Origin of the sequence: Planococcus sp. YIM B11945, assembly GCF_050864155.1 — a bacterium.
In the GTDB taxonomy this organism is placed as follows: domain Bacteria; phylum Bacillota; class Bacilli; order Bacillales_A; family Planococcaceae; genus Planococcus.
On the sequence record NZ_JBOZWR010000002.1, the window covers coordinates 1 to 56,280 of the forward strand.

Below are 56,280 nucleotides of genomic sequence, written 5' to 3' on the forward strand. Positions count from 1 at the left end.
AATCCTTATGTAAAAAACTACATTTATTCTTTTTATACAAATTTAACTTGCTATTTTTTGAATTATGACTTAAAAGCTGCGTATTACGACAATCGAATGCTGAATTACGACGTACTTGATAATTGCGAGCGAGACGCCGATCATGTAAAGCGTTTCGCCGAATGCTTTTGAAATATCCGGCCATAATTCCATCATGTGCTGAAAATCAAACCCCATTGCCGATCACCTCCACTTTTGCGCCTCGTCCTTCCATGTATGTAATTGCCCGGTGAATGTTTTCAGGCATTCCTTGGATTTCCATCACAAACAAGCCAAGCGGTTTTTCTTGTATGTATTCGATTGACCCGTGCAAAAAATTCCCTTTCACATCAAAATGCTGCACCATGTCTGTGATGACGCCTTCTCCAGCCACCGCTCCTTTAAACTGCACTTTAATGACACGGCCCGTGCAAGCGGACAAGATCGGCTGCGGAATGTCGATCGACACGACAGAAGAAATAAATTCCTTAGCCAGCTCGGTTTTGGGATCGGAGAAAATCGTGTAGACGTCGCCTTCTTCAATTACACGGCCGGCTTGCATAACCGCCATCCGGTCGCAAATTTCTTTGACTACATTCATTTCATGGGTAATGAGGACAATGGTAATGTTCATTTCCTGGTTGATTTTCTTCAAGAGACGCAGAATTGACAAAGTCGTATTCGGGTCAAGCGCCGAAGTCGCTTCGTCGCAAAGCAGAACCGCCGGATTATTGGCCAGCGCCCTTGCAATGCCGACGCGCTGCTTTTGCCCGCCGCTCAGCTGTGAAGGATAGACGTCTTTTTTATCTGATAGGCCGACCATGTCGAGCAGTTCATCGACTCGATCAGCGATTTCATCTGCCGGCAAACGCGCGGCCTTTAACGCAAAAGCAATGTTTTCCCCAACCGTCTTTTGGCTGATCAAATAAAAATGCTGAAAAATCATCCCGATTTTCAGCCGCGCTTTTCGCAGCTTCTCGCCTGTTAAGTTTGTCAGATCGAGGCCGGCTACACGGATCGAACCGCTTGTGGGACGCTCCAAAAGATTCATGCACCGCAAAAGCGAACTTTTACCGGCTCCTGAATAGCCGACAATGCCGAAAATCTCACCTTCTTTGATGTGCATCGTGACGTTTTCTACACCGATCACCTTGCCGTTTTTCGTTGTGTATTCTTTTGAAAGTTCTTTTATGCTGATCATGGCAATCTCCTTTTTTCCCAATAAAAAATGCCCCTTTCATTCAGAAAGAGGCACCGAAAATGGATTGGGTTATCTTTCAGAATGAATTCATTCTGTAGGAATTGGCACCTTCCCAGATTTCTCTGGAGGTTGCCGGACGTCATAGGGCCTATCCCTCGGTCTCTCTTGATAATGTTCCATATGAAATTGTTTTTTGCTTGATTCCAATAGTAGCTAACATTTCGAAAACTGTCAAACACTTTTTTAAAATAATTTATTTTCAGGCAACTGCTGCCAATCGACCTTGATTTTTCTCCTTTACATCCCTTCCACCTTCCGCTAGACTAAACCCATCGGGACAATCCCGTTCACAAAACAACTGCATACCGTTTAATGCACTAGGGGTGCCCGATTTTCGGCTGAGATGCAAGCGCAAGCTTCGATCCCTTATGACTCGATCCAGGTAATACTGGCGTGAGGAAGTGCGGCGCTTTTCTGGAATAAATCCTTTTTGAATTTATTGGCATAGAAATAGTGGCTGCTTCTTCGCGGATGCAGCTTTTTTTTGTGCCTATTTTTAAGGAGGACGATTGATATGGAACCATTGCAATGCGGTACGAGCCCAATTGTCGGATTTCGCTTTTCGCTGCATCCGATGACTGGGGATTTTATTAGGGTAATTAAAGGAGCGCTTCGGGAGACGGATTTGAGCAATGTCTGGACCCATTCGGATGATGTGTCAACGGTGATTCGGGGCAAGGAAATTCATGTGTTCAACGCAGCAAAAGCGATTGCGCTGCATGCGGCGAAGACCGGTGAACACGTGGCGCTGTCCGGCACGTTTTCAATCGGTTGCCCGGGTGATTCGGCAGGCGATGCGTTTTTGGACATGCCGGACGAACTGTTGAATACGGATAAGACGAAGCAGTATGTATCGTCACAATTTGCGCTGTACCCGATGAACAACCCCGATTACATGAATATCATTTACCGGGAAGTTGACCGGGCAAAAAAACGCGGCGTCTTTAATGAATCGATGCATTACGCGAGCGGCATCCATGGCGACATCCACGACGTCTTTGCATTTTACGAAGAAGCGTTTTCGAATGCCCGCACCGAAGAACACCGCCACTTGGTCATGACGGTATCGATGAGCATCAACAGCCCGTCGCACGGAGGCAAATAACATGCTGAAGTCGTGGAAATTAAAAGAAGTGGTGTTGATGTCGCTGTTTGCGGTCGTTTTCGGCATTGTCTATTTGGTGTTTGTCCATGTCAGCAACCTATGGGCAGCGCTGATCGGCCCGCTTGCCTATGAATGGATGTTCGGCATTTGGTTTATCGTTTCGATCATTTGCATGTACATTATTCGAAAACCGGGTGCTGCGTTTATGTCGGAAACGATGGCTGCCGCTATTGAAGTGCTCCTCGGCAATGCAGTCGGCCCCCGCCTTTTGTTGTCCGGAGCCGTCCAAGGCTTGGGAGCCGAGGCAGCGTTTGCAGTGACAGGCTATAAGCACTTCAGCTTAGCCATCATGATGCTTGCTGGTGCAGGTTCTGCCGTTTTCAGCTTTGTTTACGGGTATTTCGTTTCCGGCTACGCGGCACTCGATCCATCGTTTGTCGCGTTGATGTTTTCGCTCCGCGTCATCAGCGGCATGGTGATTGCTGGAATCGGCGGCAAGTTTATCGCAGACAGTTTGCTTGCGACTGGTTCACTTCGGGGCTATGCGGTGGCCCGCGCGAAAAAAGGTGATGCGCGTGTCGGATGAAATTTTTTCACTTAAAAATGCATCCTTTCGCTTTCCGGAGGATGAAGCTTGGACGCTAAAGAATGTGTCCTTTTGCATCTCGCGCGGTGAACGCGTGGCCATTTCCGGCCCAAGCGGCTGCGGCAAAAGCACGCTGCTGTATTTGCTGAACCGGCTGTATCCGCTTAATAGCGACGGTGTTGTAGAAGGGGAACTTCTTTTATTCGGCAAACCTGCTGAAAAGTACTTGCCCGGGGAAATCAACCACCGCGTCGCCACCGTCTTCCAAGATCCCGATTCCCAGTTTTGCATGCCGACGGTCGAAGAAGAACTGGCCTTTACGCTGGAAAATTTGCACGTGGCTCGCGAAGAAATGGAACAGCGCATTTCCGGCGTCTTGGAATTGACCGGTTTGGAAGCTTACCGCTACACCCTTATCCAATCATTGTCCGGCGGCATGAAGCAGCGCATTGCCACAGCCTGCGCACTGGCCATGAAACCGGAAGTGCTGCTGCTCGATGAACCGATTTCGCATTTAGATCCCGTTACTGCCAAGCACTTTATTTCTTGGCTAGACGCTTTGCAAAAACGATTCGCTTTGACAATCATTGCTGTTGAGCACCGTTTAGCTGCGTGGGGCTCGTTTTTTGACCGACACATTTCCTTGGATGCAACTGGAAAAGTCTTAAAAGACGGCGATTTTCTGCCAGTGCCGCCGATTTTATTTCCTAAACGAGCTGCTGCACCTCAGGCTGAAGCAGCGTTAACAGCTAAAAATTTGTCGGTCACCATAAAAAACAAAGTGCTATTGAAAGATGTGTCTTTTGGTGCAAAGCGCGGTGAAGTGATCGTTGTTGCGGGGCCAAACGGCAGCGGAAAATCGTCGTTGCTAAAAGCCTTATGCGGGATATACAAATTATCATCTGGCACTGTGGAATCGCCGGGTGCCGGTTATGTTCCCCAATCGCCCGAGTTTTTGTTTTTAACGCAATCGGTGCAAGAAGAACTGGCTTTTTTCGGCAAAACTGCGTTGGCTGACCTTTCTGGTTTGGCGCAGCGGCTGCAGCTGGAAAGCCTGCTTGATGCCCACCCCTTTGCCGTGAGCCATGGCCAAAAGCGGCGCATTGCCATAGGCGCCATGCTTGCCGACAGGCGGCCGGTGTTGTTGATGGACGAACCGACTTCTGGCCAAGACGCCGCTGCATTAATGGAGTTGTTTGAGCTGATCGATGAACGGTCAAAAGAAGGCAATGCGTTTTTTATCGTAACCCATGACATGGAATTTGCGGCGGCAATGGCTGACTCGGTTATTTTAATCAAAGATGGAAAACTGACCGGCAAATTTGCAGCAGCCGACGTTTGGAATGATGCCCGAATGCTTGCTTCCCATCACTTGGAGCCTCCTAAAGGAGTTGTGGACCGTGCGGCATCTTTTGCATGACATGAACCCTTCCGTAAAATTCATTGTGGTTGCTGTATCCATGCTGGCTTTGGCGTTTTTCTTCAACCCGTGGACGCCTTTGCTGTTTTGGATCGGTTTACTCATTATGCAGTTGATATTTAGCCAGATGAATTGGAAGCTATGGGCCCTGTTCATGCTGCCCTTTTCGCTTGGTGCTTTCGGCTATTTATGGACGACCGTGGTTTTTTCAGCAGTAACTGGCGGAACCGTCATCTGGTCGTTTGCTGGAATTGAAGTAACCGACGTGCAATGGAACCAAGCGCTGTCGCTGGCGTTTCGGGTCATGGCATTTTCGGCTTTGTCGCTGGCATTTGCATTAACGACCGATCCGGTTCGCTTTATCATGAGCTTGATGCAGCAGTTGAAGCTGTCGCCTAAGCTTGCTTATGGGGTGATGGTCGGCTATCAATTTCTTCCCGTGTTAAAAGATGAATTTGTCCAAATCCAGCAAGCTCACCGACTTCGTGGCTTTGTTGCTGAAGTCCAGTGGTGGCAGCGGCTGCTTGCACTACGCCGCCTGCTCATTCCAATGCTTGCCGGCGCTGTCCGGAAAGCTGAACGCGCTGCCTTTGCAATGGAAGCACGCGGCTTTACAGGCGAAGCCAGGTCCGTATTTTATTGCCCAGTGCCGGTTGGTCGAATAGATTTTATGATGAGTGCTGTATTTTTGGCTCTGCTTGTCGTCAGTTGTCTTGGTGGATTATGGTTGAGCGGTAAATGAAAGCTGTCCGTGCTTGGGGACAGCTTTTCGTTAGGCCAAAAGCATTCAATCCATATGGCTTTGCAGGTTTCTTCAACTTAATTACCATTTAATTGGATATACTTTCCGGATTGGGCTTAATACTTTCCAAAACAGGACAAATACTTTCCATTTTCCCATAAATACTTTCCAAATAGCCTGGAATACTTTCCAACATATAATTTATAAGCAATTTTAAAAAGCATTGGCAAAGTGCCGATGCTTTTTAAATAAATTCCACCGTTTTCCATATAGAATCGATGCTGCTTTATTCTTTATTCAGCTGAATCTTTTGTTTGTCTAATCAAGCAGCCATTTGATCTTTTCCATATTGGAATTCAAAGGTATACCAGCGTTGATCTAAATCCATTTTTCTAGCTGGTTTCTGAAATTCCGAAAAAGTTTTTGGCCATTTAACGCTTATAACAACATTTCTTTTGCCTTCGGTTCCGGCTGTTTTGTGAACATCAGCTGGACATCAAAAGCTTCTGAACTTGTAATTTGAGAAATTTAAGAAACTCATTTGCCAATTCTTCTATTAACAAGAGGTTCTTCACCTTAAAAGAAGTATGGTTCCTTAGTGTATTTGAGAAAGAAACTCTTTAAATCGCTCAGCTTCAGGCAGGTTTTCCACTTTTTTGGCCTTTACTTTCAACTTGGTCAGAATAGCCTTGAGCATCTGGAACATTTCTTCCCGCAGCCATAATTCTTTTGGCAACATGCTGATGCGGTTAACCAATTCATTTAATCCGAACTGTGCATTTTCAAAAGCATTCCGATTTTCAAAAAGCTCCTGATTCAGTACCATGCCTGTTTTATGGTCGAGCGCCACCGCCATATAAGGGAAATACGGACGCGCTCCAGCTGATGGCTGGATTGGCATATCCACATAAAACAAGTCAAACTCTATTTGGCTGTCCATTATTGGATGCTTACTAGCCTGTTTTACCACTAAATCCGGTACAATTTGCGGAATCTCCAATGGCAGTGTCTTTTCTTGAAAAAAAGTCTCCTTAGGCATCATTTCAGTTTCCCAAACGTGTCCTTGAGCTGTTTTCTTCGCTGCTCGTATCAAGATTTGGTTATCTAATCCAAAAGCAGGAATTTCAGTACCTCGTTCTACCATCCCGAGCACTGACAAAGTCTGCTCGATTGCCATTATGATGTAGCGAGCTTCTTCCTCGTCAATTGACCACGGATAACTTCCTGGAACCATGCTGCGGAATTCCGGCCATTGCTTTTTACCTCTGAACGGAATGCCATGAGCTTTTAAAAACATATAATCTTCACTTTCCAGTTCATCCCTATCAACAAACGACATTAAGATACTGCGCTGCTGGAAGACAATGTCCTGCAAGGGTGTTTTTTGTTCCATCGCGAGCCGTAAGCTATTCAGTCCTTCATTGCCAATATAAATTGCCAACCCGAATTCTTGTCCAGCTCCGCCTAATACACTAATAAATAAGCGTTCTTCGTTTTCCAACGCAGCGTGGATACTCGGTACCTTGGCTAGGTTCCAACTTCTTTTCCAGCACAATATCATGTTCCCAATCGTCCCCGAAATCGTACGTATAAAGCATCTGGTCTTTTTCTACAGTAAACCAATCCTTTAAAAATTCCTTTCCTTCATCTAACGCATCCATTGTGTATATACCAAACTCTTCTTCAGTCCTACTAATTTCAACATTCGACACTTTTCTTCCATTCGCCTTTATCACATTCAACATAGGCAAATGGCTGTCCGTCCAGCCAAATGACGACTGCAGCACGTAATGGAAATCATAAAACGACATTTCGCTGTCCACTTGCAATCTTCGCCAAACCGGTGGCTTTACATCTTTTAACGTCACTTTAAATTGATAAATCATCATAACACTTCAATTTAGTTATCTCTTTAAGTGTAGCTGTTTAAGCGGTTAGCTTCAAAGAGAAATTCGCTGCTATTTTTTCTTGTTTGCTTGTTTTTATTTTTATAGAAATCCTTATGTAAAAAACTACATTTATTCTTTTTATACAAATTTAACTTGCTATTTTTTGAATTATGACTTAAAAGCTGCGTATTACGACAATCGAATGCTGAATTACGACGTACTTGATTCAAGTTACGACGAACACGAATCAAATTACGACAAACAGCAGCAACATCAAATTTTCACCAAAAAAAAGAGAGCCTTTTCAGCTCTCTCTTGTTCCGTATGTGATTTCGTCCTCATCTTGGACGTTAACCCCGTTGTCGATATGGACGACAGTCCGTACGATTAATTTAGCATTGGCCGAATCGATTAACCACCGATCATCCGGCATGATTTCAAATTGCCGCATGATGGTTTCTTTTGACTTGACCGATCCCGCAAATTCGATCGACTGTTTGCCGACCACGGTTTCGATATAATCGAAATCGCTGTCTTCCCGGTAATCTTCAACCAGCTTAATGACTTTTAATTCAACAAATTCGACGTCTTGGTCGCCCTCCCCGCCTTTGAAATAAATGGTGCCATTTAATGTTTCGCCTTCTTCAAGATGCGGCCTCTCGATGACGGTTTCAACTTTTAGTGAACCGAAACCAATCGTCGACAAAAATCCTTTAAAATTCATAAATTGACTACCTCCAGTAATGAATATACATCCTTTACCACATGGCCTGCTGCTTTAAACCGTTAAAGCAGCTCCGTGTAATCGTAATGATTTTCCAGATTTGTTTCGTGTTTGTTGTACCGGCGTTTAAAGAGTTTGTAGAAATGGGCTACCAGTACTTTGACCAGTGCATAAGCCGGGATCCCGAAAATAACTCCTACAAGTCCGAATAACGAACCGGCTGTCAAAAGCACAAAAATGATGGTGATCGGATGGATGAACATCGTTTTCCCCATCACTTGCGGGGATATGATATTGCTTTCCAAAATCTGGACGACAGTCCAAACAATCCCGACTTTTACCAGCATGAAAGGCGATATGACGATACCGACAATTGCAGCCGGCGCAAAAGCGATCGCCGGGCCAATATATGGCACGATGCTTGTGACCCCTGCAAGAAATCCAAATAACAGCGCATAGTCCAAGCCGATGATCAAGAAGCCGATATAGACCATAACGCCGATAAATGCTCCAACGATCAATTTCCCTTGAATATAAGCGCCGATTTGCTTGTCGGCTTCTTGGAATACGGTACGCGTATCTTCACGCATGCGAGGAGGCAGCGCTTTTATAATGGTTTCTGGAAATCTTTCGCCGTCTTTCAGCAAATAAAACAAAATGAACGGAACAACGACGATTGACAATAATACACCCGTAACTGTGGAAATAAATCCGGTGATCCCCGCTAGCACAGTGGTTGCCGTTGTTTCGAATGTTTGGTTGATGGTATCTGGCAAAGTTGTCAGCAATTCTTCGATGTTAAAGTTTGAATTGACGTAGTATTCGCCCACATACGAGTTATTGCTCAAAAAATCATGGAAGTCCGTCAGCAATTGCATAAAATAGGTTGGAAATTCCATAATCAAGGTCTGCGTCTGCGTTCTAAGGAACGGATACACCAATACGATTAGAAGCGCCAGCAATCCCGACACGCCAACGAAGATAATGACAATGCCCCAAATGCGTGTAACTTTCATGCCTTCCAGCAGGCGAAGAACCGGCCGCAGCAAGTAGTACAAAACAAGCGCCAAAATAACCGGCAAGACGATTGTTTTCATAAATACGAGCAGCGGATTGAAGATGAACGACACTTCCCTGAAGATGAAAATGACCAGCCCGATGAGCAACAATGCGATCAAGGTGAACAGCGTATTCGTCCCGCCAAGGAAACGGACAAAATTTGTTGAGAAAAAAGATGTTTTTTCCGGCTCCAATTCCTCTCCTACTTTCTGTATCTGTTGTAACTGCCTTTTAAGTTTATCATATTATCTGACTTTTTATTCAAGCGGTTGTGACAAAAATTCGCTCAATGCTTGCTTGTTTTGTTCCACGTCCATCTCAATGACCGAACCGGCATGGGAATACGAACCGAACGAATAACTGTCTTTTACAGGAAGCGTCAAGCGCTCCACTTCCGTGCCGCCGCTTGTCGCAATGCTCGTCGCCATTTTGATTTGGTCGCTCATGGGCATATCGGTTTGGATATACCCTTGAGCCGCTCCGGCAAGTTTCGGGTATTTCGGAATGGCCGTTACCGACAACAACTCATCTTTCATTGCCGCCATTACTTGCTGTTGGCGGCGAACCCGTCCAAAGTCGCCTTCTTCGTCGGCGCGGAAACGGGCATAGCCCAGAAGCTCTTTTCCGTTCAAGTTTTGAACACCCGGTGTTAATTTGACGCCAATGTTTTTCGACATTTCTTTTTCGACGTCAATTTCAACTCCATTTGGTGCAGCGATATCTACTAGTTTTTCGAAACTTTTAAAATCGATTAACGCGAAATGGTGGATTTCCACGCCGAACATGCCGCGAAGTGTATCGGCCAACAAATCAATGCCGCCTTCCATTCCGCCTTCTTTTTCCCCTAAATAATAGGCTGTGTTTAATTTATAAGATTGATAACCAGGAATTTCTGCATAAATATCACGCATAAATGAGGCCACTTTTACTTCATCTGTTTCTTTATTGTGCGAGACGAGCATCATCGTATCCGTACGTGATGTTTCTTCTCCGCGGGCATCGACCCCGAGCACGAGAATGTTTTCAAAGCCTTTTTCTTCCGGATCTCCCGCAAAATCGATGGTCGGCAATTCTTCTGTTTGTTCTTCTGCAAGTTTGTGTCCGCTTTGGAATTGCATATAGACATATGCCCCCGCTGCTATCACCCCTATGAAAAGCAAGAAAAGAATTCCACGCAAACGGATTCTCCTTTTCTTGCGGCGCTTTCTTGTGGCTGGCTGTTCTGTTTCCATGTTCATCTACATTCCTTTCTCGGCTTTCTATCGCATAAGACGCTTTTGTGCGAAAAGAAGTTTCTGCATTTATTATAAAACATTTTGTTTGTCGTAAAACTACGGGAATGATAAAATTCTTCTAATATGTGCGAGAGGAGAAAACTACTATGACTGAAAAAGCGACATTCGCAGGCGGCTGCTTTTGGTGCATGGTCAAACCATTCGACCAGTTTGATGGCATCGAACGCGTTGTTTCCGGCTATACCGGCGGACACGTGGAAAACCCGACATACGAGCAAGTCAAAACAGGCACTACCGGCCACTTGGAAGTGGTGGAAATTACATTCCAACCGGAGGTATTTGCTTACGAACAACTGTTAGAGATTTTCTGGCAGCAAATCGATCCGACTGACAACGAAGGCCAGTTCCAAGACCGTGGGACCCAATATCGTCCTGCTATTTTCGTACATAACGAAAAGCAGCGTGAACTTGCGGAAAAATCCAAACATGACCATGCAGCAAGCGGCAGATTCTCAAAGCCGATCGTGACAGAAATTCTCGATGCCGCGCACTTTTACGAAGCGGAAGACTATCACCAAGACTTTTACAAAAAAAGCCCGGATGAATATAAAGAAGACGTTGAAAAATCCGGCCGCCTGGAATTCATTGCAGAAACATGGGACAAAGTTGACGCTTAACGCGTCAGCTTTTTTTATTTCTTAGGCTTCGGCGTTACAGTGCCGCCTCCGCTTTTCTTCATGTCCAGACTCCAGTGCCTAGCTCTTCGGGTCATAAGCCATCCCGGCTGCGTGGCAAAGACCGCCGCTTCGCCGGTTTGTCTTATGCCTGTCAAAGCTAAACAGGCACTTCCGCTTTTCTTCATGTCCAGACTTCGGCGCCCAGCTCCTCGAGGTCGCGGTCTGCCTTGCTAGCAATGGCAAAGTACGCCATAACTTTTAAGCCCTCCAGCGCTTGTCGAAGCTTGAGTGGGCGCCTCCGCTTTTCTTACTTCCCCACGATTTCGATCAGCTCGGTTAGTTTCCGGATCTCATAAGTTGGTTGGATGTTAGTTTCGTTTGGTTTGCCGTTTGGATTGAACCAGCACGTGTCGATGCCATAATCAGACCCGCCTTTAATATCGGATGCGAGCGAGTCGCCGACCATTAAGACATGTTCTTTTCCAGCCAGCTGCATCTCGGCAAAAGCATAATCAAAAATTCCAGTCTGCGGCTTTTGAAAGCCGGTTTCTTCAGAAACAATAATATGTTCAAACATGCCGGCGAGAGGTGAACCTTCAATACGAGCATGCTGCACTTCAGTAAAGCCGTTGGTGATGATTGCCAACCGGCAAAAATCCAGCGTTTGGCACAGTTCTTCAGCACCCGGCATTAAATGGGCTTCCCGCCCTAAATTATGAAGATAAGAAGAGCTAAACAAACCGGCATCCGTTTCCAGTTCGTGCTCGGTGAACAGCCGCTTAAAGCGTTTAATCCCAAGCTCCCTTAACTTAATTTCGCCTCTTTCCAAATCTTCCCACAAGCTTTGGCTAATTTTCCGGTAGCTTTCATGGTAATCCGCCATTCCTGCCGGCATTTTATACTCCATAAAAGTATTATGTAAAGCATTTAACTCCGATTGGCGAAAATCAAACAAAGTGTCGTCCACATCGAAAAATACCGTATTATAAGCTGTCATAAAACTCCCCCCTTTCCATCATCTAATTTCTTGAAATCGCAAATCCACAATTAAATCGCTAAAATTGCTGAATTATTTTTTAACTTTTTTAAAGATAAACCTGGCACTTCATTTTTTCTCAGTTGCTCAGCATAAGCAAAAGAGCGAACCCTTCTTATTTTATCTTACTTTTATCATTAATGTCACAAAAATATTATTTTCAAATAAATAGTTGACAGAAAATTTTGTTTCTTTAAAATAAAGTGTACCAAACTGTATGTGTGATTAATTGATCTTATGAGAAGCGGAGGAGTCCCAGTGAGTTTGATTGATTCAGTTGATCCCTTAGTAATGCAGCTTGTCGTGGTTCCGCTAATTGCGATTAGTTTTGGTGTCGCCGCCGCTGCAATTTCAAAAAAAGTTTACATAGGTCCCTTAATAACTTTAGTTTTAGTAGTATCGTATAACAATTGGTATTTCCCGCATTCCTTTCCAAGTTCGAAACTTACTTTTCCGCTTGTCTTTTCTTGGTGTGTAATGTATCCGTTGGTTTCATTGTTCTTATCGTGGGTTTTGATCTTGCAATTCAAAGCCATTAAAAATTTTATCTGCCATATGACCAAGGAAAAATGTTTCCAGTCAAAATAAGAAAGCGCTGCGTTATTGCAGTGCTTTTCTTATTGCCGTTTTTGATGCAGCAAAAACGTAAAAACACTCAATAACACAATAAATACCAAGAGCACGCCAAGCGATATGTCATGGTTGCCGAATTTGTCGTAAGACATGCCGATTGCTACAGGCATCACACCTGATATGACGTATCCGCCAAATTGGATCATGGATGCCCAGCTGTTTACGCCTTCAGCAGTCGAGTTTTCATCGAGCGGCATCAACAGCGCGATCGGAAACAATCCACCCAGTGTGAGACCCAGGCATGCCGCCGCTATCCATATAAATGAAAGGTTGCCAAACAGCAGCAACAAGATTCCCACTAAACCAAATGCCAAACTGACGCCAGTCCAAAGCGTCCGGCTCGGAAATTTTTCTAATAGAAGCGGAATTGATAAGTTGCCGCCTAATTGCACGGCGGACATGACGGTCAAGAGAGCACTTGCTGTGAGCACAGACATTCCCTTCTCCATCGCAATCGGTGCAAGCCAAGTAATAAGCGAGAAAAACAAAGCGGACTGAAAGCCAAAAAAGAGCAGCATATACCACGCCCGTTTGTTTTTCCACGGCGACTTGCCCCCTGCCTCCACGATTTCAGTTTCCATGACCGGCTGCTCCGGCTGTTTAACACGAAGCCAGAGCCAAATTCCCGCTATCGCCAACACGCTCCAGCTTGCCAGCGCGAACGGCCAATCTGCCCAGACATAAAAGACTCCCGTCAATCCAGCGGCGAGCGTTGCACCCAGTCCCAGCCCAAACGAATAAACGCCGATTAGCGACGCTGTCCGTGTTGGAAAATTTTGTTTGATCATCGCGGAAATCAACGGACCCATAATGGCAATCACAAGTCCTATAAAAAAGGCGCTTGCCATTAGCACAAAATAGGACGGGACAAGGCCGCGCAATAACGTGAACACTCCGATGCCAACGAGCAATAGCGTGACCGAGCGTTTGATGCCGAATAACCGGTTGAACGAAACGGCAAAAGGTGCAAACAGCCCCATGCAAAAAACCGGTACCGATGTCAACAAACTGACTTCGCTGTTCGTTAAGGAAAGGTCTTGCCGCATCGCTTCCAGCAGCGGACCGATGGACGAAATAGCGGGCCGCAAGTTAAGCGAGATAACAAAAATCGCCGCTGCCATTAAACTGAGCATCGATTTTTTTTGAAGATTTGGCACGGAGTTCTCCCTCTTTTCCAGAAAAAATTTCTTTCTTTTGAAATGAATCTTTTCTGCAAGAACACAAACTTGTGTTCCCTGCAAGATTTTATTAAGATTAAGGTGTGAAAGGCGGGTCAACCGATGAAATTGATTAATTGGAGCTACGCAAAACGTTACAATATAAAAGCCGTGTTCGATGAATTTCCGCACGTCATAGTGCTGTTTCGCCAAATAGGAGGCTATTATTTTATTTTTTCCATGAAAGGCTTGACGCCGGAACATATTCCGACACGCAAAGATTATGTCCGAATGGAATACTTGCTGAACAAAGACCTCGGCATGCTGGAAGCTTATAAAGAAAGAAAATATAAATAACCGTGCTGAACTTTTTAAGTTTATCCCAGAGTGCGCCTCAAAGCTATCGATTTCAATGGGTTTCGTGGTATACTCTTCTTATTGTGAAATTTAGGAGGTACGTAAAATGATAGCAGTAAACGATGTAAGTCTACGCTTTGGCGACCGTAAGCTTTTTGAAGACGTCAATATCCAATTTAACCCGGGCAATTGCTACGGTTTGATCGGCGCGAATGGTGCAGGAAAATCGACATTTATCAAAATCTTGTCTGGTGATTTGGAAGCTCAATCTGGAAACGTCTATATGGGTTCTGGTGAGCGTTTGGCCGTATTAAAACAGGATCACTTTGAATACGAGGAGCACGCTGTCCTTGATACCGTTATCATGGGGCATAAAAAATTATACGAAATCATGTCCGAAAAAAATGCCATCTACATGAAAGAAGACTTCAGTGATGAAGACGGCATGCGTGCAGCTGAACTTGAAGGCGAATTCGCTGAACTCAACGGTTGGGAAGCTGAATCAGAAGCCGCGATTTTGCTGCAAGGCCTTGGCATTTCCGAAGACCTTCACGCTAAAAAAATGGCTGAACTTTCCGGTTCAGATAAAGTGAAAGTGTTGCTGGCCCAAGCGCTATTCGGCAAACCGGACGTTCTTTTGCTCGATGAGCCGACCAACCACTTGGACTTGAAAGCGATTCAATGGCTGGAAGAGTTCTTGATCAACTTCGATAACACCGTCATCGTTGTATCGCATGACCGCCACTTTTTGAATAAAGTATGTACGCATATTGCGGATTTAGACTTCGGTAAAATCCAGCTTTATGTCGGCAACTATGATTTCTGGTACGAGTCCAGCCAATTGGCAACGCGTTTGGCAAGTGACCAAAACTCGAAAAAAGAAGAAAAGATCAAAGAGCTTCAAGCATTTATCGCCCGTTTCTCCGCGAACGCTTCCAAGTCGAAGCAAGCAACGTCACGGAAAAAAATGCTGGATAAAATTGAGCTTGACGATATCCGTCCTTCTTCCCGTAAATACCCGTTCGTCAACTTTACTGTTGGGCGCGAAATCGGCAACGATGTGTTGACCGTCAAAGATGTCAGCCAAAAAGTGGATGGCAATCTTTTGTTGAACAACCTCAACTTTAATTTGAACAAAGACGACAAAATCGTTTTGATCGGCGATCCGCTTGCAAAATCAGCGCTTCTTCGCATTTTGGCAGAAGAAGACGAGCCGGCAACCGGTTCAATCCGCTGGGGCGTTACGACGTCGCGCGCGTACTTGCCGATCGACAACACGGCTTATTTTGAAGGCAGCGAGCTTTCTTTAGTAGATTGGCTGCGCCAGTATTCACCAGAAGACGAAAGTGAAACTTTCCTTCGCGGCTTCCTTGGCAGAATGTTGTTCTCCGGCGAAGAAGTGAAAAAGAAACCTTCTGTTTTATCCGGCGGCGAAAAAGTGCGCTGCATGCTGTCCAAAATGATGTTGTCGCATGCCAACGTCTTGTTGCTCGATGAGCCGACCAACCACTTGGATTTGGAATCGATTCAAGCACTTAACAACGGCATGATCGCATTCAAAGGCGCCATGGTCTTCACTTCCCATGACCATCAGTTTATCCAGACTGTTGCAAACCGCGTCATCGAAATCCGTGAAGACGGTTCGATTCTCGATAAGCAATTGAGCTACGATGAATTTTTGGAATGGAAAGAGACGCAAGGCATCACAAACTAATCAAAATGCGAACTCCCGTACACTTTTTGAGTGTACGGGAGTTTTTTTTATAGGTGAAAATGGATTTATTTGCGGCAAAAGCGAGATTGTTTGCGGAATTCCGGCGTTTATTTGCAGATTTTTTGAGTTTATTTGCAGAATAAATAAGTTTGTTTGCAGAATCTGCGGTTTTATTTGCAGAATCAGTTTTTCGCCTATACATTTATGGAAGTTTCTACAAAAAAGCCACGGCGCCTTCGCCGTGGCTTTTTTTTATTTCAAGAAACGTTTTACTAAACGGCCAGCTGGCAACTTGGATGCAAATTTGCTTCCTGAACTGGAAATGCCTCTGACAACGCTCAGCAATTCTTCATCTCCAGCCCAATGTTCTTCAATGATTTCAGCTGGGAATTTGTTCAACAGCGTGTTGATGATAAATACGGCAACGACGACATCGTCTGCAAATCCCCCTGGGCCGACAATGATTTCCGGCAAGAAATCGAGCGGTGCGATATAGTACAAGATCCCGGCGCCGACCAAGCCTTTGCTTTTTGCATCAATGCGGCTGTCTAGCATCATTTTTGTTAATAAATGAAACAAATCCGGTGCAAACAACACGTATTTCCCTATTTTGCCGACAGAACCTTTGTTGTCAAACCATTTTTGTACTTTGTGTCGCAGCTTCTGGTAAAAATCTTGCTGCTCTTGCTGGCTCGGCAGCGGTTTAGCCAAATATTCGTTTGCCATGTGAAATCCCCCTTCGAATCTTCTATGTGTTCGCAATAACTTTTTTTGCCAAAGCTTATTTACAAAAGTTTGCTGCTGTTAGAAATCCATCGTGATGTTTGTGGCAATGCGTTCTTTGCCGGCTTTTCCTTGGACGATGGTGAAATTCACTTGCTGGCCTGGCAGTAGGATTTCCAAATCCATATTGATGTTGATTTTTTCGACAAAAAACAATTCGCCGTCATCGCCTTCGATATAGCCGGTCCCTTTGTCTTCATCAAATGACTTTACAGTTCCTCTTCCATTCATCCATCAAACCTCCAGTGCAATCTTACATGTGCTCTTTACCTTATACCCTATATGTTCCGTTCACGAAACGTTTAGAAAGACACGCAAAAAAAGTGCAGCCTTTCTTTTAAGCATAAAAGAAAGGCTGCACTTCCACATAGACATCTTGCCCTTTAATTCAATTTACACCGACTGCAGAGAAAGCAGCTTTGACGCTTGCCACTTCCGGGCTCGACGCACCGTAAAGGTCCGTTGCCGCTTGAATCGTCGTCGCACGGAAGTGGCTGTAATTTGAATTCGGCGTCAAGTATTGAGTCAAGACGCGGTAGTAGATTTTCTCAGCTTTCGCCATGCCAATGCCAGTCACCGTTACGCCGTAATGCGTGCCTCCATTGACCAACAAGTATGCGGCTTTATTGCTAATGCCGGAGTTGTAATGGACGCCGCCGTTATCGCCTGTTCCCGTATAGCGTTTCGAGTAATGATCAGGATCGCCGTTTAACGTAGGGTTTGCCATGGAACGAAGCGCATCCCCAGAAACACTCGGTGTGTAAATGTCTTCACCAATGAGCCAGTCCGGCTTCACGTTTACTTTGTATTCCACAAATGTACCGAAAATATCTGATATAGATTCGTTGATAGCGCCGGATTCGTTTTGGTAAATCAAATCTGCTGTTGTATCCGTTACCGCATGCGTCAATTCGTGGGCAATGACGTCAAGCCCGCCTGATAACGGAATAAATGTCGAACCGTCGCCATCGCCATAAACCATTTGCGAGCCGTTCCAGAACGCATTGTTGTAATTTTTCCCGTAATGGACCGTCGAGATTAATTGCGCACCTTTGTTATCATAGCTGTTTCGGTTATGGGTATTTTTATAATAGTCAAACGTTTTTCCGGCATAGACATGAGCATCCACTGCTGCACCGTCGTAAGCAGCATTGTAGACATTGTCGGCATCGAGCCATAATGTGCCGGGAATCCGGGTGCCGTTAGAGGCATTGTAAGTAAAAATGCCATTTCCACGCGTCTTGTCCACCAAATAAGATCCTTTGCTGCTGACAACGGTATTGACCGATTTTGCATCACCCAATACGCCGCGGCCAGTCGCAACGGAATTGGTGCCGGTTGGTGCCGTTACAGCAGAAGGAGCTGACGCCGCTTCATGGATTTGGTTGAATGCTTCCAAAACCTCGCCAGTTTGGGCATCGACAAAGTATTGGTAGTTGCCGGGCTCTGGGTACAAGAACTCAAGCTCCGTGCTAAATGCATAGTGGGCTTGTCCATCTTTCACGAAGACAACCAGTTCGGGCCCTTGCTGATGGTCCAATTCAGGAGTTCCCCCTATTTTATTGGCAAGATCGCTTAACGCGATGGAAGTTGCTTTGGAAGCTTTCAATTTTGCGCCTTTTTTCAAGTTTTTATTCGCGAACAATTCGGGAGCCATTTCGCCGGACACCGAGGTCAGCACACCGTCCTTATCAACGTGTGCAGAAACGACCGAACCGAATACCGGAACACCGTTATACGTTTGCTGCAATTTCACATTGGTAAACCCTAACTCATCTTTTGATTCGCTGAGCACTTCAAATTCTGCCGCAGCTCCTTTGCCGATTTTATAGCGTGCTTGTTTATTTTCCAAATAGTCCACCACAATTCCAGAAGCTGACTTGTTCGAAGGAATCGTCAATTTCCCTACGACAAAGTCGGCCGACTGGTTTTGTTGATTGACATGCACTTTTTCCGATACAGCAAGATTAGGTGCTGCATAAACGGAAGATGAAGCTGCGGATAATGCAAGTGCTGCTGCTAAACTAAGGCTAAGGACATTTTTCTTTTTCAATTAGGTTCACTCCTTTAGTGTGCCGTCGGTGTCTGACGGTTTATTAAAGAATAACTGTTTCATAATTCCGAATAAATAGGCTTCTCTGGCTGTTTTTGGAAAATATAAAATAAGTGGATTGATGTACCTAAATTTAAGTTTTCAAAATATTTAATCATTAGGCAGGCTTTCACGCCTAGTCCATAACATTTTTTTGCTTGGTTTTAGTATTTTGGCAAAAAAAAGAACCGTCCATTTCTGAACGGTTCTTGGAGATTAAACTTTAGTTACATTTGTAGCTTGAGGTCCGCGGTTGCCTTCCTCTACTTCAAATTCTACTTTTTGTCCCTCATCAAGCGTTTTAAAGCCGTCGCCTTGAATCGCTGAGAAGTGAACGAATACGTCATCTCCGCCTTCAACTTCGATAAACCCGAAACCTTTTTCTGAGTTAAACCATTTTACTGTACCTTGTTGCATTTAAAAACCTCCTGTAAAAAAATTTGCAATATGGAATTTCATAAAAAAATTCACATATTCAAAAAAGTACCATCACTTGCTGATCACTTTTTTGAATAGGTGAATAGCTGTTTCTGGTGCATTCTTTAGTTCTTAGGACTAGTATATCAATTTTTCATAAAAAGTCAAATTAATCTAAAAACTTATTAATATTTTTCGCATTCTTAATATTCTTATGCAAAAATAGGTGTAACGCCTCACCTTTCTTCTAATTTTACCCTTACCCTTTTTAAAATTAATCTAAACTCACTATCAATTTTACAAAAAATTCTGATACTTGTCTATAATTATTTTAAATTTTTTCTTATAACCTGCAAGTTTGTATTGCCTCTTCCTTTCCCGTAAAATGAGAGCTATAAAAGCATTTAATGAAACTTTTGCTTAGTTTAAACGTATAAATGAATAGCAATGAAGGAGGTCCTATTCATGAAGCCATTTGAAAAATTTGTCATGCGGCAAACCATTTCGTTGCCTTTAATGACAGCGGTCTTCCCTGTCCTTTATTTAGGTGCGGAAATCGGGATTATTGCTTCAGGGGCTGTGGCTGCAGGCACGTATCTTGCGAGCAACTCTACGATCAAACGCGTTCAGTTTTCCTCCGATTCAAAAAGAAATGGCATGACGCGGAGCGAATATAAACATATACAGCTTCAAGTAAAAGAAGCCAAATCAAAAATTAAACAATTGCAAGGCCAGTATTACCGGGTCCGGTCGCTTTCTTATTACAAGCAAATCCGGGAAATGGTGCGGCTCGCACAGAAAATCGTTTCACACGTCCAAGAAAACCCGAGAAAATTTTATTTGGCAGAGGGGTTCTTTTACTCGCATTTGGATTCCGCTCTCGAATTGACCGAAAAATATACCATGCTTGTCGGTCAGCCGCTGCGAGACAAAGAACTGAAAGTGGCGCTCCAAGATACCCGGCAGACGCTCGGTTCCATGACAAGCGTCATGGAAAAAGACTTGAAAAAAGTGCTGTCCACCGACGTAGAGCAGCTGAAAATGGAATTGGAATACGCTCGAATGTCCGTAGAAAAACAAAATCGCCAAGCGTTGCCGGAACCGCCCCAATCAGACAGTGAAGGAGACATGGATGATGACACAAGAAAATCGCTCCACTCAAAGTGAATTAGATGATTTGCTCGGCTCCCCTTTTGGGATTGACCTTACCAAACAAGAAACCGCTGTAACGACACCGGAAAACGGCCGTCCGGTCGCCTTGATGGATCGTTTAACAAAAGAAGAACAAGAAAAAGCGCGCATGTTGGCGAAACAAATTCCAGCTGGCAATTACGAGGCCATTTTGACTTATGGCGCCAACGCACAAAATCAGCTGAGCCAGTTTTCCCATAAAATGCTTGACCATGTGCAATCCAAAGACATCGGACCGGTCGGTGACGTTTTGCATGATTTAATGCGCAAATTGCAGGAAATGAATCCGGAAGAATTGTCACAGAGAAAGAAATCCGGTTTGCGGAAAATGTTTGCCAAAGCCAAATACTCCGTCCAAGAAATGATGACGAAATACCAAAAGCTCAGCACGCAAGTCGACCGAATCTCGATCCAGCTCGATCATTCCAAACGCGGTTTGTTGGAAGACGTGCAAATGCTCGAACAGCTGTATGAACAAAATAAAACCTATTTCCAAGCGCTGAACGTCTACATCGCAGCGGCTGAACTGAAACGCGATGAAATTATGGCCGAAACAATTCCAGCGCTCCGAAAAAAAGCGGAAGCCTCCAACGATCAAATGGCTTACCAAGAAGTAAACGATATGGCGCAATTTTTGGATCGTCTTGAAAAACGCCTTTACGATTTGCAGCTGTCTCGCCAAATCACGATCCAAAGCGCTCCGCAAATCCGGATGATCCAGCAAACCAACCAAACGCTTGCTGAGAAAATCCAATCGTCGATCATGACTTCCATCCCGCTTTGGAAAAATCAGATCGCCATTGCATTGACGTTAAACCGCCAGCTTAAAGCGGTGGAAGCCCAAAAGCAAGTGACTGCAACGACAAATGAGCTGCTTTTGAAAAACTCCGAGATGCTGAAAATGAACTCGATTGAAACGGCAAAAGAAAACGAGCGCGGCATTGTGGAAATCGAGACATTAAAACAAACGCAGGAAAACTTGTTAACAACTATTGAAGAAACTCTCCGCATCCAAGCGGAAGGCCGCCGCAACCGAAAAGCTGCGGAAGTAGAAATCGGCAAGATGGAAGAAGATTTAAAACAGCGCCTACTGGCCATCCATGATGACCGAGAAGGCAAAACAACCACTTATTAATCCAAAAAGGGCCCTGTGAAAAGCTTATCGCTTTTCACAGGGCCCCTTTGTCTGATCAAGCAGACTGAATCACCAAATGAAGCGTCCGTTTCAACAAACGCAGCGTTTGTTCCGCGAATTGCTCCAGTGAATCGGCACTGACGGATTTATTGCCGTACATCATCCGGTAAAAAGCCGCTTGCTCTTCGGTGATCTTGTCGCTGCTTAAAAACAAGTGAAGCACTTCAATGCCTTGCTTTTTTGCTTCCCCCACTGCATTTGCCGTGTCGACAATGCCATTTTCCGCGTAATTGTAAGCGGAAGGCTCGCCGTCAGAAAACACCAGCAAAAATCGGTGCTTCTCCGTCCGCTTTCTCAAACGATCCTCCATCCAGCGAATCGCAAACCCGTCGCGGTTGTCTTCATGGGCTTCCATCGAGGCGATTTCCAGTGCATGGTCGCGGTTTCCGTCTTCCATTTTATGCATCCATTCAAAATAATTCGGCTGGCTGCTGTCGCTCGCTTCGTAAGCATCTTCGTAGAACAACACGATTTCATGGGGCACATTCAACGCGCGGAGCACATCGTGGAACAATAACACCGCCTGCTTCGTTTCATCCAGCTTATCGATCATGGAAGCGGAGCCGTCAATCAACAAACAAAAAACCGCATCCAATTCTTTTGAAGGGGCTGATTTCCGGTAAAATGGCTTTGGCCGCTCTTCCACAAATAACGGCAGCAAGTTTTTAGACAAACGGCCGGCGTTCAAATTTTGCCGCACACTTTCCTGCCGCTGTGTCATCCGTTTTTTCAACTCTTTCAGCAAGGCGCGCACATAAGGCGCTTGCTTTTTGCGCCATTCCTCAATAACCATGCGGCTCTCGGGATTGGTCTGGATCCGGCTTTCGCTGTAGACGACGCGGTCATTGGCCGCCCCGAATTTGCCGTTCGCCGCTTTTGGCGCCCGGTCCATTTGCCGATCCTCTTGTTCGTTGTCTTCTTGGTGGTCGCCTTTCGAATCGCCGCGGACGGTTTGCTGGACATCGCCGTCGCCTTGGTCTTCCCGGCCCCCTTCTGATAATTGCGGATCACCGCGCTCAAGTTCATACTCCATCGCTGCCGCTTCCGAAAGCTCAGTTTCCCGATGCCACGATTCGAACCATTCTTCTATCGTTTTAATTTCCTCTTCGCCGTCTGCTTGTTCCGAATCGATGCCTTCGTGGTACCGAAACGGAGGCACTTTTTCCACCGATTCCCCGAACGTGTAATACGCCAGCACCATGTCTTCTTCGAGCAAGTATTCCAGGCGCATCATAACGGCATCCACCACTTTTGAGCTGTCCGCTGTCGACCTTGCATCAAAAAGATGGTTCCACAAATAGAATACCGGTTCCAGTGAATCTGATATCATGGCATCTTCCCCACGCAGCCGCAAATAAGCTGCATTCAAAAACGCATCCGCCAAAAAGCCTTTTTGGCGATTTTGCTGGAATTGCCCTTTGTGGTATTCGGTATACACCGATTCCCTCACGCCAAAAGCAGCCGCTGTTCCCGGCCGTTCTTTGATAACTTTTTCGCTCAAACGGAATTCTTCGGCACATAATATCAATTGTTCACGCAGTGATGGAAGCGGAGTATCTACCCGTTTAAACGCGCGCCACGCTTTTAAATCGAAGAAGCGCCAATAGCCCGCTCCCAATAAATATACATCCGACAAATAGCCGCTGCGTTCTATAGCTTTTGGACGGTGTTTCCAAAAGACGCTGATGGAAATTGCCGTTTCGGACGGCCTGACTTCCATTAATTTGCGTGTAGTCACTTTTAAGTAAGGCGCATTTGCCAGTGCCCCTGCCAGCACTTCCATTTGGTGCAGCATTTTTGTATCCAGCGTCTCGTTATTGAATTGAATAAATCGATTGACCGATGCCATCTGCTTCACCTACTTTTTCCAAGTATGGGCCAGGTCCATAAACAAGTTGCGTTCCGTTTCGTCTTCCAGTTTTTCCGCTATGGCGTACTGCACCGCGCGCAACGGTTCCATATGCAGCGACAAAGCCGTCGCATCAAGCAAACTGCGGATTGATGCTGCTTCTTCTGATAACAGCCCGTTTTCCACTTGCTTCATCAAATCGGCAGCAAGATCAAGCATGAATCCTTTCAACTCGCGCGGCGCTTCCGGAAATTCCCGGTCCCATAGCGCCGTCAGCTGAGCGCCCGTTAAATAAGGAATGGGGTAAGCGATAAAGCGGTTTTTCAGAGCTTCATTCATCGGCGTCGTGCCGATATAGCCTTCGTTGATTGCGGCAATCACGCCGAAATCCGGATGCGCTTTGATTACTTCTCCTGTAAACGGATTGGTCATCATGCGCCGGTGATCCAGTGCACTGTGTAAAATGGGCAAAGTTTCCGCTTTGGCCATGTTGATTTCGTCGATATACAAAAAATGGCCATTTTTCATCGCCGTTACGACCGGACCTTCCACAAATTCGATGGCACTTTGGCCATCCCGCTGTACAAGCGTTTTAAAGCCTAAAAGTGCTTCCGCATCCAAGTCAACTGAACAGTTGATGCTTTGCATCGGCTGCGAGAACGTCGCTGAAATGCTTTCGGCAAGTTTCGTCTTCCCTGATCCCGTTGGCCCTTTTAACAGTACAGGCTTGCGTAAAACAACCGCTGACAAAATGTCTTGCCACAAAAATGCGTCTGGCGCAATATAGCCGCCTTCGCCGATCAACAGATCAAATTCGCCATGCGCACGTGTTTTTCGCGCTTCGATTTCTTTATCAATTATGGTCATGCGCTTTCCTTCTTTCCATAGAAAAAACCGATGAGTCTCCATCGGCCATTTCCCTTTTTATTTGTAGCCTGCGCTTTTTTTTGTCTAGCTCGATCGCCTGCGCTTATCTTACTCGAAATAGGTCTTGTAAAAGCCGCCTACTTTGCCGGTGTTGTCCACGACAAAGATAAATTCTTCGGTTTCGTTTTTCACTTCATAAGATTTCCCCACAGTTAATACGTTTGAAACAAGAAATTTTGAAGCATTCGTGTGTGTACACGTTACCGTCTTACTTGTTTCTTTTGTTTTCCATTCATTATGAATCACAGTCCTCATCCTTTTCTGTCTGCCTCTTCATTTAGTATAAGGAAAAAATCCCGGAATATCAAACACCCTTATTTTCTAGCAATTTTATGGAAATAAAGATAACGTCCGATAAAAATTAACACTACAGCAGTCGACAAGCTTACCAGAAAAATCTGCAGGTTTCCTAATATCGACTCATAGGCATCTGGAAAAAGCCTTCCGATATTAAAGTAAATCAGCATCCAGATGCTGCCGGAGCTATAGGCAAAAAGCATATAACGAACGAATGGGTAGTGGTTTGCCCCTACTACATACGGCATTGCCCAGCGAATGCCAGGCAGGAAAAAACTTAACGAGATTGCCCAGTTTCCATGCTTCTCTAGAAATGCACTAAAGCGGTCAATCGGCTTTCTCAAGCGGGTTCGATTCAAACGAACGAGCAGCCGCTTTCCCCACACTCTTCCGATGCCATATGCGAACGTGTTGCTCGAAATCAATCCAAGATAGGCCGAAATATAAGCGTAAACAGGATGGAACGTATTGACCTCCGTCAATACCCCCGAAACTGCGGCCGCGATTTCATTGGGAATCGGCAAGCCAAATACCAAGAGCCAGTTGAACAAGAACATGCTGAAGTATCCGTATTTATCGACTAACTCCACTAAAAAGTCCAAACTCATCGTCTCAACCGCCTTCGGCATTGCATCATTCATATCTTAATCATGACAAAAAAAGAGCATCCCTGCAAATGCAGAGATGCTCGAAAATTTAATTCTTAAGACTCAAGAAGCAAGTCTTCTGGGTTTTCGATTAATTCTTTCACCATTTTCAAGAAGCCAACTGAATCGCTGCCATCAATAACGCGGTGGTCGTATGAAAGCGCCACATACATCATCGGACGGATTTCGATTGAATCTCCAATCGCAACGGGACGTTTTTGGATTGTGTGCATGCCCAAGATTCCAACTTGTGTGCCATTCAAAATCGGTGTAGACATTAAAGATCCAAATACACCACCGTTAGTGATCGTGAATGAACCGCCTGTCATGTCAGCGATTGACAATTTTTTGTCGCGCGCTTTTTTAGCAAGATCTGCGATGCTTGCTTCAATTTCAGCGAAGTTTTTCTTGTCAGTATCGCGAACGATTGGCACTACCAAGCCTTCTTCTGTTGAAACGGCAACACCTACATCGTAGAACTGTTTTAGCAAGACATCAGTGCCATCAAGTTCAGCGTTTACGTATGGGTATTTTTTAAGAGCAGCAGTAACGGCTTTTGTGAAGAACGACATAAAGCCGAGGCGCGTTCCGTCATGGTCTTGTTGGAATTTGTCTTTTTTGCGGCTGCGAAGTGCCATTACATTGGTCATGTCAATTTCGTTGAACGTTGTCAACATCGCTGTTGCTTGCTTTACTTCCAACAAACGTTTCGCAATGGTTTGGCGGCGTCTTGACATTTTTTCGCGGACAATGCGGCCGTTTTCTTCATCCGAAGAAGGAGCAGCAGCTTTTGGCGCCTCAGTTTTTGCAGGAGTACTTGCAGCCGCCGGTTTTGAACCGTGAGCTTCTACGTCTTGCACGCGGACGCGGCCCATTGGGTCAACTGGTGAAATCGCTGCAAGGTCGATGCCTTTTTCGCGCGCTAATTTGCGGGCTGCTGGGCTTGCAATTGTGCGGTCAGAAGATGTTTGTTCTTCGACTGCAGGATCTTTTCCAACAGGTTCCATTGTTGTTGGGGCTGTAGCTGTCGTAGCTGTTGCTTTAGCAGTTGGAGCTTCGGGTGCCGGAGCTGAACTAGGTGCAGATCCTGAGCCTGAACCAACGATGGCAATAACTTGCCCAACTTCTACCGTGTCGCCTTCTTGTGCCAAGTGTTCTTGTACAACACCTGCTTCTTCTGAAATGACTTCAACGTTTACTTTATCTGTTTCCAGTTCAACGATGAATTCGCCTTTTTCAACTGTTTCGCCTGGTTGCTTTAACCACTGAGCGATCGTTCCTTCTGTAATCGATTCCGCTAATTCAGGTACTTTAATTTCTGCCACAAAAAATTCCTCCTTAGGTTAACACACTTCCACACCCGCTGTTTCCCCGCTAAAAAGCAGGAAAACACCTGAGTGCAAAAGTCTGAATGGTTCTCACTGATGCATAGCCGGAATTGCTCCCGGCTATGCGCAGTTTTTCTATTTATGCTTGAGCCAATGCTCCATCGATGATCCGCGCTTGTTCTGCTTTGTGGGCTTCGCCGTCGCCTTCAGCTGGGCTTGAACGCTTGATGCGGCCGTGGTATTCCACTGGTTTGCCGTTTGCGATTTCGCGCAAATACGGTTCAGCGAATGTCCATGCCCCCATGTTTTGCGGTTCTTCTTGAACCCAAGCCAATTCTTTGGCATTAGGATAACGATCCACAATCGCTTGGATTTTTTCTTCTGGGAATGGATATAGCTGTTCAACGCGGACGATATGCGCCCACTCATAGCCAGCGCCGTCTTTAACTCGCTCAGCCAAGTCGATTGCCATTTTTCCGCTTGCGAAAAGGATGCGTTCAACTTTTTCTGTTTCATTGCCCATTCCCGGCTGTTCTAGAACCGTTTCGAAATGGCCTTCAGTCAAATCTTCTACATCCGCTCCGACCAATGGATGGCGAAGCAATGATTTCGGCGTTACGATGATCAATGGACGAATTCCCTCTTCTCCAAGCATTTTCGCTTGTCGGCGAAGAATGTGGAAATAGTTGGCTGCACTTGAGACATTGGCTACTGTCCAGTTGTTTTCGCCGCCCATTTGCAAGTAGCGTTCCAAGCGTGCGCTTGAGTGCTCCGGCCCTTGCCCTTCATAAGCATGCGGCAATAGCATGACCAATCCGGATTTTTGGCCCCATTTGGAATAGCTGGCAGAAATAAACTGGTCAAACATCATTTGAGCCATGTTTGCAAAGTCGCCGTATTGTGCTTCCCAAATGACGAGCGCTTTTTCATTTTCAACGTTATAGCCATATTCATAGCCAAGAATAGCTGCTTCGCTTAACGGGCTGTTGTAAACCACAAACGATGCCTTCGCATCTGAAATATGGTGAAGCGGCACTAGTTCTGCTCCGGTTTTGTCGTCGTGCAGCACAAGATGGCGGTGAGCGAACGTTCCGCGCTGCGCATCTTGTCCGGTTAAGCGGATCGGGTTGCCGTCTTGCAAGATGGCGCCAAATGCCAAAGTTTCAGCATGCGCCCAGTCGATTTTGCCTTTTCCGGCAAACGGTTCTTCGCGGCGTTTCAAAATGCGCGCCAATTTCGAGAACACGCTAAAGTCAGATGGCCAAGTCAGCAATTCTTCGTTCATTTTCGTTAACACGGCTTTGTCGACGCCAGTCGGCACTTCCGGGAATCCGTTTAAAACGGCTTCAGGAATCGTGCTGCTTGCGTGGTCATCCGAGCTGTTTTCTTTCACTCGGTCATAAGCCGCTTGCATTTCTTTTTGCGTATCCGCATCCAGCGCTTTTACGTCTTCTTCTGAAAGGATATTTTCAGCTGCCAATTGCTGCCCGTACAATTCACGAACCGTTAAGTGCTTGTGAATGCCATGGTACATCAAGGGGTTCGTAACCAGCGGCTCATCCATTTCGTTATGGCCGTAGCGGCGATAGCCGATCAAATCGATCAAAATGTCTTTGCCGAATTTCTCGCGGTATTCAAACGCCAAGCGAGCAACAGCTACTACCGATTCCGGATCATCTGCATTGACGTGGATGACTGGAATTTCATAGCCTTTTGCTGGATCTGAAGAATAATAAGTAGAACGCGAATCGTATTGTTCAGTCGTAAACCCAATCATGTTGTTGGCGATAATGTGGACGGATCCGCCAGTTTGGTAACCGCGGATTCGGCTGAAATTCAGTGTTTCCGTTACAACGCCTTGCCCCGGGAAAGCCGCGTCTCCGTGAATCAGAATCGCATACGCTTTCTTCGAATCAATCGGCGCCACGCCTTTTTGGTTGGTCAATTCTTGCGCTGCGCGGGTTTGTCCGGCAACGACCGGGCTGACAACTTCCAAATGGGAAGGGTTATAAGCGAGTTTGATAGTGGTTCCCGTTTGAGGCGAAGTGTAAGCCGCACCCATATGGTATTTCACATCGCCGAACCAGCCTTTGGTAATTTTCAACGAACCGTCTTCGGGAAGGAAAGCTTTGTCGCCGACATGCGCGAATCCAGCAAACATCATTTCATACGGTTTGTTCAATACGTGAGTAAGCACATTTAAACGACCGCGATGCGCCATCCCGATCATGATGTTCTCCGTACCTTCGGATTCAGACATGCGAACGAGTTCATCAATCAAAACGACCAGCGTATCAAGTCCTTCAATTGAAAAACGTTTTTGCCCGACAAATGTACGGTGTATAAATTTCTCAAACCCTTCAACATGCGTCAAAAGATTCAAAAGTTCTTTTTTCTTGTCTGCATCCAGTGCAGGCTTCACTTGCCCAGATTCAATTTTCGATTGAATCCAGCTGCGCTCCTGCGGCTGCACGATGTGTGCAAATTCATAAGCAACTTTGTCGGTATAAATCGAACGCAAATACGTAATGGCTTCTAATCCGTTTTTGATTTCGCTCGGAGCGTCTGGCAAAAGAATCGATACGGGCACATCTTTTAAATCCTGCTCCGTAATTCCATAGGCTGAAGGTTCCAAACGCGACGCATCTTTCGGACGGTCATTCAAAGGATAGATGTCCGAAGCAAAATGGCCATGTGAACGGATTGCGTCTGCAAGTTGGACCGCCGCCAAAACTTTGGCAAAATTGTTCGGAGCTACAGCCGGTACAGTGGAAGTTGTGGCAGGCTGTTCAGTTATTTCAAGTGGTGATCCATATTGTCTGAAAAGCTCAGCAAATTCCGGATCAATCAATTCCGGAGATTCCTGATAAATGTCATACATTTCCATTACATATCCAAGGTTGGGGCCAGTAATGGAACTCCATGGGGAGTTTGCATCTGAAAACTTGCTAGACATAAAAAAAACCTCCAACTATTTTTGCCTATTGGCATTTTTAACTATATAAGTCTTCTCTATTTTATCATGCATCCCGCTATACATAAAGCAGAAGGCGCTACAACAATGGAAGAACAAATTTCCATTTCAATCTTACTACTTCCAGTAGAAAAAACAATGCTTTTTCGTGAAAATATTCACATAACGGCAACTAAAGCGCTTTCATGATGAGAAAGGACGGAGAAACTGGATTTTACTTTTCTTCCATCCCGTCTTCAGAATAAAAGCAAACGAAATTTTTGCCCTTTGTTTTCGCTGCGTACAACGCATGATCCGCTTTTTTAACTAAGTCTTCCAAATTTTGTGCATCTGCCGGATAAATGGCTGCACCGATTGAAGTGGTCGGTGAAAAATGCACATCTGCTATTTTCCAGCCCTTTTTCAATTCCGCTTTTATGCGATCGATTATTGAGAGAATCTGTTCTTCTCCTGTTGTTGAGTTAATGCTCGGCAGCGCAATCAAAAACTCGTCGCCGCCCACACGTGCAGCTAGATCGTCTTTTCGTATGGCCATTTTTATAGCGTTGCTGAACTGGTGAATAAACTCATCACCGATATCATGCCCGTATTGATCGTTGACTTCTTTGAAATTGTCGCCGTCTAAAAAAAGCAGCGCAATCCATTCCCCTTTTTCATCCGCAGCGGTTTTCATTCGGCTGAATTCCTGCACCATGAAACGGCGGTTCGGCAAATTGGTCAAGCTGTCATGATACGCCATGAAATGCAGCTGTTCTTCAAGCCTTTTTCTGTCCGTGATATCGAACATGATTGACAGCAATTGGCCGACAGATCCTTCTGATTCCATTAGTGGAATGATAGTGCTATCCACCCAAAAATCACCCCCGGTTTTATTCGAACACTTCAGTTCTCCTCGCCAAATTTCGCCTTTCATGACTACCTCACGAATGTCATTAAATTGTCCATTTGAAATCATTGACTGGCCGATTTCCGAAATGTTCATGCCGAGCAATTCTTCTTTTTCATAGCCAGTGGTTCCTTTGAAATTATCGTTAATAAAATGGATGGCGCCTGAAGGCTTCCAAATGGCTACAAGCGCCGCAAAATTCAACGCTTCTTTGTAGCTGTTTAAAATATTTTCGGCTTTTTTGAGTTCTTCTTTCAGCTGAAGTTCATTGGTCAGTTCACGAAGAATAATATGATAAGCGCGGACTACACCATCTTGGCTAATTGGTGAATAACTGGCTGAAAATTTCCCCATCGTTCCATCGCCTTTTTTCCGGGAAATGACAGACGACGAGGTGCGCTTCGGTTCATAAACTTCCAACGTTTGCCGAATTGCTTCAAACGATTGCCGGTCGATAAGTGGGAGTTCCCGTGCAGAACGGCCCACCCACTCGTCTTTTCGAAGGCCGAATGTATACTCATAAGCCGGATTCATATCAAAAACTTTATAATCAGCAGTGATCATAATCATCGGGTCTACCGAATTTACGATAAGAGATTGATAGAACAAATAATCTTCCTCAATCTTTTTTTGTTTGGTGACGTTTTTCGAAACCGCTAGAATAAATTGTTCATCGTTGTAGCATAAAGGTTTTACGTCGGTTTCGATGGCAGCTGTAAATTCGCTGAATAAGCTGTGGTCTCGATACGTGTGGAGATGGCCGGAATCAAGTGCAATTTTGTAATGTTTTTTTATGTCGTGGGCAAGCAAGGGCGGCATGCTTTCGTCAACAGTCGTTCCAACCAATTGTTTTTGAAAAACCGGTCCACATGCAGGATTCACATAGACATATGAGAACGTATCTGCTGTTTGTTTCATGAAATACACTAAGTCTTCCACATCTCCATAGAGAATATCCAGTTGTTGTTTAGTAAATGGCCCTAACATTAGCATCTCTCTTTTCTGTCAAACAAATATATCTGAAACTGAAGATGTTTGTTCAATGAATTTCTCATACAGCAGCTGTTCTTCTGTTTCTTTTGCTGCCAAAAATTCGCTTTGATCGATTTCTTCTTTCCAATCAAACTCATGGACCGACAAAAACGTGGCATTGCCCGTCAGCAGCAGCTCAAAGCCGCTTTCTTTCTTCTCGACATAACATTGGACCATGCCGCCGGGATTATACACATAGACGTTGCCGAAAGGGACGACTCCGCTCAGGCAGCTGATCAAAGCAGAAGCCGTCATGGCCGTACCGCACGCATTGGTAAAGCCGACACCACGTTCAAACGTTTTGACGAAAATGCCTTCTGCTGCGGGGGTCACATAACTGACATTGACCCCGTCTGCGAAATACGGGTTTTCCCTATTAAACAATTCGGCCCATTTTTGCTGATGGCTGGAATCGGTTTGGTATTCAGCCGGAACAATGCCGATCAAGTGAGGATTCGGTACTGCAACCGCTGAAAACGGAATTTCCTCAGAGATAAACGGCAATGGTTTTAACAGCCATTGCTCGTTGTTTTCGTATGCCATTGGCAAATCGCTTAGTTGAAACGACACCGGTGAAATTTCCACTGCATAGCGCGCAATGCCGTCTTGCAAGGTCGTTTCTTTTTTCACTTTCAAAGCGGCTTTCATCGTTTCAATCACGCCTTCTTCGATTCCGTCCCGCTCACAAACATAGCGGGCGACGCAGCGAAGGCCATTGCCGCACATGGATGCTTCCGAACCGTCCCGGTTAAAAACCCTCATTTTGGCGTTTGCCGCATTTGATGGCAAAACGACCAATAAACCATCTGCTACTGGATCAAGTGCCGACAAACGCAAGGCCAACTGATCGTAGTCGGTGCGTTCCGGCCCATCGACCAAATAAAACAGGTTCATAGAGCCGTGTACTTTATGAAGAATTATTTCCATTGCCTTTCACCTCTTTTGTAAGCTGCATCTGCAATCTATTGCTCAAGATTATATTCCTTGGTTCTTTGTATGCGCAATGACAAGCCTCGCCATTTCGTAAGCGGTTTTTGGCGGTTCTGCCGCAGTCATGTTTTCAACAAGCAGTTCTTCGTCTGCCCGAAGCTGCTTCATTGCCTGCAAAAAGCGTTCAGGCGTCAGGTCTTCTTCTTCGACAACGTGAGCAAATCCTTGCTTTCGGAACAATTCCGCATTCAGCAATTGATCGCCGCGGCTTTTCAATTTTGATAACGGAATTAGCAGCATCGGTTTTTTCAATGCCAAAAATTCAAAAATGGAATTTGACCCCGCGCGCGATACGACAAAATCCGTCATGTGCAATAAATGCGAAAGTTCGGTTGTCACGTATTCAAATTGGCAATAATTTTGAAACACGTTTAGGGATTCATCCAAATTCCCTTTGCCGCACAAATGGATAATGTTGAATTGCGCCAATAGCGCTTGAAGATTTGTCCGAATCGCTTCGTTGATGACGGAAGATCCTTGGCTGCCTCCCATTATCATCAAAACAGGCAAATCGTTGTCAAAACGGCAAATTTCTCTGCCCTTTACGGCAGAACCATCCATCAGTTCGCTGCGGATAACTGAACCTGTGCACGTGGATTTTTCGCTTGGCACGTATTTGAGTGTTTCTTTAAAAACCGTGAAAATGTGGTCGGCAAACGGCATGGCAATTTTATTGGCTAATCCCGGAGTTACATCCGATTCGTGGATAATAACGGGAATGGACAACATTTTCCCTGCCATTGCTACCGGTACAGAAACAAAGCCGCCTTTTGAGAAAATCGCCGTTGGCTTGATTTTTCGCATAACGGCCAGAGCCTGCATAAGTCCTGCGCCTACCCGTAATGGATCAGAGAAATTCTTCATGGAAAAATAGCGGCGAAGTTTTCCGCTGGCAATGCCGTGATACGGAACTTCCGGAAAAGCGTCCGAAATCAATTCTTTTTCAATTCCATTTTTGGAACCAATATAGTGAACGTCGTAATCTAATAGTTTCAATTCCGGTATTAATGCCTGGTTTAACGAAACGTGTCCTGCTGTCCCGCCTCCAGTTAATAAAATCGTGCCTTTTTTCATTTCCTGCCCTACTCTCTCTTGATAAAAATTCTCTTTATAACCGATCCCGCTGAAGCATTCTTCAACCAGCAGTTTTCTATGCTATACTTATTTTTGTTTGTTTGAATGTTGAAATACTGGAGGATGGACTATGTACGAAACCGCTACAAAAAAAGGAAAAATGAACTTACTGTTAAAAATCGTCTTTCCGATTCTGGTCACCCAAGTCGCCATGTACTTGGTCACTTTTTTTGACATTTACATGACTGCCCGATACAGTACCACCGACTTAGCCGGCGTTTCAATCGGCTCTTCTTTTTGGATGCCTGTTTATATCGGCCTCGCCGGTATATTATTGTCCATCACCCCCATTGTAGCACAATTAATGGGCGCTAAGAAAAAAGATGACGTGAAAGAATCGGTACAGCAAGGCATTTATCTCGCCATTATGCTGGCTCTTGTGGTTTTTGCCTTTTTCTTTTTCGGCATCGAATTTCTGCTCAGTTTTATCTCGTTGGAACCGGCTGTCGCGGCTGTCGCCCACGATTACATTTTCGCCATGAGCCTCGGCCTTATCCCTTTATTTGTCTACAATGCTCTACGCTCTTATATTGATGCACTGGGTTCAACGCGTATCTCGATGGTGATTTCGTTGATGTCTGCGCCAATCAATGTATTCTTCAATTACTTGCTGATTTTTGGGAATTTCGGGTTTCCGGAACTTGGCGGTGCAGGGGCCGGTTATGCTTCTGCTTTAACTTACTGGATCATTTTAGCGATTGCCGTCGTCATCATCCACACTCAAAAACCGTTTAATGCCTTTCAGATTTTCCGGAAATGGCCGCGCCCTTCCTTCCGGCGCATCAAAGAAATCAGCATGATTGGCGTGCCGATCGGCATTTCCATTTTTGCAGAAACGAGCATTTTTTCCGCTGTCACGTTTATGATGAGCGAATACGGCACAAACACCATTTCTGCCCATCAAATCGCCCTCAACTTCACGTCATTGCTTTATATGCTGCCGCTCAGCATTTCGATGGGCGCGACCATTTTAGTCGGCTATGAAGTGGGAGCACAGCGCTTTCATGACGCCAAGCAGTACAGCTGGATCGCGGTTGGTTCGGCCATTCTCTTCAGTTTCGCGTCGGCCAGCATCTTGTATTTTATGCGCGATTCTATAGCGGCGCTGTATTCATCCGACCCGGCAGTAATAAACTTGACAGCACAGTTCCTTGTGTTCGCTGCACTTTTCCAAGTGTCAGATGCCATCCAAGCCCCTGTCCAAGGAGCGCTTCGCGGCTACAAGGACGTCAATATCACGTTTGTCATGGCGCTGATTTCATATTGGGTCATCGGGTTGCCGGTTGGCTATTTGCTGTCCAACACCACTGATTTTGGCCCGTTCGCTTTTTGGATCGGTTTGATTGCCGGACTGACGGCGGGGGCCTTTACGCTTTCGCTTCGCCTGTTAAGCATTCAAAAAAAGATTGCCCTTCGATGAAATATAAAAGGCCGCAAATTCGTTTGAATTTGCGGCCTTTTTTTATGATCCACTACATTTGATTAATAGCTTAGCGCTTTTTCGTATAGCCAAGTTTTTAAGTTGCCGACTGAAGGAAAGGAAATGGCTTCACCTGTTTTTTTGTTTTCTGCCCGAACAATCACATCAGCTTCGTTTGGAATGAACGACCAGCCTTCATTCATCAGTGCACGTGTCATTTTGATTACCATGCTTGACCCTTTTATCGATTCCATACTCATCGCTTCCAGCTCCTTTAGTGGTAGTATGCTGTTGCAAAAAAAGAAAACTGTTTTATAGTTAATTCTCGTATTACGGCTCTATTCCTCTTTTATTTTGCCCGTAAACCCTTAGAAGTGCCTAAATGGTGAACAATTAGAATGGTTTTAAGAACGATCTGCCATCTTTTCGTATAGCGCCTTGAGCTGCATTTTTTCTTCATCCGCCAACTCCGACTGTTCGATGCGGGCAAGGGCAAGTGCCAGTTTTTCCTGTTTGGATTTCCGGACGCGAGGATGCGTCAGTTCGTCATTCAGTTCAATAAGAATGTACGTTTCCAACTCTTCCATACTGGAAATTATATCAATAGCAGCTCTTTTCGGCCATAGCCGCTTGAACGATTCGATCATGGCAGCTCGACTCCTTCAATGCCTTCCCCGATGACCACAATTTGCGTCTGCATCTTCATGTATTCCGGCAGCCACTGCGCCATGCCGTAAGCAAATTGGAAAGCATGAGGAAAGCGGTCTCCTTCAAGCGGCACATAGCCCTTGATGCGGTAAACCGTTTCCGGCATCGAACGCAGCCATTCTTCAAACCGTTCTCTTTTGACCGGTTGTTCAAATTGCAGCACTTTTGTGTTCAAATTCAATTTGGCAGCCGGAGCTGCTTTTGTTTCCCCGTATTGCCGGGCCGAAATGTTTTGGAGCGCTTTGAACGGAACTTTCGAATTGACCGTTTGGATGATTTGCGCCGTGGGGTTGAGCGATTGGATTTCGTAGACCGTCTGCCCTTGCTCGCCGTCGGTCAGCAAATCCATTTTGTTTGCCAACACTAAGTCGGCATGGCGGATTTGTTCCAAAAACAGTGAACGGATTTGCGGAGGCAGTTGATTGCGGTCTTGCCAGCGTTTGCTGTCCGCTACCGTGACGATTCCTTTAAAATTCAATCGCTCTGCAAATAACGGAGAAAAAATAGCATCCAGCGCTTCTACGGGATGCGCTGCTCCTGTCGTTTCGATTAACAAAACATCAAAATCCTCTTCGGCTAAAAGCGTTTGGATTTGCGCTTCGGATTTTTCGGAACCCGAACAGCAAATGCAGCCATCAAGCAATTCTTTTAGCGGCACTTCGCCTTCCACTGCCTCTGAGTCAAATGCCAGTTTCCCAAGTTCATTCATGAAAACAGCTGGCTTTAGCCCCGCTTGCTTCACTTGTTTGATCACGTTTGTCAAAAGCGTCGTTTTCCCGCTTCCTAAAAATCCGCTTAGCAAATATACGTCTTTCATCCAATCACCTTTCTTTCTTGCATCGTAAGAAAAGGCCCGCATATGCGGACCTTCTCGTTATTCTTTCTTATCTTCTTCAGAAGCTTTGTCCGTTCCGGCTTGCTTGGAAACGACTTTATTCGCTTCGATAAGCATCGGATCATCTTTTTCGATCTTTTCACGAAGAGCGTTCATGACCGCAAACGAACTGTCGCCAGTTAATGTGCCCGTCTTTTCCAACTCTTCGTCTTCCTGGAACTTTTCAACAGCTGCTTTTAACTCTTCTTCAAAAACACCGTCTTCTTTGCCGACTTTATAGCCAAGTGCTTTCAACATTTTTTCAGCCGTCTGCACTTGTTCGGAAATGGTGCCTTCTTTCAGTTCAACAGATGAATCAAGAACTGGCAAGGATGCGTATTCCGGATAAGCGACTTTCACATCCGGCTCGATTCCTTTTTCATGAATCCAGTTGCCTTCAGGCGTTAGCCATTTGGCTGTCGTGAATTTCAAGTTAGAACCGTCCTTCATATCGCTTGCGGTTTGCACAGTGCCTTTACCGAACGATTTTTCGCCAATCAACTGTACGTTTGCAGATTCGCTCATCGCCCCGGCCAATATCTCAGAAGCGGAAGCACTGCCTCCGTCAATCAACAAAACAACCGGAACTTTGACTTTGTCTCCGCCCGAAGCTTTGTAAACTTCAGGTTCTTGGCCTTTTTCCTGCACTTCAAATAAATTTTTTCCTTCTTCAACAAAAAGGTTTGAAATATCAAGTGCAGATTTCAACAAGCCACCTGGATTTTGCCGCACATCAAGAACCATGGATTTCATGCCTTCTTTTTCCATATCTTCGATAGCTGACAGCAATTCTTCGTACGTATTTTCGGAGAAGCTTGTAATTTGGATATGTGCTACTTTATCTTTTTGCATTTCTGCATAAACCGTCTCAATCGGGATTTCGTCTCGAACGATCTCTATATCAATCGGCTCCGATTTTTCACCGCGCTGAATGGTTAATTTGACTTTTGTCCCTTTTTCCCCGCGAATCAGCATAACCGCTTCAGAAGAGCTAAAACCTTGGATGCTTTTGCCGTCAACCGCAATGATCAAGTCGTTCGGCAAAATACCCGCTGCTTCTGCTGGAGAATTTTTAATCGGGGAAACGACACCTACATAACCGTCACGTTCCTGCACTTCTGCTCCAATCCCTTGAAAGCTTGAAGAAATGCCTTCGTTAAATTGAGCCGCTTCTTCCTCATTCATATAATCGGAATAAGGGTCGCCAAGCGCTTCAATCATGCCGTTGATGGCTCCATTGATCAATTCATCGCTTTCAAAGTCCTCGTAATATTTCGTTTCCAACTCATCATATGCAGCATAAAGCTTTTGGAATTCTTGCCGTTCCGGCGAATTGACCACAACCGCTTTATCGTCCCCAAAAGTCAATGCGAAAACTGTAACCCCGGCCGTCACGAGTATGACGGTAAATACCAGCATAATAAAAGAGAACGTCTTCATCCGAATAAAGGCGGAAGGCGTTTCTTCTACCGGCGGAATTTGTCCCTGATTTTCATCAGGACGCTTTTCATCCATTTCTTTCACCACTTTCATATTGCCTCTTATAGCTGTATGGGTCTTATCAAAAGGCTGGGCATTAAAAGAAAAAGACTGTCTGGACAGTCTTTTTTAAGTTTATTGAATAGCTGCATCCAAAGCGACTACGATCATGTCGTTGAATGTTGTTTGGCGCTCTTCAGCAGTTGTTACTTCACCAGTCAGCAAATGATCGCTCACAGTAAGAATAGACAACGCCTGGCGGCCGAATTTGGCAGCTAATGTGTAAAGTGCAGCAGATTCCATTTCAAGGCCAAGAACGCCGTATTGTGCCCATTTTTCATGTTCAGCAAATTCGTTGTAGAACACGTCTTCTGTAAACACGTTTCCGACACGCAATTTCAAGCCTTTTTCAATTCCTGCATTGTATGCTTTCAACAATAGATCGAAATCAGCTGTTGGCGCGTATGACACTCCGTTGAAAATGAATTCATTCATTTTCGAGTTTGTAGAAGCGCTTTGAGCGATGATAACATCGCGCAATTGCACGTCTTTGTGGATTGAACCGCAAGTGCCGACGCGGATTAATTTTTGCACATCGTACTCCTGCATCAATTCAGTTACGTAGATGGAAATAGATGGTACTCCCATGCCTGTCCCTTGAACTGAAATGCGTTTGCCTTTGTATGTACCTGTGTATCCGAACATATTGCGCACTTCGTTGTAGCACGTTACATCTTCCAAAAACGTTTCCGCGATATATTTCGCGCGAAGCGGATCTCCAGGAAGTAGAATTGTGTCGGCGATTTCGCCTTTTTTTGCATTGATATGAACGCTCATTTAAAAACCTCACTTTATTTTAGTCGATATTATCATACTGTTTTTTAACCTTTAGTGCAATGACTAGCCTATTTGCCCTTGATAATCTTGCCACATTTCATCGAATGTGGAAGCTTTCATGACAGGATGGGCTTTTTCTTCGATGTAGCGTGAGAGCATTTCAAAATCTTTGGATGCTTTCGGAAAACTCGGATCCAAAAACATGGCATCCGCAAAACGGGAAAAATCATCCGCATGAAGTTTGCCGCGGTAATTTAATGCAAAATGATAAAATGAACGATCCATAAAAAACTCCTTTCTTATGCGAATAAAAACCCGGACAATAGTCCGGGCCATTGGTTATTCAAACAATTGTTTGTATTCGGATAAGCCTTCTGCATCCAATTGATCTTTTGGAACAAAACGAAGCGACGCTGAATTGATGCAATAACGCAAGCCTCCGAGCGATGATGGCCCGTCCGGGAACAAATGCCCCAAATGGGAATCTGCGGTTGCCGAACGCACTTCAGTGCGCCGCATCCCGTGGCTCGTGTCGAGGTTTTCTTTCACCTCTGCAGTTTCTAGCGGCTTCGAAAAACTTGGCCAGCCGCAATGTGCATCAAATTTGTCTTTTGAGCTGAATAATGGTTTACCGGAAACGATATCCACGTAAATCCCGTCTTCAAAATGCTGGTCGTATTCGCCTTGGAAAGGCGGCTCAGTGCCGTTTTCTTGAGTCACATGGTATTGCATCGGCGTTAACTTTTCTTTTAACTCTTCTTTCATTGTGCCCCACCCCAGTTCTTTTCGATAAATCCTGCTCTTCCTGAACCAACTGAATACCGGTTGTAATGAGCAGGGTTTTTCTTATAGTAATCCTGATGGTATTCTTCTGCCAAATAAAACGGCTTCGCTTCAAGAATTTTGGTTGCTACCGGTTTGGCAAACTTTCCGGAATTGTCCATATCTTGCTTGGATTTTTCTGCTGCCAACCGCTGTTCTTCCGTATGATAGAAAATGGCAGTCGCGTATGACGATCCCCGGTCAAAAAATTGGCCGCCATCATCTGTCGGATCGATTTGGGTCCAAAAGACATCCAGCATTTTTTCATATGGAAAAATGTCGGGCTGGAATGTGATTTGCACCGCTTCCACATGTCCCGTAGCGTTCGAACACACCTGTTCATAAGTAGGATTCGGCAAATCGCCGCCCGTATAGCCGCTGACTACTTTTTCGATGCCCGGCAGCGTATCAAACGGCTTGACCATGCACCAGAAACAGCCGCCTGCAAATGTCGCTTTTTCAGTATTCATGTTCTCACACATCCTTAAGGTTGGATTATCACTTCTAGCCGAATATCGTTTTCTTTCAGATTGAACGACTCGGCACGAACAAAAATGCCTTCTTCAAGCGGGATATCGGTCAGCCGGAGAAGAATCTCTTCTTGTGCCGGCCGCACTTCCATAAATTCCGGAAGTTTCACCGAATCTCTTAATAACTTTAACGCAGATTCAGGTGGAATAGCCAGCATGCCGATTTCCACCGATTGCTGTTTGAGCAATAAATTGCCATCTTCTTGAACAAACGGATCGAATTTCAACAAAATGGGCAAAGTTTGTGAAAAAACCGTCAGTTGAGTGGACAAATTGACTTCTTCGTCGATGGAAAGCGTCAATGGAATCGGTTGATCCGCCATTTCCCGCTGGATATACGTATTGGCGATGCCTTCAAAATCTTCTTTTGTTGTCCGTACCGTTAAGGAATTTCCTTCTATTTGATCTCTTTGCCCTGCTCCAAACACGCTGTAGCTGTTTGCCGGCGTGGTTACATAGAAAAAAAAGCCGATTAATGCCAGCAAATTAACCGCCAGCAGTGCAAAAAAAGCAAGCCGCCATTTTTTCATTGCGCCACCCCTTTATGATTGATAGTTGAATCCGCACGCTTCCATGCTATCGAGAATACGGCTGGTCATCAGTTCGTAGCCTTTACTGTTCGGATGAAAAAAATCCGTATGGTAAACCAAGTTTTCGTTGCCGATAAACAAATCGCTGACCGGCACAAAACAAGCTTGCGGATCTTGTTCAGCTACTTCTTCCATTGCTTCATTGTAAGAAGCCACAATATCATCAAATTCCTGCACGTCCCGCGTGATTAACGAAAACGGATTATATATGCCAAGCACCACAATCGGGACGGTCGGATTAATGGCACGGATGGATGAGAAAATGTTTTGGTAGCGATTTTCATACAATACCAGTTCATCGGCAAATGCTTGAGTATTCAATGAAAACAAATCCCGTTTCACAATTCGCATGATGTCATTTCCACCAATTGTCATCATCACATAATCCGCTTCGGCCACCGGCCCGGTCAATTCCCCTTGCTGAAACATGGCCAACAATTGATCGCTTCGACGCCCTCGTTTTGCTGTGTTTTCAATGGCCGTCCCGCGCACGCCGGGCCAATTGTTCATTTCCGAAGACAGCCTGCCCACATAACCGCCTAAATTTTCTTCATCTCCAACACCTTGCGACAGTGAATCGCCGATTGCCGTTACATGAAGCGCTTGAGGAATAAAATTCGGAGGAATGTGGTAACTGCTAAAGGATGACGGAACTCTCGGTTCTGCCTCATCATTGCCAAAAATGAAAGAAGAGCTGCATCCAGTTAATATACCCATGGCCAAAACTGCAATAAACAGGATGCGTTTCAAATCAGTCTCTCCTTTTTGCTGCGGCTTTGTTTTGTTTCCGTGCTGGAATAGACGAATGCAAACAAAGCCTTTACTCGTTGAATGGTTTTAGTTAATCCGTATAATACATAAAACCGATTGCTCCGCTTCCGGTATGCGTAGTTATAATCGGTGTGGTGAAATCGAATTTTATGTTTTCGTGCCCAGCTGCCTTTAATTGTTCGCGAAGCGGATCAGCCATTGCCCAGCCGCCTGCATGCGCAATGCCAATTCCTTTGACGGTTTTGCCGGCCGTTTTTTCCGTAAATTCATTCATTAAATACTGAACCACCTGTTTATGGCTTCTCGCTTTTGCGACCGGCGTATATTCGCCATTATCCAATGAAGCGATGGGCTTGATCTTTAAAAACGATCCAAGCATGGCACGCCCTTTGCCGATGCGGCCGCCTTTCACCAGATTCTCGAGGGTATCGACCACGACAAACAATTTGGTCTTTTCACGAATATCATCTAGTTTGGCGATGATTTCTTCAAGGGATTTGCCGGCTTGAGCCATAGTGGCAGCTTCTATTACTTGGAAACTTAACGCATGGGTAATATAGCGGGAATCGATGACCGTTACGTCGGTCTCTGTCAATTCCGCGGCCGTTCGGGCAGACTCGACCGTCCCGCTCATGCCGCCCGTCATATGAATGGACAAGACCTTGTCGCCGTTTTTCCCTAATTCATCGTACAATTCCTTGAATACTCCAGGCGCCGGCTGCGAACTTTTTGGCAGTTCCGAAGCATTTTTCATCAACTCTAAAAACGATTCAGGTTCCAAGTCTACCCGGTCCAAATACGTTTTCCCTTCAATTTGAATCGTCAGCGGCACTACATGCAAATTATAGCGGCTGCTGACCTCATCTTTTAAATCAGCTGTTGAATCCGTTACAATGTGTATCTTCGACATGACATCACTTCCTTTTCTTCCATACTCTATTTTAAAAATTTTGTCCAATAACCGCAACTGAAGCGGTTTTTAAGTTAAGTCGTCTATTAGCTATTTTTCCGGCGGTCGTAGACCAAATAAGAAAACGGAATGCCATTGGAATCAAATTCTTCTGATTCGGAAACAAGCTCCCATTCGCTTCCATATTCCGGGAAAAAGGTATCGCCGTCAAACGGTTTTTGGATCAGCGTAATATACAAGCGGTCAGCGTGCGGCAGCACATAGCGGAAAATCTGTTCGCCGCCTATGACCATCACTTCTTCGTGCATTTCTTCTGCCAGCTTTACCGCTTCTTCAATCGTATGGACCACATCAGCTCCGTCTGCCCGGTAGCTGGTATTTCGGGTGACGACAATATTGCGGCGCTTCGGCAACGGGCGGCCAATCGATTCAAACGTATTGCGTCCCATTACCATACCTTTGCCGATGGTATGTTTTTTAAAATAAGCCAAATCCTCCGGTATGTGCCACGGCAATTGGTTGTCTTTGCCGATGACCCGGTTCGGATCGTGCGCGACCATTAACGAAATCATTCAACTTCCTCCTTAAACTGCAACAGGTGCTTTAATCCTCGGGTGCGGATCATAGCCTTCAACTGTAATGTCCGCTACTGATAGGTCAAAAATCGAAGAAACTTCTTCGTTGATTTTCAGCGTCGGCAATGGCTTCGGCTTTCGCGCCAATTGCTCTTGCACTTGATCCAAATGGTTCGTGTAAAGGTGAGTATCGCCAGTCGTGTGAACAAACTCGCCCACCCCGAGGCCGCATTCGCGCGCGACCAAATGCGTCAAAAGTGCATAGGAAGCGATATTGAAAGGCACGCCTAAAAATACGTCGGCGCTTCTTTGGTACAACTGGCACGATAATTTGCCGTCAGCCACATAAAATTGGAACATGGTGTGGCAAGGCGGCAGCGCCATATCATCAACAAATTCCGGGTTCCACGCCGTTACCAAATGGCGTCTGGAATCCGGATTGGTTTTGATGGCTTCGATGACGTTTTTTAATTGGTCGATCGTCCCTCCCGTTGTTGTAGACCACGAGCGCCATTGCTTGCCGTATACGGGTCCAAGGTCGCCGTATTTTTCGGCAAATTCATTGTCGCTTAAAATCTTCTCTTGGAATAGTTTCATTTGTTGTTGATAGATTTCCGCAAACTCTTCATCTTCTTGTGCACGTCTGCCGAAATCCGCCATATCCGGGCCGATGTAGTCTTCGCTTTCGATCCACTGGGCAAATGCCCACTCGTCCCAAATGTGGTTGTTTTCCGCAAGAAGCGCCCGAACATTGGTGTCACCTTTAATAAACCACAACAATTCCGAAACAATCAAACGGAACGCTGTTTTTTTGGTAGTCATTAACGGAAACCCATCGTTTAAGTTATAGCGCATTTGATACCCGAAGACACTTAACGTTCCGGTTCCCGTACGGTCTTCTTTTTTGGCGCCATTATGTAAAATATGCTGACAAAGATCTAAATACTGTTTCATCAAATTCGCCTCCATTATTGTTTTATCATAACAAAAAATCAAATAAAAAAACCGTTATAAACATAACGGTTTCAGGATAGCCATTTTGGAGGAGTGTCTTTCGACCAGTAAATATCTCCAATAGCAAAGTGCTTTTGGAATTGATCTTCTGCCAAGTGGTAATGAAAATTAAAGTAATAGCCTTCCATCGGCTTTTTTTCGGTTCTTACATGAAAGCGGATCGCATCTTTATTAGTTTCGGTGTCGAAAATGTGAAAAATCTTTTCTGAATAATCGCCGGCCGGCCGTTCACTGATTGCTAATTTGTTTAATTTCTCGCGGCCAAGACCGGATAAGTGCATATCAATCGCTTGTTGGATATTCGGCAATATCGCCGTTTGGAATTCATTTTCGATCACCGGGCCAATCCGGGAACCGAATTTCACATAGGCTTGTTCTTCGGCCAGCGTATGCAAAAGATTTAAGGCCGTCTGACCGGTATCGTAAAACTCGCTCGGGTCTACCCATTCATATGTATAATCTTTATATTCGTTGCCGGATTCATGGGATTTAGGCGTTCCTTTTTCATCAAGAAGTGTTTCCCAAATGGTATGGTTCGGTGTAATGGCGCCTAATGTTAAAACGGCAACTCCAACCATTAATGATTTTGTCCACCAGCTTTTCATCTAATCACCCTCATTTATGAACATTTTCGAAATTTACACTGCTATTTTAGACGAATTTCTACGCTAAAGGTTTCTTCTTCTTGTAATTCATTGTACAATAAAGTTATTCATTTAGCTCTGCTTTTTCGAAAAAGGAGGAAATTTTCTTGGATACTTCATTATTGATCGGCCTAGGTATGCTGGGCATGCTTGCATACTTGGTTTCATTAAACTTTACAGATTAATGCGTTAATGCACAAAAACTTCCTTTACAGGAAGTTTTTTTTGTTGGCTTTAATGGCCCCATAATGAAATTTCGTATTTGGGCGCACGCGCCGCTCAAAACCAAACCGCTCAAAATCCTGAGAACGGAAATGGGCTTTCAAGACGACACTTTTCCGGGCGACCCGTCTTGCTTCCGCTACCCATCGCTCGGTCAACTGTCCATAGTTTGCTGCAGCCCGGATCGGCGAAAAATTCGAGGCTTCTGTTATCTCTTCTGTAAACATGGGATCCATGTAAACAACATCCGCCGAGTTGTCAGGCAAAGCTGCCAAATAATCCTCCGCAATCCCACCGATCACCTGGATGCGCTTCATCGCTTCCGTTAAATGAGGCATTGCACCGTACTGCGCTAAACCGTTTTGAATTACATAAGCTATGATAGCGTGTGCTTCACAGCCAATTACACTTCCCCGTTCTCCAACTCGCTGCGATGCCACGATAGCATCTGAAGCCATGCCAAGCGTGCAGTCCAGAAAACGGTCGCCCGGCTGAAGACCTGAGATTTCGATAAGCGGATCTTGTTCCAGCGGCCGTTTGGTGCGAAACGCAGAAGAATTTGGATGAAAAAAGAACGGCTCGATTTTACCCAAGGGATAAAATTCAAGGCGTTCTTTTGCAGCTACCAACACATCGGCGTTAAACGCTTCGTGCAATTTGCCGACAGCTTGTTTGTTGCGCCGCACAAACGGAATACCGAGTTCAATAGAAATACGTGCAGCTTGCGCCTCGGTTTTTGCAGTTGGCCGATAAGCCGTAGTTACAACGGTGGCCATTATTCCGAAACCCGCTCCAGCACTTGAGCTAAATGGTCGCGGATTTGTTCAAGCGGATAGCCTTCAATCTGTTCGCGCGGAATAAAATAAGCCAATTGGCCGTCTTTTAACACCGCTACAGACGGAGAAGATGGCGGAATTTCTTCAAAATAATTGCGCATCTGCGCTGTCGCTTCTTTGTCTTGCCCGGCAAATACCGTCACCAGGTGGTCAGGTTTTGCATCCGTTTGTTTAAGTGCATCGATCACTGCCGGGCGTGCAAGCCCTGCCGCGCAGCCGCAGACGGAATTGATGACAACCAGGCTAACGCCTTCTGTTTCACTCATATGTTCATTGACTTCTTCAGCCGTCTTTAATTCTTTGAATCCTTCATTTGTTAATTGCTCGCGCATCGGAGCTACGATGCCTTTCATGTACTCGTCATAAGCGTTCATGGTTTCGCCTTCTTTCATTGGATTACTGAGTTTGCTTGCTAGCATTTCTTCTCTGTTATTCTAACCCACCTCCAGTGCTTATTCCTACTAATTCGTTTTAAATTTGGGTTTCTTCTATTAATTCCATTTGCCTTTACGGTCTTTTCTTATCCAAAACTAAAAACAGCAGCTTCAGAATTTTATACATACGAAAAACCTGCATAGAAGTGAATTCTATACAGGCCTTTATTTTTTATTCATTTATTTCACCGCCATTAAGATGACTTTAATAGCGAGATATGTATACCCTCAACATGTGGAGGACGAAGAACGATTGATTTTTCACATTCTTCATATGTATATTCTTTTAGAAACTCTTCAACGTCCAAAGGATGTTCAATTTCCGTTTCTCTAATGATTTCTCGTGCAATCAAATAGCTCCTTGTTGCACTAAGCATTTTTCCATCGATCGTAATTTTCACGTGACTACCCCCTTAACAATAATTATAGATTAACATACTTTTTTGTCATAGAAACGCATATATTGGACTAATAATTATATAAATATATTTAACTTTTCATAAATTCCTAGTCATTTGTCATTTTATCCTGATTCTTTTTACCCGCTTTCATTTTCAGGTCATTTTACTTTTATAAGCATAATCGTGACCATTTATAAGTTTTTTTAATAATTGCCATTAGAACTTTTGGCACAGTCCTCAAAAAGCCTCTTCGAGAAAATTATATATTCAATTATTTCTAAAGCATAATCTATTTAGACTTTAGTTCTAGACAAAGTTATACAAAACAGTTTTACATGGTGTCCCTAGTTTTCCATTTCGTTTAAATGGTCCAAATTGAGGGAACGATTACCTGTAAGGATGATCGTTTGCCCTTTTGGGCTGGCGGCCAGATGAAAGAATTTCGTAGACCAGGAAGGAGATGCTGGAATTGGGAAATATGCAAGAAACCATTAACGTATTGAGAATAGCTTTAGAAGGGGATTTTGGGAATGACAACTCGTTGTCTTTTATCACCCCGGCCGGAATTTACTTTGGGAAACTTCTTACAATCAAAGAAGAAACACGTGAAGCAACCACAGCCGATGAAGTGGTGCCAATCAATTATTCAAAAGCCAATTTCTACACGAAAAAAGACATGAGAAAAGAAGACAATGATTTTATTAAAGAACTTGATTTTAATGAAACGATTTTGTTGGAAGACGTGAAATTCAAAAGCGGAAAAACTGTCAACCATATGAAGCATGCAGTACTAAACGTCAATCAAATCATCTCGGTCCAACTCGTTTCCAACCATTCGATCGATGATGTATTGAAAAATTATTAACTTTAATTAAACTAAAAACCCCATCGCTAAAGCGATGGGGTTTTTAGTTTAGTGAAGGTTCCGCAGAACGTTTACCATCGAAAGAGCAGCTCGATCGATTTTAAATCTTTCACTATCTTTTTTTCATTGGTTGACTCTGATACCAATACCATTTCGGGATCGCTAAATTTGGTTTTGAAAAGGTCAGCTACTTCTTCGGCATCCACCTGAACATCTACTTCTTCTCCGCCCCATGTATCTCCGTCCTTGAAATGATATAGCACATTGAATTTCTTCGGCATTATAGCCCCCCTTTCCTTCTCACTTGATTTATTCGGCAATGTTGGCTCCATTTCCTGCTAAAACGAAAACTGCACAGGAATTCACATTAGGAAATGCTTTTTTTCTGTTTATTGTAGGCATCGTTAATGAAACTCAACATTTCTCCGAACAGATCATAATCATACCATTCAAACGGCACATGTTGGGAAACTTCGTTTTCTCCTTTGATTTGCAGGTTAGTCGCGCTCAACTGCACGATTTTAGCGTCGTCCACTTTGTTCCGGTCTTGAATTTCTTTTCCTGCATATCTTTCTTTTATCATGTTAAAAAATGAATCCCGCTCCGATTCGTTTTTAAAATCCCACGATTCGTATTTTCCTTGATGAAGCAGTTCGATGCTGTAAAGATTCGCTTCCATAATGTTGCACCTCCGATTCTTTCTTGTTGCTGCCATGGATCGTGAATATGGGTTTATGGAAGTTTACCTCTTTCTGCATCCGGAGAAACCTATTGTTTTTTATTTTTCCCAAAAACAAAGCCAGCGGTTCGCCCGCTGGCTTTGTGGTTTATTCTTCTTTCATCGCTTGGCGGGCTTCGGTCATTTGTTTCCAGACCGAGCCTTTTGCGTCTTCGCCTTGTTCGATGCGGGCAATCGCCATTTTTATTTGCAGTTTCACTTCAAATTCCGGATCATCTTGTGCCGCTTTTAAAGCCGGCAGCGAAGCGTCGGTACCGGTTTCGTACAAAAACATGGCTGCTCTCCAGCGGACCAGCTTGTTTTTGTCTTTCAGCGTTTCCATCATGACCGGTTCGAATTCCAGGAATCCAAGATCGCTGATCGCGTCCCCGGCGGTTCTTCGGACGGCCCAGCTTTTGTCTTTCATCGCCCGTTCCATATATGGAACGACCGCCTTGTCTTTGATATCGCCAAGGAAAATCGTCGCTTGCCGGCGGATGGACATTTTTTCATCATCCAGCGCTTTTGATAACAGCGGCAAATCGTCGAGTTCGCCTTCGTTCATTTGTTCAAGCAGCTGGAAGCGCGTTTCCCAATCCGGCACGTCAAATTCTTCGGCTGACACTTTTCGCCCGCGCTGAATCGTCTCCGAATGCTCGGAATGGTTTTTCTCCAACATGCCACTCAACCGGCTCTCTGGATAAGCCGCTTCCAGTTCTTCCACGACGCTTTGGCCGATTTCTTCTTTTTCGCCGTAGCGGACGCCATAATCTGCCCATTTGCGCTGCAACAAGTAGTTTTCTTCTGTTGGGTCCATAACCGCACTCATTGCTTTTGTGAAGCGCTCCGGCATCGCAAAGCGCTTCTCAGTGGCGTTGTCGAATACTTTCACTTGCAGCGGTATGCCTTTAAATTGCTGTACATGCACGTACACTTCTCCAAAATGCTCGTCGATTTGAATTTCTTCGTTTGTATGATTGTTGTCTTCGCCAAAAACTTGACGGACTTCAGCTAAAATCGTTTCCCAGTCGAATTTGGCGACGCGTTCAACCGCCAAAAAATCCGCGACGTGATAAACGCCTTTGACACCTTGGATTGCCATGATTTTTTGAATTTCTTTTGGGGCACCGTCCAAATTGCCGGTGTTGTAGTTGTGGCTTTTGCCAAACGGCAATTCCTGGTCGATAATGACTTTCATCGTATTCGGGCTTGGAGTCGGTTCAATTGTCTTAATGTGCACAATAAATTCCTCCTGTTGAATTAGTTGGTTGACTCTGCAAGGTCTTGAAGGTATGTCCAGCGTTCGATCAACTCATCATACTGCTCAGTCAACGCGTTTATTTCTTCGGTCAGCTTGTTAAGTTTTTCAAAGTCGGATCCAGCAGCTGCCATATTTTCTTCGCGATCTTCGATTTTTGCTTCTACATCTGCAATGTCATCGAGAATCGTGCTGTATTCTTTTTGCTCTTTGAACGTCATTTTCTTTTTCGGTTTTTCAGGCTTTAACGCCTCCGCCACAGGTTCAGGTGCTGCGACTTCTTCAATTGCTGCTTCAGGCTGTGCTTTTTCCTTAATAAAATCAGAATACAATCCTTGGTATTCCAAAATTTCTCCTGTGCCAGTCGTCCATAGTTTGCGGGCGATGCGGTCCAAGAAAAAGCGGTCATGGGAAATGGTGATGACGACGCCAGGGAAGTTTTCCAAAAAGTCCTCTAATACCGAAAGCGTCTGAATGTCTAAATCGTTTGTCGGCTCATCCAAAAACAAAATATTTGGCTGTTCCATCAACAATTTCAACAAGTACAAGCGCTTGCGCTCGCCGCCGGACAATTTCCCAATTTGAGTGCCGTGGGCATTAGACGGGAATAAAAACCGTTCCAGCATTTGCGTGGCAGACAATCTGACGCCTTTTACCGCTTCGTAATCGCTTGAAATTTCTTGAATGTATTCAATCATGCGCTGCGATTCATCCATTTCCGGCAAGTGCTGGGTGAAATGGGCAATCTTGACGGTGCTGCCGTAGGCAATCTTGCCTTCAGTCGGCTTGTACTCCTCCGCCAGCACTTTCATGAGCGTCGATTTTCCTGCGCCGTTTGGTCCGACAATGCCGATTCGGTCGCCGCCTTGCAGCAAGAAATCAAACCCGCTGAAAATGACATTGCCGCCAAATGCCATGCCCAGGTTTTCGCCTTCAATAATTTTTTTGCCGAGGCGCTGGCTTTGCATCGATAATTCAAGGGATGTGTTGTCGTTTTCGGTTTTGACGTTTTCTTGGATTTCTTCAAAACGCTGAATGCGTGCTTTTTGTTTTGTTGAACGGGCTTTCGCTCCGCGGCGGATCCATTTTAACTCCGAACGGAAACGGTTTTCCAGCTTTTGCTGGGACGAAGCATTCATTTCATCGCGTATGGCTTTGTTTTCCAAATAGTCGCCGTAATTCCCTTTATGGGTGTACATCGTCTGGTCTGCCAGTTCAAAAATGTGGGTGGACACTGCATCCAGGAAATAGCGGTCATGCGTCACGAAAAGCATCGCGCTGTTCATGCGAAGCAAGGTTTCTTGCAGCCATTCTGTCGAAATCGCATCAAGATGGTTGGTCGGCTCATCAAGCAAAATCAAGTCTGCAGGTTCGATCAACGCTTTAGCTAATGCCACTCGCTTTCGCTGGCCGCCGGACAATTCGCTAATGTTTTGGTCAAACATGTCGATGCCAAGTTTTGTCAGTGCCGTTTTGGCTAACGCATTGATGTCCCATGCGTTTTCACGCTCCATGCCTTCCTGGATCTTCATCAATTCTTCTTGCAGTTGCGTCGAACTGGAGTCGACCATCATATTTTTCAGTGCTTGTTCATATGAACGATTCAAGGCGAGTATCGGCGATTGTCCGGAAAAGACCGTTTCCAACACCGTCAATGATTCATCGAATTCGGGTTCTTGCATCAAATACGTGATTTCATATTTTTTAGGATGATCCATCGAAATGGAATCGGCTTCCATGTCTCCAGCCAAAATGCTCATCAATGTTGATTTTCCTGTCCCGTTTACGCCGATCAATCCAGCTCGCTCTCCGGGATATAACGAAAACTCTACATCTTTAAATAAAGTTTTCGCTCCTACTGTCTTTGTTAAGTTGGTAATATTTAAATGGCTCATTATTCCCCATCCGTTTCCTTTTGTAGTTGCTCTAAAAAGGATAACATAAATTGATGGCGTTCTTCAGCCATTTGCCTTCCTTTGTCCGTCGACATGCGGTCTTTTAATAAAAGAAGCTTTTCATAAAAATGAGTGGTGCTGCTTTTTTGCACCGAACGGTATTCTTCTTCACTCATTGTTGTTCTCGGCTTTTCGTTCCAGTCATAGAGTTTATGTCCTTTGGCGCCGCCAAAAGCAAATGTCCGTGCAATGCCGATTGCCCCAATGGCGTCTAATCGGTCTGCGTCTTGAACGATGCGAGCTTCAATCGTTTCAGCAGTAAGGCCATTTCCGCCTTTAAACGAAACCGAACGAATGATGGATTCGACTGCAGCCTTTTGTTCAAGTGAAAGGTTAAGGCGATCTAGGATATCTTTTTCCAAGTCTTCTCCGTCTTTCCGGTATTTTGGGTCGGAAACATCGTGCAGCAGCACCGCCAATTCGACAAGAAACGCATCGCCTTGTTCCTCTGCCAAAATCATTTTGGCATTTTGCATCACCCGTTCGATATGCTGCCAGTCATGGCTCGCATCAAAAGTATCGTATATCGCTTTTACTGCCGTTTTGCATTGTTCAATGGTTTGTCTATTCATGGTTTTCTCCTTTTATATAAATTCAACTCAGTATTCGACTTGTCGATATTCCGCAAAACAGCTGCAACGCTCTTTCATGTCTCGAAGCTAGCGAAGCGATGCAGAGACAGGAGCACAGTTTTAATTGCCGCGGGCTCGCAGGCAAGCATGGGCCAAACAGCTTTTGGCCCATGCTTTGCGCCGAAGCAATAAGACGAGTGGTCTTCTCGGCTTATTGCGAGAGCCAAAGAGAGACCCAAAGTTGCGGGCCTCTTTGGCGACGAGCTTGCGCAGGAGCACTATTCTTTGCCTTTCCCAAAGCGTCCGAAGCGGTATATGAAATGACGATTCTTAAGTTCAACTTATATACATGCTTAATTTCATTTCAATCATTCATTCCCTTATTTAGTATAACCTGTAGTGCCTCATATACTAAATCATGCCGCCATTGACGATTTTCCGCGGTTCATGTATAGTATAACCACATTAAAAGTGACTTTTAATGGATCCACGATATGGCTCAATAATAGGAGGAACGTGCATGCACCAGGGCAAAGTAAAATGGTTTAACACGGAAAAAGGGTACGGTTTTATTGAGTACAACAATGGCGATGATGTTTTCGTTCATTTTACAGGGATTCAAGGAGAAGGATTTCGCACGCTCCAAGAAGGCAAAAGCGTATCTTTTGAAATTATTGATGGAAATCGTGGTCCTCAAGCATCCAACGTTATCGAGCTGTAACCGTTATTCATTTTAAACAATAAACAGAGACCCGGGGAAATTTCCCCGGGTCTCCTTTTTTAGTTCTTGGATTTGTTTACAACCATGTATAAGTTTGGCCCCAGCTTTCGCGCGCCAGTTTTTCAATTTCTTCAACGTCTCCGTCTTCCACCATGTACGTATCCCCTTGTTCATATGGGTTGTAATGGAAAGCGTACATACGGGCAACAAATTGATGGAACGGCAGCGATGATTCGCCTTCAAGCTCGCCGTTTCCGTGGACGCTTGTTTCAATTCCTTGGCCCCAGTTTTGCCCGCTGTCGTTGTTCGGGTTGTAGAAGTACACACGGTATTCTTCGTCAGGATCTTGTGCAATCCGCTGAATCGAAACGGCGTGAAGCCCAAGCAACTTCCCATGGACGTTGGTAATGTAAATTCCGACCGGATTTGGATAAATCATTTCATAGCCTTCGTTGTACAACGGATGGTGCGTTGCATAGAACAAGCGAACAAACGCATCATAGTCAGTCACAAATCCGGATACCGGATCGATGATGTTGACGAATCCTCTTGGAATCCATTCGCCGTAAAATTCTGGATTGACCCATTTATGTCCGTCTTCTCCGCGCAGCAAGGTTCTCTTCATCATTTCGTTGTAGATTTTGTCCAAATGCGGAACTAAGACACTTGAAACCGGATCCAGTTCGTGGTGGATTTCTCCTGCAACGCCATCTTCGATTGCACTTGAATGAATCGCTTCGCCTTCAAATGTTACGTCGATGTCGTTTTCACGGACACCGCGCGCCACATATTCAAGCAGCTGGCCAATGCCGTGCTGTGCCCAAAGACTGATTGCACGAGCTGATTGGCAAGTTGGATTTAAGCCTTGGCCAATGCCAAGCGGCTGGCCAAGAACGGTCACTACGCCGCCAATGAGCACGCCATTCGCTGAAAGGCCAGCTTTCCGGTATTCCGGGCGCAATATGCGTTTTTTCACTTCTGGACGGATGTCGATATCAAACAGGCGTTTAATTGCCGGAATCAACGGCTCTTGCGTCAAGACGCCGCGGTCAAGCATACGCGACAAACCGTAAATTACTTTGCTTGTCTGCGGGTATACGGAAAAATGGATGATATCGCGAACAAGCTCGGTGTTGGCATTAAAGCTTGCTGTACCCATTTCAGTCAAATTCAACATTTCCGGAATCAATTCCGGTTTGCTGCGGTTTAAGTAGCGCAAGAAAATCGCTGCTACTGGAGCCACTAGTCCGGTTTTATTCATCGATTCCGCAAAATCCTGTGCTTCTTTGCTCAAAGTTTCTTCGTCGGCATCGACTAGTTTTCTTCGGTAGGTTTTGTGGTCCGTTTCCTGTTCGCTCATAGCAGTTGGAGTCGTGATAGCTCTTTGGTAATAACGAAGCGTTTCTTTCGTGCTTTCTTCGATATTTTCATCGACCATTTGTGTTGCCGTTTCAATCATATTGATGATGCGGTCAACCATGATGGGGCGCTGTACGGTCAAGCGCTCAATTTCTTCCACCAGTTTATGGGCTACCGCTTTATAGGAAAGCTTGCCGCCAAGGAAACGGAAAAGCCGTTCGCCTCGCTCCAAATGTTCGCCGCCGCCTTCAACGCGTGCTTCTTCGGTCTCAGCAGGGAACAACAAATCTAGATTCAATGCCAATACTTCATTTAAAAACGCTGACGCTTCTTCCGGCGGCACTTTTTCATGCGTGTACTTCCCTTCAGATATCGCCAACATACGCATTTCACTCAGCATTTCGACGACTGAGTTGACGCCTTTAATTTTCAGCGATCCGCCGACAAAAGCCGGTTCTAAATTGTCCGCTTCTGCCCAAGGGCCGCCGTTGAATACGCCTGCTTTATCAAAATCAGCTGCATAGTCATACAGCATTTCCAAGCCCTCATCAGTGCTTGCAAGTTCTGATGCCAGTTGGAATACTTCGGTTTGATACATGCTTTTCGCAAACGGTTTTGCCTCTTCCAGTGTCCGGAGGGCTTGCCCAAATTTCTCTTTTGTTGTCGCTGCTTCAGTAGCCATTAAATTACCTCCAGATGATTAATGATAAAAGTCATAAGTTTCATATTGCTGCAATAGTTCAGTCATGCGAGCGCTGTCTTCTCCAAAGAAGAAAAGCGTGCCATAGTGGTTTCCGAATCCAACTCGTTCCGCCACTTTTGATGTAACCGGTATAAACAAATCATGTTTTTCAAAATACGGATCATTTTTCAGTTCAGCCGGCATGTCTAATTTTTCAATCATTCGCACGCGTGGGTAGACCATCAAACTTCCCGCATAGCCTTTTGCAGAAGTAACTTCTTCCGGGAAGAAATCTCGCAACACTTCTTTTGGCGTATCCGGATCGCTGCAAAGAATCTGTGCTTGGAATGCATTAAACCCATAGGCGCGTTCAATCAAATCAAAAATATGGCCGCCTGGTACTCGGGCCGCTACTTCACCAAAATTCAACGTGCCATCATGCGAAATAAAATATTCGGGATGAATCACGCCATACTTGATTTCAAATGAATCAACCAATTTTTGGATTTGCTCTCTGATTTGCGGACGCCACTCTTCAAGTTTCGGGGAAGCTGGCACGAAGTTGGAGTGCCCCAGCTTAACGTATTCGGTGATATTCAGGAACATAATTTCGCCGTCATGGATAAAGGCTTCACAAGAAAATTCTTGGCCATCCAAATGGCTTTCCATCAAATATGGGAATTCCTGCACTTCACTTTTATCAATGTCGCTTGCATCACGTATAACCATATGGCCTACTGTGCCCGCTTTGTTTAACGGTTTAATATGGATTGGATCATTGACGTCTCCATCTATTTTAATCAATGCATCGTTTACTCGTTTTAAAAAGCGATAAATGTCGTCTTTTGAATAAGCTTCTTCGAATACGCCTACTTTTATGCCGGACATTTGCGCTTTGCGTTTCATTAAGCCTTTATCGCGCAATAACAATGAACGGTTGAAAACGCGCGGATCGTCAAAGAATCTAGCGTTCAAAACACCGGCCCATTCCACTGTTTCTTCATATATTGGCACAGCGAGTTTAACATTCAATTTGTTAAGCTGTTCATAAAGTTCTTCCGATCCCTCGTTCAATTGATCAAAGTCCCATGGGACAAAAGGGATATCGTGGTCTTTGGCAAAGCCGACAAAATCAGGCGGGCCAACAACTACATATGGGCGGTCCAGCTTGTCCATCGCTTCGATAGCCGGCAAGCTCCATCCTAAAATAGCGGTGACTTTTTGGTTCGTATTCGTCTCTGTCATAGCAAAACTTCCTCTCGGCAATTGAAATAATAAACATACCTTAAGTATTACCTAATGCAAAAATTTATAAACCTTATATATATAAGGTTTATGCAGATAATTTCCGGGAAATTGATAAATCAATACTTTTAAAAATTTGAAAGGAAATGAGTGCGATGGAATCCTGGTTTTCGAAACTGAGGGATTACTTCCCGGCGAAAGAAATGAAGTCCGAAAAACACATGCAACTTTTGTTTGATGAAAAAAAAGGTTTTTATAAACTAGATGAAGGTCCGCAATACACTTTGGTCTATTTTGAAAAAGAAGATTTTTTGTTTATCGACTATATTTTGGTTTGCAGTTCTTCTCGAGGCAGCGGGCTTGGCAGCAAAGTCATTGAACGCGTGAAAAAGAAAAACAAAATGATCGTTCTTGAAGTAGACCCAGTGACTCAAGAAGATCCAGAATCCGGAAAACGGGTCCGTTTTTATCAAAAACTCGGCT

Annotated in this window: 61 protein-coding genes and 2 riboswitches (1 of these 63 only partly in view); of the genes, 14 read left to right on the forward strand and 47 right to left on the reverse strand. The window is 44.9% G+C overall.

The genetic code is table 11. The features are described 5' to 3' along the window. Positions 1–69: 69 nt before the first annotated feature. Positions 70–216 (reverse strand): hypothetical protein, encoded by a 147-nt coding sequence (locus ACRRQV_RS03555; RefSeq protein WP_432527754.1) that lies wholly within the window; start codon positions 214–216, stop codon positions 70–72. Next, complete coding sequence (locus ACRRQV_RS03560; RefSeq protein ID WP_432527756.1) at positions 206–1,219, reverse strand: methionine ABC transporter ATP-binding protein; 1,014 nt, start codon at positions 1,217–1,219, stop codon at positions 206–208. Before ACRRQV_RS03560 ends, ACRRQV_RS03555 begins: the two co-directional genes overlap by 11 nt. A 66-nt stretch (positions 1,220–1,285) precedes the next feature. Next, positions 1,286–1,394: riboswitch (SAM riboswitch) on the reverse strand. 194 nt (positions 1,395–1,588) lie between these two features. Further along, a riboswitch (TPP riboswitch) is annotated at positions 1,589–1,696 on the forward strand. Positions 1,697–1,793: 97 nt separating this feature from the next. Between ACRRQV_RS03560 and ACRRQV_RS03565 the strand changes: the two genes are divergently transcribed. The 4 genes from ACRRQV_RS03565 to ACRRQV_RS03580 all read left to right on the forward strand — a co-directional run bounded on the left by ACRRQV_RS03565 (position 1,794) and on the right by ACRRQV_RS03580 (position 5,132). Next, positions 1,794–2,384: a YkoF family thiamine/hydroxymethylpyrimidine-binding protein gene (locus ACRRQV_RS03565; RefSeq protein WP_432527758.1), complete on the forward strand. Its 591-nt coding sequence runs from the start codon at positions 1,794–1,796 to the stop codon at positions 2,382–2,384. A 1-nt stretch (position 2,385) separates the two neighbouring features. Beyond that, complete coding sequence (locus ACRRQV_RS03570; RefSeq protein ID WP_432527760.1) at positions 2,386–2,970, forward strand: ECF transporter S component; 585 nt, start codon at positions 2,386–2,388, stop codon at positions 2,968–2,970. A gap of 64 nt (positions 2,971–3,034) precedes the next feature. After that, on the forward strand, positions 3,035–4,390 hold the full coding sequence (locus tag ACRRQV_RS03575) for an ABC transporter ATP-binding protein (RefSeq protein WP_432527762.1): 1,356 nt from the start codon (positions 3,035–3,037) through the stop codon (positions 4,388–4,390). Continuing rightward, entirely contained in the window at positions 4,371–5,132 is a 762-nt protein-coding gene (locus ACRRQV_RS03580; protein ID WP_432527764.1) for an energy-coupling factor transporter transmembrane component T family protein, read from the forward strand. The genes ACRRQV_RS03575 and ACRRQV_RS03580 overlap by 20 nt, the downstream gene beginning before the upstream one ends. A 595-nt stretch (positions 5,133–5,727) precedes the next feature. Here the strand turns inward: ACRRQV_RS03580 and ACRRQV_RS03585 are convergent. From ACRRQV_RS03585 to ACRRQV_RS03605, 5 genes are all read right to left on the reverse strand, one after another. After that, positions 5,728–6,633 (reverse strand): DUF7309 domain-containing protein, encoded by a 906-nt coding sequence (locus tag ACRRQV_RS03585; protein ID WP_432527766.1) that lies wholly within the window; start codon positions 6,631–6,633, stop codon positions 5,728–5,730. Further along, complete coding sequence (locus tag ACRRQV_RS03590) at positions 6,605–7,021, reverse strand: plasmid pRiA4b ORF-3 family protein (RefSeq protein ID WP_432527768.1); 417 nt, start codon at positions 7,019–7,021, stop codon at positions 6,605–6,607. Before ACRRQV_RS03590 ends, ACRRQV_RS03585 begins: the two co-directional genes overlap by 29 nt. Before the next feature lie 304 nt (positions 7,022–7,325). Beyond that, a complete protein-coding gene (locus tag ACRRQV_RS03595) occupies positions 7,326–7,745 on the reverse strand; it encodes a sporulation protein (protein ID WP_432527770.1) in 420 nt (139 codons plus the stop codon). Between the two features lie 62 nt (positions 7,746–7,807). Further along, the gene (locus ACRRQV_RS03600; RefSeq protein ID WP_432527772.1) at positions 7,808–8,998 is read right to left on the reverse strand and encodes an AI-2E family transporter; all 1,191 of its coding nucleotides are present in this window, start codon (positions 8,996–8,998) and stop codon (positions 7,808–7,810) included. A gap of 63 nt (positions 8,999–9,061) precedes the next feature. After that, positions 9,062–10,036, reverse strand: a complete 975-nt coding sequence (locus ACRRQV_RS03605) for an LCP family protein (RefSeq protein ID WP_432528171.1) — start codon at positions 10,034–10,036, stop codon at positions 9,062–9,064. A gap of 149 nt (positions 10,037–10,185) precedes the next feature. Here ACRRQV_RS03605 and msrA (ACRRQV_RS03610) point away from each other — a divergent pair, with 149 nt between their 5' ends. After that, positions 10,186–10,716, forward strand: a complete 531-nt coding sequence (msrA, locus tag ACRRQV_RS03610) for a peptide-methionine (S)-S-oxide reductase MsrA (protein ID WP_432527774.1) — start codon at positions 10,186–10,188, stop codon at positions 10,714–10,716. A 14-nt stretch (positions 10,717–10,730) separates the two neighbouring features. Here msrA (ACRRQV_RS03610) and ACRRQV_RS03615 read toward each other — a convergent pair whose 3' ends face one another. Then, complete coding sequence (locus ACRRQV_RS03615) at positions 10,731–10,871, reverse strand: hypothetical protein (protein WP_432527776.1); 141 nt, start codon at positions 10,869–10,871, stop codon at positions 10,731–10,733. 152 nt (positions 10,872–11,023) lie between these two features. Beyond that, complete coding sequence (locus tag ACRRQV_RS03620; RefSeq protein WP_432527778.1) at positions 11,024–11,713, reverse strand: YjjG family noncanonical pyrimidine nucleotidase; 690 nt, start codon at positions 11,711–11,713, stop codon at positions 11,024–11,026. 297 nt (positions 11,714–12,010) lie between these two features. On the opposite strand from ACRRQV_RS03620, the gene ACRRQV_RS03625 reads away from it, so the two are divergent. Further along, positions 12,011–12,340, forward strand: a complete 330-nt coding sequence (locus ACRRQV_RS03625; RefSeq protein ID WP_432527780.1) for a hypothetical protein — start codon at positions 12,011–12,013, stop codon at positions 12,338–12,340. A gap of 29 nt (positions 12,341–12,369) precedes the next feature. Here the strand turns inward: ACRRQV_RS03625 and ACRRQV_RS03630 are convergent, their stop codons facing one another. After that, positions 12,370–13,542, reverse strand: coding sequence for an MFS transporter (locus ACRRQV_RS03630; protein WP_432527782.1), 1,173 nt, complete (start codon positions 13,540–13,542; stop codon positions 12,370–12,372). A gap of 123 nt (positions 13,543–13,665) precedes the next feature. On the opposite strand from ACRRQV_RS03630, the gene ACRRQV_RS03635 reads away from it, so the two are divergent. Then, positions 13,666–13,899 carry a hypothetical protein gene (locus ACRRQV_RS03635; protein ID WP_432527784.1) on the forward strand — a complete coding sequence of 78 codons (234 nt, stop codon included), beginning with the start codon at positions 13,666–13,668 and terminating at the stop codon, positions 13,897–13,899. A gap of 106 nt (positions 13,900–14,005) precedes the next feature. Continuing rightward, positions 14,006–15,613 carry an ABC-F family ATP-binding cassette domain-containing protein gene (locus ACRRQV_RS03640; RefSeq protein ID WP_432527786.1) on the forward strand — a complete coding sequence of 536 codons (1,608 nt, stop codon included), beginning with the start codon at positions 14,006–14,008 and terminating at the stop codon, positions 15,611–15,613. A 252-nt stretch (positions 15,614–15,865) separates the two neighbouring features. Here the strand turns inward: ACRRQV_RS03640 and ACRRQV_RS03645 are convergent, their stop codons facing one another. The 4 genes from ACRRQV_RS03645 to ACRRQV_RS03660 form a co-directional block, all read right to left on the reverse strand. Then, positions 15,866–16,339, reverse strand: a complete 474-nt coding sequence (locus ACRRQV_RS03645; RefSeq protein WP_432527788.1) for a YkvA family protein — start codon at positions 16,337–16,339, stop codon at positions 15,866–15,868. 78 nt (positions 16,340–16,417) lie between these two features. Continuing rightward, entirely contained in the window at positions 16,418–16,627 is a 210-nt protein-coding gene (locus ACRRQV_RS03650) for a cold-shock protein (protein ID WP_432527790.1), read from the reverse strand. Between the two features lie 157 nt (positions 16,628–16,784). Beyond that, on the reverse strand, positions 16,785–18,449 hold the full coding sequence (locus ACRRQV_RS03655) for a M4 family metallopeptidase (protein ID WP_432527792.1): 1,665 nt from the start codon (positions 18,447–18,449) through the stop codon (positions 16,785–16,787). A 255-nt stretch (positions 18,450–18,704) separates the two neighbouring features. After that, on the reverse strand, positions 18,705–18,905 hold the full coding sequence (locus tag ACRRQV_RS03660) for a cold-shock protein (protein ID WP_432527794.1): 201 nt from the start codon (positions 18,903–18,905) through the stop codon (positions 18,705–18,707). Between the two features lie 465 nt (positions 18,906–19,370). Between ACRRQV_RS03660 and ACRRQV_RS03665 the strand changes: the two genes are divergently transcribed. Continuing rightward, positions 19,371–20,072 carry a 5-bromo-4-chloroindolyl phosphate hydrolysis family protein gene (locus ACRRQV_RS03665; RefSeq protein ID WP_432527796.1) on the forward strand — a complete coding sequence of 234 codons (702 nt, stop codon included), beginning with the start codon at positions 19,371–19,373 and terminating at the stop codon, positions 20,070–20,072. Then, a complete protein-coding gene (locus ACRRQV_RS03670; RefSeq protein WP_432527798.1) occupies positions 20,041–21,231 on the forward strand; it encodes a toxic anion resistance protein in 1,191 nt (396 codons plus the stop codon). Before ACRRQV_RS03665 ends, ACRRQV_RS03670 begins: the two co-directional genes overlap by 32 nt. Positions 21,232–21,286: 55 nt before the next feature. Here ACRRQV_RS03670 and ACRRQV_RS03675 read toward each other — a convergent pair whose 3' ends face one another. The 9 genes from ACRRQV_RS03675 to ACRRQV_RS03715 form a co-directional block, all read right to left on the reverse strand. Then, entirely contained in the window at positions 21,287–23,140 is a 1,854-nt protein-coding gene (locus ACRRQV_RS03675) for a vWA domain-containing protein (RefSeq protein ID WP_432527800.1), read from the reverse strand. 9 nt (positions 23,141–23,149) lie between these two features. Continuing rightward, positions 23,150–24,007 carry an ATP-binding protein gene (locus tag ACRRQV_RS03680; RefSeq protein ID WP_432527802.1) on the reverse strand — a complete coding sequence of 286 codons (858 nt, stop codon included), beginning with the start codon at positions 24,005–24,007 and terminating at the stop codon, positions 23,150–23,152. 108 nt (positions 24,008–24,115) lie between these two features. After that, positions 24,116–24,313 (reverse strand): DUF6501 family protein, encoded by a 198-nt coding sequence (locus ACRRQV_RS03685; RefSeq protein WP_432527804.1) that lies wholly within the window; start codon positions 24,311–24,313, stop codon positions 24,116–24,118. Between the two features lie 68 nt (positions 24,314–24,381). Then, positions 24,382–25,005 carry a DedA family protein gene (locus ACRRQV_RS03690; protein ID WP_432527806.1) on the reverse strand — a complete coding sequence of 208 codons (624 nt, stop codon included), beginning with the start codon at positions 25,003–25,005 and terminating at the stop codon, positions 24,382–24,384. 62 nt (positions 25,006–25,067) lie between these two features. Next, a complete protein-coding gene (odhB, locus tag ACRRQV_RS03695) occupies positions 25,068–26,336 on the reverse strand; it encodes a 2-oxoglutarate dehydrogenase complex dihydrolipoyllysine-residue succinyltransferase (RefSeq protein WP_432527808.1) in 1,269 nt (422 codons plus the stop codon). Between the two features lie 142 nt (positions 26,337–26,478). Continuing rightward, the gene (locus ACRRQV_RS03700) at positions 26,479–29,295 is read right to left on the reverse strand and encodes a 2-oxoglutarate dehydrogenase E1 component (RefSeq protein WP_432527810.1); all 2,817 of its coding nucleotides are present in this window, start codon (positions 29,293–29,295) and stop codon (positions 26,479–26,481) included. Positions 29,296–29,527: 232 nt separating this feature from the next. Next, positions 29,528–31,186 carry a sensor domain-containing diguanylate cyclase gene (locus ACRRQV_RS03705; RefSeq protein WP_432527812.1) on the reverse strand — a complete coding sequence of 553 codons (1,659 nt, stop codon included), beginning with the start codon at positions 31,184–31,186 and terminating at the stop codon, positions 29,528–29,530. Positions 31,187–31,204: 18 nt separating this feature from the next. Beyond that, on the reverse strand, positions 31,205–32,158 hold the full coding sequence (dapF, locus tag ACRRQV_RS03710) for a diaminopimelate epimerase (protein ID WP_432527814.1): 954 nt from the start codon (positions 32,156–32,158) through the stop codon (positions 31,205–31,207). 48 nt (positions 32,159–32,206) lie between these two features. Further along, positions 32,207–33,295 carry an undecaprenyldiphospho-muramoylpentapeptide beta-N-acetylglucosaminyltransferase gene (locus ACRRQV_RS03715; protein ID WP_432527816.1) on the reverse strand — a complete coding sequence of 363 codons (1,089 nt, stop codon included), beginning with the start codon at positions 33,293–33,295 and terminating at the stop codon, positions 32,207–32,209. Positions 33,296–33,425: 130 nt separating this feature from the next. Between ACRRQV_RS03715 and ACRRQV_RS03720 the strand changes: the two genes are divergently transcribed. Continuing rightward, entirely contained in the window at positions 33,426–34,775 is a 1,350-nt protein-coding gene (locus ACRRQV_RS03720; RefSeq protein WP_432527818.1) for an MATE family efflux transporter, read from the forward strand. Positions 34,776–34,837: 62 nt separating this feature from the next. Here the strand turns inward: ACRRQV_RS03720 and ACRRQV_RS03725 are convergent, their stop codons facing one another. The 17 genes from ACRRQV_RS03725 to ACRRQV_RS03805 all read right to left on the reverse strand — a co-directional run bounded on the left by ACRRQV_RS03725 (position 34,838) and on the right by ACRRQV_RS03805 (position 46,422). After that, a complete protein-coding gene (locus tag ACRRQV_RS03725) occupies positions 34,838–35,035 on the reverse strand; it encodes a hypothetical protein (protein WP_432527820.1) in 198 nt (65 codons plus the stop codon). 144 nt (positions 35,036–35,179) lie between these two features. Next, positions 35,180–35,422, reverse strand: a complete 243-nt coding sequence (locus ACRRQV_RS03730; RefSeq protein WP_432527822.1) for a hypothetical protein — start codon at positions 35,420–35,422, stop codon at positions 35,180–35,182. Further along, the gene (locus ACRRQV_RS03735; RefSeq protein WP_432527824.1) at positions 35,419–36,300 is read right to left on the reverse strand and encodes a CobW family GTP-binding protein; all 882 of its coding nucleotides are present in this window, start codon (positions 36,298–36,300) and stop codon (positions 35,419–35,421) included. The genes ACRRQV_RS03730 and ACRRQV_RS03735 overlap by 4 nt, the downstream gene beginning before the upstream one ends. 57 nt (positions 36,301–36,357) lie before the next feature. Further along, positions 36,358–37,872, reverse strand: a complete 1,515-nt coding sequence (locus ACRRQV_RS03740) for a S41 family peptidase (RefSeq protein ID WP_432528173.1) — start codon at positions 37,870–37,872, stop codon at positions 36,358–36,360. A gap of 99 nt (positions 37,873–37,971) precedes the next feature. Continuing rightward, the gene (gene deoD, locus ACRRQV_RS03745; protein WP_432527826.1) at positions 37,972–38,673 is read right to left on the reverse strand and encodes a purine-nucleoside phosphorylase; all 702 of its coding nucleotides are present in this window, start codon (positions 38,671–38,673) and stop codon (positions 37,972–37,974) included. A gap of 63 nt (positions 38,674–38,736) precedes the next feature. Further along, the gene (locus ACRRQV_RS03750; RefSeq protein WP_432527828.1) at positions 38,737–38,958 is read right to left on the reverse strand and encodes a YozE family protein; all 222 of its coding nucleotides are present in this window, start codon (positions 38,956–38,958) and stop codon (positions 38,737–38,739) included. A gap of 54 nt (positions 38,959–39,012) precedes the next feature. Beyond that, entirely contained in the window at positions 39,013–39,438 is a 426-nt protein-coding gene (gene msrB / locus ACRRQV_RS03755; protein ID WP_432527830.1) for a peptide-methionine (R)-S-oxide reductase MsrB, read from the reverse strand. Continuing rightward, positions 39,435–39,965 (reverse strand): peptide-methionine (S)-S-oxide reductase MsrA, encoded by a 531-nt coding sequence (gene msrA / locus ACRRQV_RS03760; RefSeq protein ID WP_432527832.1) that lies wholly within the window; start codon positions 39,963–39,965, stop codon positions 39,435–39,437. Before msrA (ACRRQV_RS03760) ends, msrB begins: the two co-directional genes overlap by 4 nt. 14 nt (positions 39,966–39,979) lie before the next feature. Beyond that, positions 39,980–40,555 (reverse strand): YpmS family protein, encoded by a 576-nt coding sequence (locus tag ACRRQV_RS03765; RefSeq protein WP_432527834.1) that lies wholly within the window; start codon positions 40,553–40,555, stop codon positions 39,980–39,982. Positions 40,556–40,567: 12 nt separating this feature from the next. After that, positions 40,568–41,365, reverse strand: a complete 798-nt coding sequence (locus ACRRQV_RS03770; protein WP_432527836.1) for a GDSL-type esterase/lipase family protein — start codon at positions 41,363–41,365, stop codon at positions 40,568–40,570. 91 nt (positions 41,366–41,456) lie between these two features. After that, a complete protein-coding gene (locus tag ACRRQV_RS03775; RefSeq protein ID WP_432527838.1) occupies positions 41,457–42,296 on the reverse strand; it encodes a DegV family protein in 840 nt (279 codons plus the stop codon). A gap of 86 nt (positions 42,297–42,382) precedes the next feature. After that, a complete protein-coding gene (locus tag ACRRQV_RS03780; RefSeq protein ID WP_432527840.1) occupies positions 42,383–42,868 on the reverse strand; it encodes a dihydrofolate reductase in 486 nt (161 codons plus the stop codon). Between the two features lie 12 nt (positions 42,869–42,880). Further along, positions 42,881–43,825, reverse strand: a complete 945-nt coding sequence (locus tag ACRRQV_RS03785; protein ID WP_432527842.1) for a thymidylate synthase — start codon at positions 43,823–43,825, stop codon at positions 42,881–42,883. Positions 43,826–43,896: 71 nt separating this feature from the next. Beyond that, positions 43,897–44,490, reverse strand: a complete 594-nt coding sequence (locus ACRRQV_RS03790; RefSeq protein ID WP_432527844.1) for a YpjP family protein — start codon at positions 44,488–44,490, stop codon at positions 43,897–43,899. A 248-nt stretch (positions 44,491–44,738) separates the two neighbouring features. Next, positions 44,739–45,527, reverse strand: coding sequence for a class I SAM-dependent methyltransferase (locus ACRRQV_RS03795; protein ID WP_432527846.1), 789 nt, complete (start codon positions 45,525–45,527; stop codon positions 44,739–44,741). Further along, entirely contained in the window at positions 45,527–45,961 is a 435-nt protein-coding gene (locus ACRRQV_RS03800; protein ID WP_432528175.1) for a BrxA/BrxB family bacilliredoxin, read from the reverse strand. The genes ACRRQV_RS03795 and ACRRQV_RS03800 overlap by 1 nt, the downstream gene beginning before the upstream one ends. Positions 45,962–46,215: 254 nt before the next feature. After that, the gene (locus ACRRQV_RS03805) at positions 46,216–46,422 is read right to left on the reverse strand and encodes a hypothetical protein (RefSeq protein ID WP_432527848.1); all 207 of its coding nucleotides are present in this window, start codon (positions 46,420–46,422) and stop codon (positions 46,216–46,218) included. 469 nt (positions 46,423–46,891) lie between these two features. On the opposite strand from ACRRQV_RS03805, the gene ACRRQV_RS03810 reads away from it, so the two are divergent. Further along, entirely contained in the window at positions 46,892–47,287 is a 396-nt protein-coding gene (locus tag ACRRQV_RS03810) for a hypothetical protein (protein WP_432527850.1), read from the forward strand. Positions 47,288–47,358: 71 nt separating this feature from the next. Here the strand turns inward: ACRRQV_RS03810 and ACRRQV_RS03815 are convergent, their stop codons facing one another. The 5 genes from ACRRQV_RS03815 to ACRRQV_RS03835 all read right to left on the reverse strand — a co-directional run bounded on the left by ACRRQV_RS03815 (position 47,359) and on the right by ACRRQV_RS03835 (position 51,790). Beyond that, on the reverse strand, positions 47,359–47,568 hold the full coding sequence (locus tag ACRRQV_RS03815; RefSeq protein WP_432527852.1) for a hypothetical protein: 210 nt from the start codon (positions 47,566–47,568) through the stop codon (positions 47,359–47,361). 86 nt (positions 47,569–47,654) lie between these two features. Next, the gene (locus ACRRQV_RS03820) at positions 47,655–47,966 is read right to left on the reverse strand and encodes a hypothetical protein (RefSeq protein ID WP_432527854.1); all 312 of its coding nucleotides are present in this window, start codon (positions 47,964–47,966) and stop codon (positions 47,655–47,657) included. 148 nt (positions 47,967–48,114) lie between these two features. Continuing rightward, on the reverse strand, positions 48,115–49,245 hold the full coding sequence (locus tag ACRRQV_RS03825; RefSeq protein WP_432527856.1) for a conserved virulence factor C family protein: 1,131 nt from the start codon (positions 49,243–49,245) through the stop codon (positions 48,115–48,117). Positions 49,246–49,265: 20 nt separating this feature from the next. Beyond that, positions 49,266–51,158 carry an ABC-F family ATP-binding cassette domain-containing protein gene (locus tag ACRRQV_RS03830; protein WP_432527858.1) on the reverse strand — a complete coding sequence of 631 codons (1,893 nt, stop codon included), beginning with the start codon at positions 51,156–51,158 and terminating at the stop codon, positions 49,266–49,268. Next, entirely contained in the window at positions 51,158–51,790 is a 633-nt protein-coding gene (locus ACRRQV_RS03835) for an HD domain-containing protein (protein ID WP_432527860.1), read from the reverse strand. The genes ACRRQV_RS03830 and ACRRQV_RS03835 overlap by 1 nt, the downstream gene beginning before the upstream one ends. Positions 51,791–52,310: 520 nt before the next feature. Between ACRRQV_RS03835 and ACRRQV_RS03840 the strand changes: the two genes are divergently transcribed. Next, complete coding sequence (locus ACRRQV_RS03840) at positions 52,311–52,511, forward strand: cold-shock protein (RefSeq protein ID WP_432527862.1); 201 nt, start codon at positions 52,311–52,313, stop codon at positions 52,509–52,511. A 76-nt stretch (positions 52,512–52,587) separates the two neighbouring features. On the opposite strand, the gene ACRRQV_RS03845 is transcribed toward ACRRQV_RS03840, so the two are convergent. After that, a complete protein-coding gene (locus tag ACRRQV_RS03845; RefSeq protein ID WP_432527864.1) occupies positions 52,588–54,552 on the reverse strand; it encodes a hypothetical protein in 1,965 nt (654 codons plus the stop codon). An 18-nt stretch (positions 54,553–54,570) separates the two neighbouring features. Next, positions 54,571–55,797, reverse strand: coding sequence for an ATP-grasp domain-containing protein (locus tag ACRRQV_RS03850; protein ID WP_432527866.1), 1,227 nt, complete (start codon positions 55,795–55,797; stop codon positions 54,571–54,573). Positions 55,798–55,952: 155 nt separating this feature from the next. Here ACRRQV_RS03850 and ACRRQV_RS03855 point away from each other — a divergent pair, with 155 nt between their 5' ends. After that, positions 55,953–56,280, forward strand: the 5' portion of a protein-coding gene (locus tag ACRRQV_RS03855; protein WP_432527867.1) for a GNAT family N-acetyltransferase. It continues 242 nt past the right edge of the window; the window shows 328 of its 570 coding nt (coding positions 1–328); the start codon lies at positions 55,953–55,955; the stop codon falls past the right edge of the window.

Bases quoted from the DNA above. Each gene is read 5' to 3' on its own strand.
- ACRRQV_RS03750 (WP_432527828.1), bottom strand. From the start codon at position 38,958: ATGGATCGTTCATTTTATCATTTTGCATTAAATTACCGCGGCAAACTT.
- ACRRQV_RS03740 (WP_432528173.1), bottom strand. From the start codon at position 37,872: ATGGATGAAAAGCGTCCTGATGAAAATCAGGGACAAATTCCGCCGGTA.
- ACRRQV_RS03680 (WP_432527802.1), bottom strand. From the start codon at position 24,007: ATGACCATAATTGATAAAGAAATCGAAGCGCGAAAAACACGTGCGCAT.
- ACRRQV_RS03700 (WP_432527810.1), bottom strand. From the start codon at position 29,295: ATGTCTAGCAAGTTTTCAGATGCAAACTCCCCATGGAGTTCCATTACT.
- ACRRQV_RS03765 (WP_432527834.1), bottom strand. From the start codon at position 40,555: ATGAAAAAATGGCGGCTTGCTTTTTTTGCACTGCTGGCGGTTAATTTG.
- msrB (WP_432527830.1), bottom strand. From the start codon at position 39,438: ATGAAAGAAGAGTTAAAAGAAAAGTTAACGCCGATGCAATACCATGTG.
- ACRRQV_RS03635 (WP_432527784.1), top strand. From the start codon at position 13,666: ATGAAATTGATTAATTGGAGCTACGCAAAACGTTACAATATAAAAGCC.
- ACRRQV_RS03735 (WP_432527824.1), bottom strand. From the start codon at position 36,300: ATGAAAGACGTATATTTGCTAAGCGGATTTTTAGGAAGCGGGAAAACG.
- ACRRQV_RS03775 (WP_432527838.1), bottom strand. From the start codon at position 42,296: ATGTCGAAGATACACATTGTAACGGATTCAACAGCTGATTTAAAAGAT.
- ACRRQV_RS03645 (WP_432527788.1), bottom strand. From the start codon at position 16,339: ATGGCAAACGAATATTTGGCTAAACCGCTGCCGAGCCAGCAAGAGCAG.
- msrA (WP_432527832.1), bottom strand. From the start codon at position 39,965: ATGAATACTGAAAAAGCGACATTTGCAGGCGGCTGTTTCTGGTGCATG.
- ACRRQV_RS03565 (WP_432527758.1), top strand. From the start codon at position 1,794: ATGGAACCATTGCAATGCGGTACGAGCCCAATTGTCGGATTTCGCTTT.
- ACRRQV_RS03780 (WP_432527840.1), bottom strand. From the start codon at position 42,868: ATGATTTCGTTAATGGTCGCGCACGATCCGAACCGGGTCATCGGCAAA.
- ACRRQV_RS03850 (WP_432527866.1), bottom strand. From the start codon at position 55,797: ATGACAGAGACGAATACGAACCAAAAAGTCACCGCTATTTTAGGATGG.
- ACRRQV_RS03845 (WP_432527864.1), bottom strand. From the start codon at position 54,552: ATGGCTACTGAAGCAGCGACAACAAAAGAGAAATTTGGGCAAGCCCTC.
- ACRRQV_RS03605 (WP_432528171.1), bottom strand. From the start codon at position 10,036: ATGGAAACAGAACAGCCAGCCACAAGAAAGCGCCGCAAGAAAAGGAGA.
- ACRRQV_RS03570 (WP_432527760.1), top strand. From the start codon at position 2,386: ATGCTGAAGTCGTGGAAATTAAAAGAAGTGGTGTTGATGTCGCTGTTT.
- ACRRQV_RS03730 (WP_432527822.1), bottom strand. From the start codon at position 35,422: ATGATCGAATCGTTCAAGCGGCTATGGCCGAAAAGAGCTGCTATTGAT.
- ACRRQV_RS03720 (WP_432527818.1), top strand. From the start codon at position 33,426: ATGTACGAAACCGCTACAAAAAAAGGAAAAATGAACTTACTGTTAAAA.
- ACRRQV_RS03790 (WP_432527844.1), bottom strand. From the start codon at position 44,490: ATGAAAAGCTGGTGGACAAAATCATTAATGGTTGGAGTTGCCGTTTTA.
- ACRRQV_RS03620 (WP_432527778.1), bottom strand. From the start codon at position 11,713: ATGACAGCTTATAATACGGTATTTTTCGATGTGGACGACACTTTGTTT.
- deoD (WP_432527826.1), bottom strand. From the start codon at position 38,673: ATGAGCGTTCATATCAATGCAAAAAAAGGCGAAATCGCCGACACAATT.
- ACRRQV_RS03800 (WP_432528175.1), bottom strand. From the start codon at position 45,961: ATGAACGCTTATGACGAGTACATGAAAGGCATCGTAGCTCCGATGCGC.
- ACRRQV_RS03815 (WP_432527852.1), bottom strand. From the start codon at position 47,568: ATGCCGAAGAAATTCAATGTGCTATATCATTTCAAGGACGGAGATACA.
- ACRRQV_RS03595 (WP_432527770.1), bottom strand. From the start codon at position 7,745: ATGAATTTTAAAGGATTTTTGTCGACGATTGGTTTCGGTTCACTAAAA.
- ACRRQV_RS03795 (WP_432527846.1), bottom strand. From the start codon at position 45,527: ATGGCCACCGTTGTAACTACGGCTTATCGGCCAACTGCAAAAACCGAG.
- ACRRQV_RS03705 (WP_432527812.1), bottom strand. From the start codon at position 31,186: ATGTTAGGGCCATTTACTAAACAACAACTGGATATTCTCTATGGAGAT.
- ACRRQV_RS03675 (WP_432527800.1), bottom strand. From the start codon at position 23,140: ATGGCATCGGTCAATCGATTTATTCAATTCAATAACGAGACGCTGGAT.
- ACRRQV_RS03820 (WP_432527854.1), bottom strand. From the start codon at position 47,966: ATGGAAGCGAATCTTTACAGCATCGAACTGCTTCATCAAGGAAAATAC.
- ACRRQV_RS03560 (WP_432527756.1), bottom strand. From the start codon at position 1,219: ATGATCAGCATAAAAGAACTTTCAAAAGAATACACAACGAAAAACGGC.
- ACRRQV_RS03670 (WP_432527798.1), top strand. From the start codon at position 20,041: ATGACACAAGAAAATCGCTCCACTCAAAGTGAATTAGATGATTTGCTC.
- ACRRQV_RS03835 (WP_432527860.1), bottom strand. From the start codon at position 51,790: ATGAATAGACAAACCATTGAACAATGCAAAACGGCAGTAAAAGCGATA.
- ACRRQV_RS03590 (WP_432527768.1), bottom strand. From the start codon at position 7,021: ATGATGATTTATCAATTTAAAGTGACGTTAAAAGATGTAAAGCCACCG.
- ACRRQV_RS03840 (WP_432527862.1), top strand. From the start codon at position 52,311: ATGCACCAGGGCAAAGTAAAATGGTTTAACACGGAAAAAGGGTACGGT.
- ACRRQV_RS03650 (WP_432527790.1), bottom strand. From the start codon at position 16,627: ATGAATGGAAGAGGAACTGTAAAGTCATTTGATGAAGACAAAGGGACC.
- ACRRQV_RS03555 (WP_432527754.1), bottom strand. From the start codon at position 216: ATGGGGTTTGATTTTCAGCACATGATGGAATTATGGCCGGATATTTCA.
- ACRRQV_RS03640 (WP_432527786.1), top strand. From the start codon at position 14,006: ATGATAGCAGTAAACGATGTAAGTCTACGCTTTGGCGACCGTAAGCTT.
- ACRRQV_RS03785 (WP_432527842.1), bottom strand. From the start codon at position 43,825: ATGAAACAGTATTTAGATCTTTGTCAGCATATTTTACATAATGGCGCC.
- ACRRQV_RS03660 (WP_432527794.1), bottom strand. From the start codon at position 18,905: ATGCAACAAGGTACAGTAAAATGGTTTAACTCAGAAAAAGGTTTCGGG.
- dapF (WP_432527814.1), bottom strand. From the start codon at position 32,158: ATGGAAATAATTCTTCATAAAGTACACGGCTCTATGAACCTGTTTTAT.
- msrA (WP_432527774.1), top strand. From the start codon at position 10,186: ATGACTGAAAAAGCGACATTCGCAGGCGGCTGCTTTTGGTGCATGGTC.
- ACRRQV_RS03690 (WP_432527806.1), bottom strand. From the start codon at position 25,005: ATGAATGATGCAATGCCGAAGGCGGTTGAGACGATGAGTTTGGACTTT.
- ACRRQV_RS03830 (WP_432527858.1), bottom strand. From the start codon at position 51,158: ATGAGCCATTTAAATATTACCAACTTAACAAAGACAGTAGGAGCGAAA.
- ACRRQV_RS03665 (WP_432527796.1), top strand. From the start codon at position 19,371: ATGAAGCCATTTGAAAAATTTGTCATGCGGCAAACCATTTCGTTGCCT.
- ACRRQV_RS03715 (WP_432527816.1), bottom strand. From the start codon at position 33,295: ATGAAAAAAGGCACGATTTTATTAACTGGAGGCGGGACAGCAGGACAC.
- ACRRQV_RS03725 (WP_432527820.1), bottom strand. From the start codon at position 35,035: ATGAGTATGGAATCGATAAAAGGGTCAAGCATGGTAATCAAAATGACA.